The 54452-nt window shown below is 62.7% G+C and carries 56 protein-coding genes; 30 read left to right on the top strand and 26 right to left on the bottom strand.

The window, feature by feature from the left end; all coding sequences use genetic code 11:
* Positions 1-13: 13 nt before the first annotated feature.
* The 3 genes from AAGW23_RS19445 to AAGW23_RS19455 all read right to left on the bottom strand — a co-directional run bounded on the left by AAGW23_RS19445 (position 14) and on the right by AAGW23_RS19455 (position 3193).
* Positions 14-730, bottom strand: coding sequence for a 3'-5' exonuclease (locus AAGW23_RS19445; RefSeq protein WP_342407939.1), 717 nt, complete (start codon positions 728-730; stop codon positions 14-16).
* Entirely contained in the window at positions 727-2619 is a 1893-nt protein-coding gene (locus AAGW23_RS19450; RefSeq protein WP_200638387.1) for a DUF294 nucleotidyltransferase-like domain-containing protein, read from the bottom strand. The genes AAGW23_RS19445 and AAGW23_RS19450 overlap by 4 nt, the downstream gene beginning before the upstream one ends.
* 172 nt (positions 2620-2791) lie before the next feature.
* A complete protein-coding gene (locus tag AAGW23_RS19455) occupies positions 2792-3193 on the bottom strand; it encodes a DUF488 domain-containing protein (RefSeq protein WP_342407940.1) in 402 nt (133 codons plus the stop codon).
* Between the two features lie 192 nt (positions 3194-3385).
* Here AAGW23_RS19455 and AAGW23_RS19460 point away from each other — a divergent pair, with 192 nt between their 5' ends.
* The 15 genes from AAGW23_RS19460 to AAGW23_RS19530 all read left to right on the top strand — a co-directional run bounded on the left by AAGW23_RS19460 (position 3386) and on the right by AAGW23_RS19530 (position 20285).
* Complete coding sequence (locus AAGW23_RS19460) at positions 3386-3739, top strand: hypothetical protein (RefSeq protein ID WP_200638391.1); 354 nt, start codon at positions 3386-3388, stop codon at positions 3737-3739.
* A gap of 56 nt (positions 3740-3795) precedes the next feature.
* Complete coding sequence (locus AAGW23_RS19465; protein ID WP_200638393.1) at positions 3796-4236, top strand: CopD family copper resistance protein; 441 nt, start codon at positions 3796-3798, stop codon at positions 4234-4236.
* A gap of 170 nt (positions 4237-4406) precedes the next feature.
* Entirely contained in the window at positions 4407-5663 is a 1257-nt protein-coding gene (locus AAGW23_RS19470; RefSeq protein WP_342407941.1) for an acyl-CoA dehydrogenase family protein, read from the top strand.
* Between the two features lie 304 nt (positions 5664-5967).
* Complete coding sequence (gene nosR / locus AAGW23_RS19475; RefSeq protein ID WP_342407942.1) at positions 5968-8181, top strand: transcriptional regulator NosR; 2214 nt, start codon at positions 5968-5970, stop codon at positions 8179-8181.
* 30 nt (positions 8182-8211) lie between these two features.
* On the top strand, positions 8212-10113 hold the full coding sequence (gene nosZ / locus AAGW23_RS19480) for a TAT-dependent nitrous-oxide reductase (protein WP_342407943.1): 1902 nt from the start codon (positions 8212-8214) through the stop codon (positions 10111-10113).
* A 65-nt stretch (positions 10114-10178) separates the two neighbouring features.
* On the top strand, positions 10179-11486 hold the full coding sequence (locus AAGW23_RS19485) for a nitrous oxide reductase family maturation protein NosD (RefSeq protein WP_342407944.1): 1308 nt from the start codon (positions 10179-10181) through the stop codon (positions 11484-11486).
* Positions 11483-12409, top strand: a complete 927-nt coding sequence (locus AAGW23_RS19490) for an ABC transporter ATP-binding protein (protein ID WP_342407945.1) — start codon at positions 11483-11485, stop codon at positions 12407-12409. Before AAGW23_RS19485 ends, AAGW23_RS19490 begins: the two co-directional genes overlap by 4 nt.
* Entirely contained in the window at positions 12406-13233 is an 828-nt protein-coding gene (locus AAGW23_RS19495) for an ABC transporter permease (RefSeq protein WP_342407946.1), read from the top strand. The genes AAGW23_RS19490 and AAGW23_RS19495 overlap by 4 nt, the downstream gene beginning before the upstream one ends.
* Before the next feature lie 23 nt (positions 13234-13256).
* Positions 13257-13808: a nitrous oxide reductase accessory protein NosL gene (locus tag AAGW23_RS19500; protein WP_342407947.1), complete on the top strand. Its 552-nt coding sequence runs from the start codon at positions 13257-13259 to the stop codon at positions 13806-13808.
* A 33-nt stretch (positions 13809-13841) separates the two neighbouring features.
* Entirely contained in the window at positions 13842-14024 is a 183-nt protein-coding gene (gene tatA, locus AAGW23_RS19505; RefSeq protein ID WP_178114600.1) for a twin-arginine translocase TatA/TatE family subunit, read from the top strand.
* 385 nt (positions 14025-14409) lie between these two features.
* Complete coding sequence (locus AAGW23_RS19510) at positions 14410-15600, top strand: NnrS family protein (protein ID WP_342407948.1); 1191 nt, start codon at positions 14410-14412, stop codon at positions 15598-15600.
* Between the two features lie 106 nt (positions 15601-15706).
* A complete protein-coding gene (locus tag AAGW23_RS19515; RefSeq protein WP_342407949.1) occupies positions 15707-16450 on the top strand; it encodes an SDR family oxidoreductase in 744 nt (247 codons plus the stop codon).
* Between the two features lie 16 nt (positions 16451-16466).
* Positions 16467-17588, top strand: coding sequence for a methyl-accepting chemotaxis protein (locus tag AAGW23_RS19520; protein ID WP_342407950.1), 1122 nt, complete (start codon positions 16467-16469; stop codon positions 17586-17588).
* A gap of 284 nt (positions 17589-17872) precedes the next feature.
* Complete coding sequence (locus AAGW23_RS19525; RefSeq protein ID WP_342407951.1) at positions 17873-19012, top strand: HPP family protein; 1140 nt, start codon at positions 17873-17875, stop codon at positions 19010-19012.
* 133 nt (positions 19013-19145) lie between these two features.
* Positions 19146-20285 carry an HPP family protein gene (locus tag AAGW23_RS19530; RefSeq protein WP_342407952.1) on the top strand — a complete coding sequence of 380 codons (1140 nt, stop codon included), beginning with the start codon at positions 19146-19148 and terminating at the stop codon, positions 20283-20285.
* Positions 20286-20322: 37 nt separating this feature from the next.
* On the opposite strand, the gene AAGW23_RS19535 is transcribed toward AAGW23_RS19530, so the two are convergent.
* The 12 genes from AAGW23_RS19535 to AAGW23_RS19590 all read right to left on the bottom strand — a co-directional run bounded on the left by AAGW23_RS19535 (position 20323) and on the right by AAGW23_RS19590 (position 30745).
* Positions 20323-21183 carry a LysR family transcriptional regulator gene (locus AAGW23_RS19535; protein WP_342407953.1) on the bottom strand — a complete coding sequence of 287 codons (861 nt, stop codon included), beginning with the start codon at positions 21181-21183 and terminating at the stop codon, positions 20323-20325.
* A gap of 112 nt (positions 21184-21295) precedes the next feature.
* On the bottom strand, positions 21296-22789 hold the full coding sequence (locus tag AAGW23_RS19540; protein WP_342407954.1) for a nitrite reductase: 1494 nt from the start codon (positions 22787-22789) through the stop codon (positions 21296-21298).
* Complete coding sequence (gene cobA / locus AAGW23_RS19545; RefSeq protein ID WP_342407955.1) at positions 22780-23625, bottom strand: uroporphyrinogen-III C-methyltransferase; 846 nt, start codon at positions 23623-23625, stop codon at positions 22780-22782. Before cobA ends, AAGW23_RS19540 begins: the two co-directional genes overlap by 10 nt.
* 65 nt (positions 23626-23690) lie before the next feature.
* Positions 23691-24878: a heme d1 biosynthesis radical SAM protein NirJ gene (nirJ, locus tag AAGW23_RS19550; protein ID WP_342407956.1), complete on the bottom strand. Its 1188-nt coding sequence runs from the start codon at positions 24876-24878 to the stop codon at positions 23691-23693.
* Between the two features lie 363 nt (positions 24879-25241).
* A complete protein-coding gene (locus tag AAGW23_RS19555; protein ID WP_342407957.1) occupies positions 25242-25754 on the bottom strand; it encodes a nitrite reductase in 513 nt (170 codons plus the stop codon).
* Entirely contained in the window at positions 25729-26172 is a 444-nt protein-coding gene (locus AAGW23_RS19560) for an Lrp/AsnC family transcriptional regulator (RefSeq protein ID WP_342407958.1), read from the bottom strand. Before AAGW23_RS19560 ends, AAGW23_RS19555 begins: the two co-directional genes overlap by 26 nt.
* On the bottom strand, positions 26165-26680 hold the full coding sequence (locus AAGW23_RS19565; protein ID WP_342407959.1) for an AsnC family protein: 516 nt from the start codon (positions 26678-26680) through the stop codon (positions 26165-26167). Before AAGW23_RS19565 ends, AAGW23_RS19560 begins: the two co-directional genes overlap by 8 nt.
* Entirely contained in the window at positions 26677-27135 is a 459-nt protein-coding gene (locus AAGW23_RS19570) for an Lrp/AsnC family transcriptional regulator (RefSeq protein ID WP_342407960.1), read from the bottom strand. The genes AAGW23_RS19565 and AAGW23_RS19570 overlap by 4 nt, the downstream gene beginning before the upstream one ends.
* 1 nt (position 27136) lies before the next feature.
* On the bottom strand, positions 27137-28315 hold the full coding sequence (locus AAGW23_RS19575; RefSeq protein WP_342407961.1) for a cytochrome D1 domain-containing protein: 1179 nt from the start codon (positions 28313-28315) through the stop codon (positions 27137-27139).
* Positions 28312-28653 (bottom strand): cytochrome c, encoded by a 342-nt coding sequence (locus tag AAGW23_RS19580; RefSeq protein ID WP_342407962.1) that lies wholly within the window; start codon positions 28651-28653, stop codon positions 28312-28314. Before AAGW23_RS19580 ends, AAGW23_RS19575 begins: the two co-directional genes overlap by 4 nt.
* Before the next feature lie 16 nt (positions 28654-28669).
* Positions 28670-28984 (bottom strand): c-type cytochrome, encoded by a 315-nt coding sequence (locus tag AAGW23_RS19585; protein WP_102835543.1) that lies wholly within the window; start codon positions 28982-28984, stop codon positions 28670-28672.
* A 51-nt stretch (positions 28985-29035) separates the two neighbouring features.
* A complete protein-coding gene (locus AAGW23_RS19590; RefSeq protein WP_425540841.1) occupies positions 29036-30745 on the bottom strand; it encodes a cytochrome D1 domain-containing protein in 1710 nt (569 codons plus the stop codon).
* A gap of 354 nt (positions 30746-31099) precedes the next feature.
* Here AAGW23_RS19590 and AAGW23_RS19595 point away from each other — a divergent pair, with 354 nt between their 5' ends.
* The 6 genes from AAGW23_RS19595 (at position 31100) to AAGW23_RS19620 (ending at position 36820) form a co-directional block, all read left to right on the top strand.
* Positions 31100-31906, top strand: coding sequence for a CbbQ/NirQ/NorQ/GpvN family protein (locus AAGW23_RS19595; RefSeq protein WP_342407963.1), 807 nt, complete (start codon positions 31100-31102; stop codon positions 31904-31906).
* Positions 31890-32474 (top strand): cytochrome c oxidase subunit 3, encoded by a 585-nt coding sequence (locus AAGW23_RS19600; RefSeq protein ID WP_342407964.1) that lies wholly within the window; start codon positions 31890-31892, stop codon positions 32472-32474. Before AAGW23_RS19595 ends, AAGW23_RS19600 begins: the two co-directional genes overlap by 17 nt.
* Positions 32475-32484: 10 nt before the next feature.
* Positions 32485-32736 (top strand): cytochrome C oxidase subunit IV family protein, encoded by a 252-nt coding sequence (locus tag AAGW23_RS19605; protein WP_342407965.1) that lies wholly within the window; start codon positions 32485-32487, stop codon positions 32734-32736.
* 288 nt (positions 32737-33024) lie between these two features.
* Complete coding sequence (locus AAGW23_RS19610; RefSeq protein ID WP_342407966.1) at positions 33025-33465, top strand: cytochrome c; 441 nt, start codon at positions 33025-33027, stop codon at positions 33463-33465.
* 3 nt (positions 33466-33468) lie between these two features.
* Complete coding sequence (locus tag AAGW23_RS19615; RefSeq protein WP_342407967.1) at positions 33469-34896, top strand: cbb3-type cytochrome c oxidase subunit I; 1428 nt, start codon at positions 33469-33471, stop codon at positions 34894-34896.
* A gap of 79 nt (positions 34897-34975) precedes the next feature.
* Positions 34976-36820: a nitric oxide reductase activation protein NorD gene (locus tag AAGW23_RS19620; RefSeq protein ID WP_342407968.1), complete on the top strand. Its 1845-nt coding sequence runs from the start codon at positions 34976-34978 to the stop codon at positions 36818-36820.
* Between the two features lie 652 nt (positions 36821-37472).
* Here AAGW23_RS19620 and AAGW23_RS19625 read toward each other — a convergent pair.
* From AAGW23_RS19625 to ytfE, 4 genes are all read right to left on the bottom strand, one after another.
* On the bottom strand, positions 37473-37664 hold the full coding sequence (locus AAGW23_RS19625) for a DnrP protein (RefSeq protein ID WP_102835550.1): 192 nt from the start codon (positions 37662-37664) through the stop codon (positions 37473-37475).
* Between the two features lie 142 nt (positions 37665-37806).
* On the bottom strand, positions 37807-38490 hold the full coding sequence (locus tag AAGW23_RS19630) for a Crp/Fnr family transcriptional regulator (protein ID WP_102835551.1): 684 nt from the start codon (positions 38488-38490) through the stop codon (positions 37807-37809).
* A gap of 197 nt (positions 38491-38687) precedes the next feature.
* Entirely contained in the window at positions 38688-38903 is a 216-nt protein-coding gene (locus AAGW23_RS19635; protein ID WP_234484525.1) for a hypothetical protein, read from the bottom strand.
* Between the two features lie 56 nt (positions 38904-38959).
* Positions 38960-39625, bottom strand: coding sequence for an iron-sulfur cluster repair protein YtfE (gene ytfE / locus AAGW23_RS19640; protein ID WP_342407969.1), 666 nt, complete (start codon positions 39623-39625; stop codon positions 38960-38962).
* 147 nt (positions 39626-39772) lie between these two features.
* Here ytfE and norR point away from each other — a divergent pair, with 147 nt between their 5' ends.
* The 5 genes from norR (at position 39773) to ubiT (ending at position 44315) form a co-directional block, all read left to right on the top strand.
* The gene (norR, locus tag AAGW23_RS19645; RefSeq protein ID WP_342407970.1) at positions 39773-41302 is read left to right on the top strand and encodes a nitric oxide reductase transcriptional regulator NorR; all 1530 of its coding nucleotides are present in this window, start codon (positions 39773-39775) and stop codon (positions 41300-41302) included.
* A gap of 108 nt (positions 41303-41410) precedes the next feature.
* Positions 41411-41620, top strand: a complete 210-nt coding sequence (locus tag AAGW23_RS19650; protein ID WP_342407971.1) for a hypothetical protein — start codon at positions 41411-41413, stop codon at positions 41618-41620.
* Positions 41621-41921: 301 nt separating this feature from the next.
* Positions 41922-42917 (top strand): ubiquinone anaerobic biosynthesis protein UbiU, encoded by a 996-nt coding sequence (gene ubiU / locus AAGW23_RS19655; protein ID WP_342407972.1) that lies wholly within the window; start codon positions 41922-41924, stop codon positions 42915-42917.
* Between the two features lie 19 nt (positions 42918-42936).
* Positions 42937-43827, top strand: a complete 891-nt coding sequence (locus AAGW23_RS19660) for a U32 family peptidase (protein WP_342407973.1) — start codon at positions 42937-42939, stop codon at positions 43825-43827.
* Positions 43821-44315, top strand: a complete 495-nt coding sequence (ubiT, locus tag AAGW23_RS19665) for a ubiquinone anaerobic biosynthesis accessory factor UbiT (RefSeq protein ID WP_342407974.1) — start codon at positions 43821-43823, stop codon at positions 44313-44315. The genes AAGW23_RS19660 and ubiT overlap by 7 nt, the downstream gene beginning before the upstream one ends.
* 54 nt (positions 44316-44369) lie before the next feature.
* Here ubiT and AAGW23_RS19670 read toward each other — a convergent pair whose 3' ends face one another.
* Both AAGW23_RS19670 and AAGW23_RS19675 read right to left on the bottom strand, forming a co-directional pair.
* The gene (locus AAGW23_RS19670; protein ID WP_342407975.1) at positions 44370-44765 is read right to left on the bottom strand and encodes a putative zinc-binding protein; all 396 of its coding nucleotides are present in this window, start codon (positions 44763-44765) and stop codon (positions 44370-44372) included.
* Positions 44766-44862: 97 nt separating this feature from the next.
* Positions 44863-45540 (bottom strand): Crp/Fnr family transcriptional regulator, encoded by a 678-nt coding sequence (locus AAGW23_RS19675; protein ID WP_102835559.1) that lies wholly within the window; start codon positions 45538-45540, stop codon positions 44863-44865.
* 237 nt (positions 45541-45777) lie between these two features.
* Here AAGW23_RS19675 and AAGW23_RS19680 point away from each other — a divergent pair, with 237 nt between their 5' ends.
* The 3 genes from AAGW23_RS19680 (at position 45778) to AAGW23_RS19690 (ending at position 48803) form a co-directional block, all read left to right on the top strand.
* Positions 45778-47784, top strand: a complete 2007-nt coding sequence (locus tag AAGW23_RS19680) for a ribonucleoside triphosphate reductase (RefSeq protein ID WP_342407976.1) — start codon at positions 45778-45780, stop codon at positions 47782-47784.
* A 156-nt stretch (positions 47785-47940) separates the two neighbouring features.
* Positions 47941-48105, top strand: a complete 165-nt coding sequence (gene nrdD, locus AAGW23_RS19685) for an anaerobic ribonucleoside-triphosphate reductase (protein WP_045430017.1) — start codon at positions 47941-47943, stop codon at positions 48103-48105.
* 2 nt (positions 48106-48107) lie between these two features.
* Positions 48108-48803, top strand: a complete 696-nt coding sequence (locus tag AAGW23_RS19690) for an anaerobic ribonucleoside-triphosphate reductase activating protein (protein WP_342407977.1) — start codon at positions 48108-48110, stop codon at positions 48801-48803.
* Positions 48804-48924: 121 nt separating this feature from the next.
* Here the strand turns inward: AAGW23_RS19690 and AAGW23_RS19695 are convergent, their stop codons facing one another.
* Genes AAGW23_RS19695 through AAGW23_RS19710 form a run of 4 tightly spaced genes read right to left on the bottom strand, consistent with a single transcriptional unit; the run spans position 48925 to position 52056 of the window.
* Entirely contained in the window at positions 48925-50301 is a 1377-nt protein-coding gene (locus AAGW23_RS19695; protein ID WP_342407978.1) for a 4Fe-4S binding protein, read from the bottom strand.
* The gene (locus tag AAGW23_RS19700) at positions 50298-51155 is read right to left on the bottom strand and encodes an FTR1 family iron permease (RefSeq protein ID WP_342407979.1); all 858 of its coding nucleotides are present in this window, start codon (positions 51153-51155) and stop codon (positions 50298-50300) included. The genes AAGW23_RS19695 and AAGW23_RS19700 overlap by 4 nt, the downstream gene beginning before the upstream one ends.
* Positions 51156-51176: 21 nt before the next feature.
* Positions 51177-51509, bottom strand: a complete 333-nt coding sequence (locus AAGW23_RS19705; protein ID WP_342407980.1) for a cupredoxin domain-containing protein — start codon at positions 51507-51509, stop codon at positions 51177-51179.
* A gap of 13 nt (positions 51510-51522) precedes the next feature.
* Complete coding sequence (locus AAGW23_RS19710; RefSeq protein ID WP_342407981.1) at positions 51523-52056, bottom strand: iron transporter; 534 nt, start codon at positions 52054-52056, stop codon at positions 51523-51525.
* Between the two features lie 327 nt (positions 52057-52383).
* On the opposite strand from AAGW23_RS19710, the gene mdtD reads away from it, so the two are divergent.
* A complete protein-coding gene (gene mdtD, locus AAGW23_RS19715) occupies positions 52384-53793 on the top strand; it encodes a multidrug transporter subunit MdtD (RefSeq protein ID WP_342407982.1) in 1410 nt (469 codons plus the stop codon).
* A 12-nt stretch (positions 53794-53805) separates the two neighbouring features.
* On the opposite strand, the gene AAGW23_RS19720 is transcribed toward mdtD, so the two are convergent.
* Positions 53806-54021: a hypothetical protein gene (locus tag AAGW23_RS19720; RefSeq protein ID WP_342407983.1), complete on the bottom strand. Its 216-nt coding sequence runs from the start codon at positions 54019-54021 to the stop codon at positions 53806-53808.
* Between the last annotated feature and the right edge of the window lie 431 nt (positions 54022-54452).

A 54452-nucleotide genomic window follows, 5' to 3' on the forward strand; every position in this document is an offset into this window, starting at 1 on the left:
CCCCCCCCCCTTTTCAGTTCCAAAGATCGCCTATCGCCGTGGTCGGTGGGTAATGAAGGGCCGACTGCGCCTGCAACAGCTCGGCGGTAGCCAGGGCATCGGTCAGGGCATGGTGGGCCTGGTACAGCGGTAGGTTATAGCGCAGGCGGCTGTCGGCCAGACGGATCGATACAGGCCGCTTCGTGCTGAGCACGCGGCGCAGCCAGCCACGTCGGCGCGGATGCAGTCGTGCTTCCAGCTGCATCGTATCGATCACCGGAAACTGCAGGCCTTCGCCGAGCAAGTGGCGCACTGCCTGGTCGAGAAAACGCCGTTCGATGCTGCGGTAATGCACCACCATGATTCTGCCAGCCATCTTCTCGAGCAGTTCGTCGAGCACGTGGGCCAGCCTCGGTGCGTCGCTGACATCCGAGTGCGTGATGTGGTGAAAGGTAATTGACTGACTGCTCAGCTCACAGACCGGTTTGACGACCCAGTAGCTGGCCTCGCGGCAGCATATTCGGTGCAGGTCGAAAGGCATCAAGCCAAGGCTGACGATTGAGTCGCGCTGGCTGTCCAGTCCAGTGGTTTCGACGTCCAGGGCGAGCAGCGGCACCTGCTCCAGTGGCGTGTCGGCACTGACGGTGCCTGCCTCATAGAAGCGCACCAGGCGCGGGTCGCTGGCCGTCCGCGCGAGCTCGGCAAATACGGCCGGCCAGTCCGGCGCCGTGCGGGATCCGCTACGTTTCATAGCGGCCTGCTTGGAAGCTGGCCCGGGTAGCGGAAGCGCAGAAATTGCTGCGCATTGCTGAGCACCTGGAAGGCCGACTTGAGGTTGTGTCGCTCGTTGGCGGAGATCTGTTCCGGTTCTATGTAGTTATCCGGTTCGCGCCCCTCCAGCAAATCCATGGCCTGATGGCGAATGCGCACAATGGAGAGGAATTCCAAGGCATTGCGCAGCTGGGTGATGGCGTCTTCGGTCAACAGTTTGGTGGCGGCGATGGCCTCCAGGCGCTCCTGGGAGTTTTGCGCCTTGGAGCCGACGGCCAGGGCGTGCACCCGGATCAGGTCGGTCAGCGGCGCGGTCCCACGCCCCTTGAGATTAATGATGTTGTTCTGCTGGCCATCCTTTTCCATCACGAAGGTGCGGAAAAACCCCAGCGGTGGCGTACGGTTGAGCGCGTTGCGTGCGAGGGCGGCGAGAAACAGCGGGTTGCTGCTAGCCTTTTGCGCGATCAGGTCCTTGAGGCTTTCCACGAGTCCGGCCTCTCCGTAGACGCTGCTGAGGTCGAAGAAAATCGAGCTGTTAAGCAGGGTTTCGGGATTGGGCTGCTCGATCCACTGGGTGAAGTAGCCCCTCCATACCCGCAGCGGTTGGCGCCACTTGGCATTGCTCGCCATGATGCCGCCTTTGCAGTAGCTGTAGCCGCAGGCGGCCAGGCCGTCGCTGACGAAGCTGGCCAGCTGCAGGAAATACTCGTCATGGATGCGCGGATCGAAACGGTTATCGAGGACCAGGGCGTTGTCCTGATCGGTGACGATCAGTTGCTCATCGCGTGCCATCGACCCTAACACCATGTAACAGTAGGGCACCGGCGGCGGCCCCAGCCGCTGTTCGGCCAGTTCCAGCAGGCGATGGGTAAGGCTGCGGCCGATGCCCGACATGGCGCTGCCGATCATGTGTGCGGTGGCTTCTTCGTTGACCATGCGCAGGAAGGTAGCGCGCAGGTCCGGCACTAGGCTCTGCAGCTCGGCGACAGACTGCTTGTTGAAGATGCTGTTGACCAGATACAGGCTGCTCTGCGATTCGTATTTGATGATGTCCGACAGGTTGATCACCCCGACCGGGCGCTGGCGATACATCACCGGCAGGTGATGGATGTTGTTGCGCAGCATGCTGAGCATGGCCTCGAACACCGAGTCGTCGGCCTGGATGGTGATCGGATTGGGTGACATCACCTGGTCGACCGGCGTATCCAGCGGTAGCCCTTCGGCCAACACCCGCGTGCGCAGGTCACGGTCGGTGGTGATGCCGGTCATGACTTGGAGGCTGGATGCCTCGGCTGGGTTTGGCGACGGGCCGAGGATCACCAGCGACGAGACGCCATGCTCGGTCATTACCTGTGCGGCCTCCTGCACGCTGGTGCCCAGCGGCACGCTGACGGTGCGCCGTGTGACCAGCTTGCGGACCTTGATCTTCATCAGCTCGCTGGCCTTGCCCTGCGGCTCTTCCACTTTCAGGCGCGACTGACCTTCAGCCTCGACAAAGTCGGCGAAGGCGTCATTGGCTTCGCAGAGTTGCTCGAACAACAGGCCAGGGATGAAGTAGATCAGGCTGTCTTCGATCGCCCGTGCCGGCAGGCGCACCTTGTGGCCGCGCAGCAGGCCGAACTGACCGAAGACTTCGCCCTCGGACAGGCGGTTGTACAGTTCGCCGTTGCGCCGGTAGACCTCCACGGCGCCGCTGCGGATGTAGTGCAGATCCGAGATCGTCTCGCCGTAGCGAAGAATGTCGCTGCCGGCCTTGAAATAGCCGACCTCGACCTGTCGGGCGATTTCGTCGAGCGTGTCGTCCGGCAGACCGTCGAAGGGGGCGAAGCGACTCAGATGGTCGCGTATTTCGAGCAGCTCGACCTGCATGCGGGGGCTCCTGGCGGCACGCTGTTGGTGCATTGAACCACATAGCCGTAGCGACCAGCGTCAGCGTGCACGGACACGCGTCGCAGGCAGGCAGTCGCATGTCGTTCGTTGCGTGTATCGCTGCCTGCCGAGGCCCCGGGCGCCCGATGACGCGCGACAGGCTTTCGGGCAATCAGGCCATCGGCTCGCCGGCATAGCAAGTGGGCGATGTGGGTGCGCCACGTCGCTCCAACTCATCTTCCAGCCACTCGGCGAGCACCTGCGCGTTGTTGTGCTGTTCATCGCGCGCGGCGTAGACCGGCGTCAGTGGGCCTCTGGCCGCGATGTCCAACAGCGGCCACCAGTGCTCCGGGTGGCTCGCCAGTTCCCGCCGGTACGCTTCCCGAAAACTCTCGAAGGTCAGTTCGCCAGCCTTGAAGGCGCGCCTCAGTTCATTCGAGGGCGCCAGCGTCTTGCACCAGTCATCCAGCGCCAGCGTTTCCTTGCGCCGGTTGCGTGGCCATAGGCGATCGACCAGCACCCGATGGCCGTCATCAGGTGCAGGTGGCTCATAGGCGCGTTTACAGTGGATCACTCGGTCGGCCTGCTTGATAAGGGGTATCTGAGCATGTGGTTAAAAGCACCTAACATAATGGTTTTTAGTACCCGTCAAGACAGGGTAAAAAATACTAACAGCTAGTTAACTAATTGAATCCAGAGGCTTTTAAAAGCGGCACGATTCATGACTGTGTAAAGAGGAACGACACAACACATAACGGAGCATTGCATGAAAAATCTAGTCGCTTTGGTTACCTGCGCAACTCTGCTGGTCAGCTCGCTGGCTGTCGCCGATGAGGTGGTGTCGGCGCATGAGGACCGCGTTGTCGGTGGTGGTTTCGGTGGGCTCAGCGGCTTCATGCTGGGAGCAGCTGCTGGCGGACCCATCGGTGCGCTGATCGGTGGTGGCCTGGGCTACCTGGCCGGGCAGGGTGTGCAGGCGGCGGCCGGGCTGGAGCAAACCCTGTATGTGATCGAGAAGGACGATGGCAGTCGGTCGCGGCTGCGGACATCGAACAACGGCCTGCTCGCCGGACAGCAGGTGCAACGCGAGGGCGGCGACCTGACGGCACTGAATCGCTAGCCTGTTCTGCCGGTGGCTTTGCTAGGCTGGCCGGCATCAAAACCGAAGGAACCGTGATGAGCTATTCCCTGCTGCATGTCATCCATCTGCTGGCGGCCATTTTCTTCATCGGCACCTTGTTCGTCGAGGTCGCGGTGCTCAGCCGCGTGCGTCAGCAGATCGAGCCGGAGCTGATGCAGAAGGTCGACAAGGCGGTCGGCGCACGTCTGCGGGTGGTGCTGCACTGGGTCGTGCTGTTTGTTTACGGTGCCGGTATCGGTCTGGCCTGGTATCACCGCCAGGTGTTGGCCGACCCCTTCGCCAGCAGCTTCGCGACCTTGCTGTCGCTGAAGATCCTGCTGGCGGTGGGTGTCTTTTTCACCTTTGGCATGGTCGCCATGCTATTGCGCAGCGGGCGCATGACGCCGGCTCGCTATCGGCGCATCCACTGGGCGATCTTCGCGCAGATGATAGGCATCGTGCTGCTGGCCAAAGGGATGTTCTACCTGCATTGGTAAGAGTGGCCCTAGTGCATCGGCGCCTGGCAGACGATGACCTCGGTCAATGCCGCCGCGCTATCAGTCAGCGTGATTGCCGGCTGATTCAGCCGCTTTAGGCTCGTTCTTTTTCCAACTAACCGCGCCTATGGTGATTGCATTCCTGACCCGTCAGATCGCCGAGGTATCCGATGCATTTCGCCTATAGCCCACGTGTCGAAGCGCTGCGTCAGCAGCTTCTCGCGTTCATGGATCAATACATCGTGCCGCGTATCGGCGCCTGGCATATGGAGGTCGCGGCCGGCGCTTACCCCGTCTCTTTCATGGAGGATCTGAAGGCGCTGGCGCGCTCGGAAGGACTGTGGAACCTATTCCTGCCTTCGCTCGGCGAGGACGAGCCGGGCGTGGGACTGAGCAATCTGGAATACGCGCCACTGGCCGAGATGATGGGTCGCGTGCATTGGGCCTCGGAGGTGTTCAACTGCAACGCGCCGGACACCGGGAATATGGAGCTGCTGCACATGTTCGCCACGCCGGAGCAGCGCGAGCGTTGGCTGAAGCCCTTGCTTGATGGCGAGATCCGCTCTGCCTTCGCCATGACCGAGCCGGACGTGCCGTCCTCCGATGCCACCAACATCCAGACGCTGATCCGCCGTGATGGCGACGACTACGTGATCAATGGACGCAAGTGGTTCATCACCAACGCCTCGCATCCCAACTGCAAGCTGCTGATCGTCATGGGCAAGACCGAACCGGATGCGCAGACCCATCAGCAGCAGAGCATGATTCTGGTGCCGTTCAACACGCAGGGCGTCGAGCTGGTGCGCAACATCCCGGTGATGAATCACCTGGCGCCGGAAGGCCACAGCGAACTGGTCCTGCGCAACGTGCGAGTGCCGGCAAGCAATCTGCTGGGCAAGGAAGGCGAGGGGTTCATGATGGCTCAGGCGCGCCTCGGACCGGGGCGTATTCATCACTGCATGCGCTCGATCGGCATGGCCGAGCTGGCGCTGGAACTGATGGTCGAGCGCTGTCAGGAGCGCAAGGCGTTCGGCAAGTATCTGCAGCAGTACTCGAATATCGGCGACTGGATCGCCGAGTCGCGCATCGAGATCGAACAGGCGCGTTTGCTGGTCTTGAAAACCGCGTGGATGATCGACGAGGTCGGCGCCAAGGCGGCGCGAAAGGAGATCTCGATGATCAAGGCACTGGTGCCGAGAATGCTGACCAACGTTACCGACCGCGCCATGCAGGTCTACGGCGCGATGGGCCTGACGCCGGACACGCCGCTGGCGGATATGTGGACTGGTGGCCGGGCGTTGCGCTTCGCCGACGGCCCTGATCAGGTGCATCTGCGCAGCATCGCCAAGATGGAGTTCAAGGCCAGTGAGGCCAAGCGTGGTGCGACGGCCGCCTACCTGACACCGCCTGGGCGTCACAACGCCTGAGTCATCTGGGCCGTGGAGGAGTACCTCCCGGTCCGCTCTCCGCCTGTCGCGCGCAATTGCCGGCTGGTCTGTCCCATCCGGCGGCTAGCCCGCGCAATCGCGGCCTACCTGCCCGCGTTGTATTCCTGCTGTTCGCCCTGATCGGCCAAGTCTTCCTGAGCACAATCCCGCCCTGATCGGAGCCCATGTCATTGACGTGGCTCATTGCAATCATGCCTGCCGGTCAATCTTGATAGCCGTCAAGGAGAGGGTGGGGGCCGCTGCCTACCATCGGCTCACATTCGCAACATCAAGCAGGTCGCTCATGAAGTCCCTTCTCTCTTTCGCTGCTGGCACCAGAGGCGCATGGGGGCTCGGCTTTGCTCTGCTGCTGGCGCTGATGCTCAGTGCGTTCACCCAGGCCAAGGACTACGAGGTCGAGCAACAGCGCATCGAGCAGTTCTTTCCAGGCGCCGAGGCTTCAGCGGCCGAAGGTGATTACCAGGTCCGCACCCTTACCAAGGGCGGCGAGGTGCAGGGCTATGCGTTTCAGACCCTTAACGTGGTCGATATCCCGGCCTATTCTGGCAAGCCCATCAACCTGCAGGTGCTGCTCGATCCGCAGGGTGTGATCGTCGATGCCTACGTGCTCGAGCACCATGAGCCGATCCTGCTGGTCGGCATTCCGATTGAAAAACTCCACGCCTTCACAGCCAAGTACGAGGGGATCAAGGTCGATCAGCGGGTCGTGGTCGGCCATTCCAGCGACGAGAAGGCGGTCACCATCGATGCGGTCACCGGCGCCACCGTCACGGTCATGGTGGTCAATGAAATCGTCATGCGCGCAGCCCACGACGTGGCCGTGTCGCTCGGGCTGGTGGAAGAGAAGGCCGGTGCGACGCAAAAGCCGGCCACCGTCCGTGAAGACTATTACGAGCCCGCCAACTGGAGCGAGCTGACCGGCAATGGCGCGATTCGCCGCCTGCACCTGACCAAGGGCGACATCGATCAGGCGTTCAAAGGCACCGAGGCCGAAGGCATCGACGAGGCCGCAGCGGAGGAGGTCGGCGAGACTTTCATCGACCTCTACGCCACGCACCTGAACCCGCCCACCATCGGTCGGGCCCTGCTCGGCGACGCTCACTACGCCGACCTGAAGGGGGAACTCAAGCCAGGCGAGCACGCCGTCGCGGTCATGGCCAGTGGTGAGTACTCGTTCAAGGGCTCGGGCTATGTGCGGGGCGGGATCTTCGATCGGGTGCAGCTGCGCCAGTTCGGCAACGTGATCAGCTTCCGCGACATGGACTTTCAGCGCCTCGACGACGTGTACGCCGAAGGCATGCCGGATTTCAGCGAAATGGCGGTGTTCATCGTCCGTGAGCATGCGGCGTTCGATCCCGGCTCGCCCTGGACGCTGGAGCTGCTGGTGCGCCGCCAGACCGGCCCGATCAGTGGCATGTTCACCAGCTTCGAACTGCCCTACCAGATGCCTGAGCAGTACATCGATCGCCCGCAGCCGACTGCCGAAGAACTGGCGGCAGCCGAGGAGGCCAACCGGCCGATGTGGGTCAACATCTGGTATCAGCAGAGCTTCCAGATTGGCGTGATCCTGGCCGCGCTGCTCCTGCTGACCGTCATTCTGTTCATGCAGGACAAGCTCACCCAGCACCCCAGCTTCCTGAAGAAGCTGCGCCACGGCTACCTGATCTTCACCGTGGTGTTTATCGGCTGGTATGCCCTGGGCCAGCTGTCGGTGGTCAACGTGCTGACCTTCGTGCATGCCCTGGTGCAGGACTTCCGCTGGGAGCTGTTCCTTACCGATCCGGTGATCTTCATCCTCTGGGTGTTTACCGCCGCCAGCATTCTGCTCTGGGGGCGCGGGGTCTTCTGCGGCTGGCTGTGCCCCTTCGGTGCGTTGCAGGAGTTGATCAACGAGGCCGCGCGCAAACTCAAGATCCGTCAGTACGAGGTGCCCTTCGCGGTACATGAGCGGCTCTGGGCAATCAAGTACATCGTGCTGCTGGTGCTGTTCGGCATCTCGCTGGAGTCGATGACGATGGCCGAGCAGGCCGCCGAAGTGGAGCCGTTCAAGACAGCCATCACCCTCAAGTTCGACCGCCAATGGTGGTTCGTCGCCTACGCCGTGGCCCTGCTGGCGATCAACATCTTCACCCGCAAGGTGTACTGCCGCTACGTCTGCCCGCTGGGTGCGGGTCTGGCGATCACTGGCCGCTTCCGCCTGTTCGACTGGCTCAAGCGGCGCAAGGAGTGTGGCAACCCCTGTCAGGTCTGCGTCAACGAATGTGAAGTCCAGGCGATTCATCCGGACGGGCACATCAATCACAACGAGTGCCACTACTGCCTCGATTGCCAGATGACCTATCACAACGAAAACAAGTGTCCGCCGCTGATCCTGAAGAACAAGCGCAGCAAGCGCGGCAAGAAAGCCCCGGCCGGCCCGACGCTGATCCCTGTAGTGCAAGTGGTAGACCCGCAGAGCGACACGCCTGATCGCGAGCGCTCGCAACCGATCGTTTGACCTGTCCGTACACGATAAGGAGCAAGACCCATGAGCGACAAGAGCAAGAACACCCCCGAAACGCTGGAAAAGAGTGGCCTGAGCCGCCGCGGTTTCCTAGGCGCCAGCGCGCTGACCGGCGCAGCTGTTGCAGCGACGGCCTTTGGCGGCGCCGTCATGAGCCGCGAAACCTGGGCCGCTGCGGTCAAGGACGCGCAGCAGAAGATCCACGTCGCGCCGGGCGAGCTGGACGACTATTACGGTTTCTGGAGCGGCGGCCACCAGGGTGAAGTGCGCGTTGTAGGCGTGCCCTCGATGCGTGAGCTGATGCGCATCCCGGTCTTCAACGTCGACTCCGCCACCGGCTGGGGTTTGACCAACGAAAGCCGCCACATCATGGGCGACAGCGCCAAGTTCCTGAACGGCGACTGCCACCACCCACACATCTCGATGACCGACGGCAAGTACGACGGCAAGTACCTGTTCATCAATGACAAGGCCAACAGCCGCGTTGCGCGTATCCGTCTGGACATCATGAAGTGCGACAAGATGCTGACCGTGCCGAACGTCCAGGCGATCCACGGCTTGCGTCTGCAGAAGGTGCCGCACACCAAGTACGTGTTCGCCAACGCCGAATTCGTCATTCCGCACCCCAACGACGGCAGCTCCTACGACCTGCAGGCCGAAAACGCCTACACCATGTTCAACGTCATCGACGCGGAAAAAATGGAGATGGCCTTCCAAGTCATCGTTGACGGCAACCTGGACAACACTGACGCCGACTACACCGGCAAGTACGCCGCCTCCACCTGCTACAACTCGGAGAAGGCCACCGACCTGGGCGGCATGATGCGCAACGAGCGCGACTGGGTGGTGGTGTACAACATTCCGCGCATCGAGGCGGCGATCAAGGCTGGCAAATTCAGCACCGTCGGCGACTCGAAAGTGCCCGTGGTCGACGGCCGCGCCGGTTCGGAATTCACCCGCTACATCCCGGTGCCGAAGAACCCGCACGGCTGCAACACCTCGTCCGACGGCAAGTACTTCATCGCGGCCGGCAAGCTGTCACCGACCGTCACCATGATCGAAATCGCCAAGCTCGATGACCTGTTCGACGGCAAGCTGAAGGACCCGCGCGACGTGGTCGCCGCCGAGCCTGAACTGGGCCTCGGCCCGCTGCACACCACCTTTGACGGTCGCGGCAACGCCTACACCACGCTGTTCATCGACAGCCAGGTGGTGAAGTGGAACATGGCCGACGCGGTGCGCGCCTACAACGGCGAAAAGGTCAACTACATCAAGCAGAAGCTCGACGTGCAGTACCAGCCGGGTCACCTGCATGCCTCGCTGACCGAAACCAGCGAAGCCGATGGCAAGTGGTTGGTCGCGCTGTGCAAGTTCTCCAAGGACCGTTTCCTGCCGACCGGCCCGCTGCACCCGGAAAACGACCAGCTGATCGATATCTCCGGTGAGGAAATGAAACTGGTGCACGACGGCCCGACCTACGCCGAGCCGCACGACTGCATCCTGGCGCGCCGGGACCAGATCAAGCCGCAGAAGATCTGGAAACGGGACGACCCGTTCTTCGCACCCACCGTGGAAATGGCGAAGAAGGACGGCATCAATCTGGAGACCGACAACAAGGTCATCCGCGACGGCAACAAGGTGCGCGTGTACATGACCTCGATGGCGCCCACCTACGGCCTGACCGAGTTCAACGTCAAGCAGGGCGACGAAGTCACCGTGACCATCACCAACATCGACCAGATCGAGGACGTGTCCCACGGGTTCGTCATGACCAACCACGGCGCGAGCATGGAAATCAGCCCGCAGCAGACCTCGTCCATCACCTTTACGGCCGACAAGCCCGGTCTGCATTGGTACTACTGCAGCTGGTTCTGCCACGCGCTGCACATGGAGATGGTCGGCCGCATGATGGTCGAGCCGGCGTAACGCAACCGGGCGGGAGCGATCGCCCCCGCCCTTCACCTGCCTGGAAGCTGAAGAGGAACAATGCTGTGCTCAGATCTCAGGCGATATCCACGTTTCAACCGCTGGCAGCGTTGCTGCTGGCACTGTTCTGCGGGGTGGCCGAGGCGGCTCCGCAACCCATTACGACCTTGCCGCTGGAGGCGGAAGAGGGCAACCGCTGGCGCCTGCCAGCCGGCGAATACACCGGCCAATTCATCATCGACCAGTCCATGAAGCTGCTCTGCGAGCCCGGCGCCGTATTGCAGGCGCAAGGCGAGGGTAACGGCTTGCTGATCGAGGCATCGGATGTCACGGTCGAGGGCTGCACGCTGCTCGACTGGGGACGTGACCTGACGGCGATGAACGCCGCCATCTTCGTCCAGCCAAAAGCGCAGCGTGTGGTGATCCGCGACAACCAGCTGCGCGGCGCAGGCTTTGGCGTCTGGGTCGACGGCTCGAAGGATGTGAGCCTGATCGGCAACAGGATCGAAGGCGACACGAGCACCCGTTCCCAGGACCGTGGCAACGGCATCCATCTCTACGCGGTAAGCGGCGCACGGATCATCGACAACCAGGTGCGCCATACCCGCGATGGCATTTACATCGACACCTCCAACGGCAACCACATCGAAGGCAACGTGCTGGAGGATCTGCGCTACGGCGTGCATTACATGTTTGCCAACGACAACAGCGTGATCGGCAATGTCACCCGCCGCACCCGCACCGGCTACGCGCTGATGCAAAGCCGCAAGCTCGAGGTCATCGGCAACCGCTCCGAGGGGGATGAGAACTACGGCATCCTGATGAACTACATCACCTACTCGACCATTCGCGACAATGTTGTCAGCGATGTGCGCAGCGGCTCGACCGGCGACAGCATGATCTCCGGCGCCGAGGGCAAGGCGCTGTTCATCTACAACTCGCTGTTCAACACCATCGAAGGCAACCGTTTCGAGAAGAGTGCCCTGGGCATCCACCTGACCGCCGGCTCGGAAGACAACCGCATCGCGGGCAACGCCTTCATCGGCAACCAGCAGCAGGTCAAGTACGTGGCGACCCGCACGCAGGAATGGTCCATCGACGGCCGTGGCAACTACTGGAGCGACTACCTCGGCTGGGACCGCAACAACGACGGCCTGGGCGACCTGGCCTACGAGCCCAACGACAACGTCGACCGCGTGCTGTGGCTCTACCCGCAGGTACGGCTGTTGATGAACAGCCCGAGCATCGAGGTGCTGCGCTGGGTGCAGCGTGCCTTCCCGGTGATCAAGTCACCCGGCGTGCAGGACAGCCACCCGCTGATGCAGCCGCCAACCGAACCATCGATAAGCAAAACGCAGGAGCCAACGCCATGAGCGCTGTAGAGATCCAGGGCGTGAACCAGCGTTACGGCAGCATGACCGTGCTGCATGACCTAGACCTGACGCTCGGCGAGGGCGAGGTGCTGGGCCTGTTCGGCCATAACGGCGCCGGCAAGACCACAAGCATGAAGCTGATCCTCGGCCTGCTCACGCCCAGCGAAGGGCAGGTGCGCGTGCTCGGTCGAGCGCCGCATGATCCCGAGGTCCGTCGCCAGCTGGGTTACCTGCCGGAAAACGTGACCTTCTATCCGCAGCTTAGCGGCCGCGAGACGCTACGCCACTTCGCCCGGCTGAAAGGCGCGTCGCTGGCGCAGGTGGACGAATTGCTGGAGCAGGTGGGCCTGGCCCACGCCGCCGAGCGGCGGGTCAAGACCTATTCCAAGGGCATGCGCCAACGCCTCGGTCTGGCCCAGGCGCTGCTCGGCGATCCGCGGCTGCTGCTGCTCGACGAGCCCACGGTGGGACTCGACCCCATCGCGACGGGCGACCTTTATCAGCTGATCGACCGCATGCGCCAACGCGGCACCAGCGTCATCCTCTGCTCGCATGTGCTGCCGGGCGTCGAGGCACATATCAATCGGGCGGCGATTCTCGCCAAGGGGCGGCTACAGGCGGTCGGCAGCCTGGCGCAGCTGCGCGTCGAGGCCGGGTTGCCGGTGCGGATTCGGGCCAGTGGTATCGGCGACAGCGCCGGCTGGTTGCAGCGTTGGGGAGACGCGGGCCATAGCGCGCGCTCGTTGGGTGAGCGCAGCGTCGAGGTATCAGCCATCAACGGTCACAAGCTGCCGCTGCTGCGCGAATTGCTGGGCGAAAGCGAGCCGGATGACATCGAGATTCACCAGCCATCGCTTGAAGACCTGTATCGCTACTACATGCAGCGCGCCGGTGACGTTCGCGCGGCGGAGGGCACGCTATGAACCAGATCTGGAACATCGCCCGCAAGGAATTCAGCGACGGTTTGCGCAACCGTTGGTTGCTGGCCATCAGCCTGCTGTTCGCGGTGTTGGCAGTGGGCATTGCCTGGCTGGGTGCCGCTGCGTCCGGGCAGTTGGGCTTCACCTCGATTCCGGCGACCATCGCCAGCCTGGCAAGCCTGGCAACCTTTCTGATGCCGCTGATCGCATTGCTGCTGGCCTACGACGCCATCGTCGGCGAGGACGAGGGCGGCACCCTGATGCTGTTGCTCACCTACCCGCTGGGGCGTGGACAGATCCTGCTGGGCAAGTTCGTCGGCCACGGCTTGATCCTGGCACTGGCAGTGTTGATCGGCTTCGGCTGCGCCATGCTGGCCATCGCCGCGCTGGTGGAAAATATCGAGATCGGTCTGCTGCTCTGGGCCTTCGGCCGCTTCATGATCTCCTCGACGCTGCTGGGCTGGGTGTTTCTCGCCCTGGCCTATGTGCTGAGCAGCAAGGTGGGCGAGAAGTCCAGCGCCGCCGGGCTGGCGCTTGGGGTGTGGTTTCTCTTCGTTCTGGTGTTCGATCTGGTGTTGCTGGCGCTGTTGGTGCTCAGCGAAGGCAAGTTCAACCCCGAGCTGTTGCCCTGGCTGCTGCTGTTCAACCCGGCCGATATCTACCGTTTGATCAATCTGTCCGGCTTCGAGGGCGGCAACGCCATGGGCGTGCTGGCGCTGGGTGGCGATCTGCCGCTGCCGGCCGCTGCGCTCTGGCTGTGCCTGTTGCTCTGGGTAGGTGTTTCTCTGCTGCTGGCCTACGGCGTGTTCCGCCGTCGTCCTGCATGACCATGAAAAAGGAAACTGTAACGATGAATGCGCTATACAGAGCGTCACGCGTACTGGTCACCGCTGCCTTGATGCTGGGCCTGGCCGCTTGCAACGAAGCCGAGCAGAGCGAGCAGCTGCTTGAACCCGTCGCCTTTCACAGCGGTGATGAATGCCATGTCTGTGGCATGGTGATCAGCGATTTCCCCGGGCCCAAGGGGCAGGCGGTGGAAAAGGGTGGGGTACGTAAATTCTGTTCCACCGCCGAGATGCTCGGCTGGTGGCTGCAACCGGAAAACCACATGCTCGATGCCAAGCTCTACGTTCACGACATGGGCCGCTCCACCTGGGAGCACCCTGACGACCAATACCTGATCGATGCCACCAGCGCCTACTATGTCGCGGGCACATCGCTCAAAGGCGCAATGGGCGTAGTGTTGGCCACCTTTGCCGAGGAGTCTGCGGCCAAGGGACTTGCGGCCATGCACGGCGGCCGAGTGCTGCGCTTCGAGGACATCGATCAGTCGGTGCTACAACAATCGTCCGGCATGCCTCACACCATGCCCGGCCATCAACAGGCTCACGCCGGTCACTAGACGGGCAACCAACAACTCGATGAGGTACTTGAAATGATGGGCATCAGCATCTGGCAACTTCTGATCGTTCTGCTGATCGTGGTCATGCTGTTCGGCACCAAGCGCCTGCGCGGCCTGGGCTCGGACCTGGGTGGCGCGATCAGCGGATTCCGCAAATCCATGAGCGACGGCGACAGCGCGGCATCGACCGAAACGGTCAAGCACGAGCCGAAGTAACGTCCCCCACGCACCACCGCTGCGTAGGGTGGATGTCGCCTTTTACATCCACCGCGACTCAGCTCAGTGGCTTGCTGGATCGCGGGGTCGGTTGATCGTTTACTCGGTGGATCGTTGATGCGTGATCCACCCTACGGCTGCTGGGCGTACGCACGATCCGAATCGCAAGTGCTGCGCGGCGGCGTTCCTGCGCCACTTCCTCAGTGCACTCGGACCTGCCGGCCGTCGCAGCCGGCCTCCCTCCCAAAAAAGATGATTGCAATCAAGTCTGCCAGAGCCCCCTAAGCTGTAAAAAGTAGGCCTGGCTCCGCAATTCGGAGCAGTCACCTTTCTGACCGGCAGGGCTTCTTCCTCCAGGCAGATACGAAAAGCTCAGGAGGCCTTTGTGCAAGTTATCGATCGGCGAAAAGCCTTGAGTATCCCGCCCGTGTGGCGGCTCGCCTTTCGCCCGTTTTTCCTCGCCGGCAGCCTCTTTGCGATGCTGGCAATTCCCTTGTGGATCGCGGCATGGACAGGCCTCTGGCCGGGCTTTCAGCCAACCGGCGGCTGGTTGTCCTGGCACCGTCACGAAATGCTGTTCGGTTTCGCCATGGCTATCGTCGCGGGGTTCCTGCTGACGGCGGGGCAGACCTGGACTGGCCAGCCTGGCGTATCCGGCAACAAGTTGATGGCGCTTGCCGTGGTCTGGCTGCTGGCCCGCCTCGGCTGGTTGTTCGGACTGCCCGTGGCCTTGCTGATCCCGCTGGATCTGCTGTTCATGCTGGGCGTCACCGGGCTGATGGCGCGCATGCTCTGGAAGGCCAGGCAGAAGCGCAACTACCCGATCATCGCCGTGCTCGGCCTGATGACCGCCGCCGATGTGCTGGTGCTCTGCGGCGTCGCGCTCGGCGATGACGCTTTGCAGCGCCAGGGCGTACTCGCCGGGCTATGGCTGGTGGCGGCGCTGATGGCGATCATCGGCGGACGGGTGATTCCCTTCTTCACTCAACGTGGTCTCGGCCGCACCGAAGCGGTCAAGCCCTGGCTCTGGCTGGACGTGGCGCTGCTGGTGGGGACCGGCCTGATTGCCGTGCTCTACGCCGTCGGCGTTGCGCTGCAGCCGCATGTCTGGCTCGGCGTGCTGTTTCTCGGCATCGCCGCCGGGCATTTGTTGAGGCTGGCGCGCTGGTATGACAGCGGCATCTGGCGCGTGCCGCTGCTGTGGTCGCTGCACCTGGCCATGCTCTGGCTGGTGGTAGCGGCAACCGGCCTGGCACTGTGGAATTTCGGCCTGCTGGACAGCTCCAGTTCGTCGCTGCATGCACTATCGGTCGGTTCCATGAGCGGCCTGATCCTGGCGATGATCGCTCGTGTCACGCTCGGTCATACCGGGCGGCCGTTGCAGTTGCCGCCTGGCATCGTGGGCGCCTTCGTGCTGTTCAACCTCGGTGCCGCTTCGCGGGTGTTTCTGATCACCGAATGGCCCGTGATCGGCCTGTGGACTGCCGCGATTTGCTGGGCCCTGGCGTTCGCCCTGTATGCCTGGCGCTATGCGCCGATGCTGGTGACTGCGCGGGTCGATGGCCATCCAGGCTAGACGCTGAATTAACCAGCTTACTCCACCACCCCTAGTGAAAACTGCTGCCTGCCCATTCCGGGACGGGCAGCCTGCGGCTCGGCGAGCGCCGGCATCGGAGATGATGATGAAAAATGAATTCAATGAGCGCCTGGCCGTGGTCACCGGTGCCAGCTCGGGTATTGGGCTGGCGCTGTGTACCGCACTGCTGCAGCGCGGTGCGCGCGTATTGGCCATGTCACGCACTCTGGGCGGCTTGGCCGAGCTGGTGGAAACCTACCCCGAGCACCTGCATTGGCACGCTGGCAACGTGACCTCCAAAGACGATCTTCAAGCACTGGCCCGTCGCGCGGCGGAGCTCGGTCCGGTCGACTATCTGGTGCCGAACGCGGGTATCGCCGAGTTGGGCGACAGCCTCGACGTGGCCTGCTTCGAGCGCCAGTGGGCCGTCAATGGCGCGGGTGCCTTGAACACCCTCGGTGCGTTACGTGCTGAACTGGCCAAGCCAGCATCAGTGGTGTTTATCGGCACCTTCCTGACCCGCAGCACCTTCCCGGGGCTGGCCGCTTATATCGCCAGCAAGGCCGCGCTGGTCGCCCATGCCCGCACCCTGGCGGTCGAGTTCGCACCGCTCAACGTGCGCATCAACGTGGTCTCTCCGGGGCCGACCGCCACCGCGATCTGGGGGACATTGGGTTTGGCCGAGGAACAGCTCGAGCAGGTCGCCGAAGGCGTCACGCAGCGCCTGCTGCCGGGGCATTTCCTCGAATCTGCCGCCGTCGCCAATGTCATCCTGTTCCAGTTGTCGCAGGGTGCGCGTGGCGTATACGGGCAGGACTGGGTGGTCGACAACGGCTACACACTCAACTGAATCCGCGAGGCAGCCGATGTTTTTCAAATGGAAACGAGCCGCTCGCGAGCTGCAGCAGGAGCGTGATCGGCTGCAGCGGACCTGCGTGGAGCAAGCTGCGCGTATCGCCGAGCTGGAGGCGCAGGTGGCCGCCGTCAGCGCCACCAACGCCGAGGGGCAACGGCACTTGGACTATTACCGCGGCGTGGCCGGCAATCTGGTTCGCTTCGGCCATTCGGTCGAGCATCTGGGTGACTCGTTCGAATACCTCACCGGCCAGCTCAGCGAAAACCGCACGCAAGCCGAGCAGGTCGCCAATGCCGCGCTGAGCAACCAGCAGCACTTCGGCGAACTACAGAGCAAGGCGGTCGACATGGAGAGCGGGCTTAATCAGGCATCGCAGCAGGTCGATGCCCTTGCCGCTCACTCGCAACAAATCAACGGCATCGTCGATCTCATCAGCGGCATTGCCAGCCAGACCAATTTACTTGCCCTCAACGCTGCCATCGAGGCGGCGCGGGCAGGTGATGCCGGTCGCGGCTTCGCCGTGGTCGCGGGGGAAATCCGCACCCTGGCGGAAAAGACCGCACTGGCCACCGCCGACATTGTGCAGAAAATTACCGAGGTGCAGGCCGAGATAGCCAGCGTTCACGCCTATATCCAGATGCAGGGCGGCCTGGCGCAAGGGTTCAGCCGCACCACCGAACTGGCCGTGGCGGCCATGCAGCACCTTCATCAGCTGGCCGGCAACATGCGCCATGGCATCGAGCGCTCCTCGTTCCGCGCTGGCATTGAATTGGCCAACCTCGATGAGCTGTCGCTGAAATTCGTCGTCTACAACCAGGTGCTCGGTTCGAGCAGTCAGAACGCGCCGGTTCTGCCCAGCGAGCGTGAGTGTCGCTTTGGCCGCTGGTACTACGGGGAGACCAACCGAGGCATGCACCGCCTGGCGCATTTCCAGCAGATCGAACGTCCGCACACGGCCGTCCATCAACAAGGCCTGCAGGCCATCGACGCGTTTCACCGGCAGGCGCTGGAGGACGCACTCTTGCATATGAGCGAAATGGAAGAGGCCAATCTCGAAGTTATGCGCATCGTTGCCGCACTGATCGGCGAGCACGAAAAAGAGCTGCGGCCGGCCATCAGCGAAGCGTGCTAGAAACTCCGGGCACGCCTCATTTGTGAATATCAACGGCCGGAGTGAGGCTGGTCGTGTCTGTTGCTGCTGGTCAGACACGCCTGATCGCAAGGTTGATAACAAAAATACTGCAGTGAAGCACCAATACTATTCATTGGTCTGGAGTCTGGGATGCACCGACAATGTGCGCCCGTTTCGGTCTGTGCCTCTATTCGTGGCGCGAGACCTCTTCTGATCGGCTGACGGCGGGCCATGCTCAACGCTTGGCTGTGGCGGCGATCGCAGACTCAACGCAAGCAGGAACCATGCAGGAACGCCTTCTAGACTGGTGTCGATCTTTTGCGCCCGTGCCTTTGTCGGCGCGTCCGGCTGAGTGGCTGCGTGCCGCAACGGGCATGGGTTTGGCTCTGCTGGTGATCATCCCTTTCAGCGCCTGGGTGTTCGGAATCGCGGTCACGCTGCCACTGGCCGCACCGGCGGCTGCGTCCGCGGTGCTGCTGTTCGCTGCCTCGTCGAGCCCCTTTGCCCAGCCATGGTCGGTAATCGGCGGCAACCTGCTGGCCGCTGCCATCGGTATCACCCTGGGCGCGAGCGCCTTGCCCGTGGCTGTGGCGGCTGGCCTGGCCGGAGCGCTGGCGATCATCTGCCTCTTCGGCTTGCGCTGCCTGCATCCGCCGGGTGCGGCACTGGCACTGGTGGCGGTGGTCGGCAGTCCAGAGCTGCATGCCTACGGATTCCAGCTGCTCTACCCGGTGGCGTTCAACTCGCTGCTGCTGGTGGTGGTGGCGCTGCTCTACAACAATCTCAGCGGACACGCCTACCCCAAGCCGCGACCGCAGAAGGTCAACGCGCATCACACCCGTGACCCGCTGCCCAGCGAGCGCATGAGCTTCAGTGATGACGACGTCGAGCAGGCGCTGGCCGAGTTTGGCGAATACGTCGACGTCACCCGTGATGATTTGGCCCAGCTGATCAAACAGACCGAAAAGCATGCGTTGCGGCGCAGCATGGGCGAGATAACCGCCGCCGATATCATGTCCCGCGATCTTTACTGGGGCACCCCGGACGGCTCCATTCAGCGGGCCTGGCAGAGCCTGCGCGAGCACCGCCTGCATTCGTTGCCGGTGGTCAAGGGCGACAGCCGTGAATTGCTAGGCATCGTCACGCTGGTCGACCTGCTCAAGCATCTGCGCTCGACGCCGGGGCGCCTGCGTCTCAGCCAGCTGAAGCGCTCAGATAGCGCTCGTTTGCGCTCGATCATGACTACGCCGGTGGTGACGGTTAACCCGGACACGCACATGGCTGACCTGGTGTTCCTGCTCTCCGACCGCGGTCTGCACTGCCTGCCGGTGGTCGACGCGGAGCACCGTCTGGTCGGCATGATTACCCAGACCGATCTGATCGCGGCGCTCTATCGGAACTGGTTGAAGCACCTGCCGGACTGAAGCGCCACGATCAGGGGATGAGGCCCGATTGACGGTCGTCATCAGCGTGCGCATCGCAGCCCGCGGCAGGAACTGCCGGAACCTGTGGCATAGTCGCAGTGCCTGAGTGCTATACCTCTTCCAAGCCGAGCCCATGCAAGACCCTTTGAACAACTGGCTGCGATCCTTCTTTCCGGTGCCATTGAGCGTGGGACCGAAGGAATGGCTGCGCGCGGTGATCGGCGTCGGGCTGGTGGTGCTGCCGATGGTTTCCGTCGGCCTCTGGCTGTTCGGCGGCCCGGTCACGCTGCACATCGTCGCGCCGGCGGGCGCCTCGGCGGTGATCCTGTTCAGTGCCTCATCGAGTCCCTTCGCCCAGCCCTGGTCGGTATTCGGTGGCAACCTCATTGCCGTGACCATTGGCGTTGCCCTGGGGGCGAGTGCCTTGCCCACTGTCGCGGCGGCGGTGCTGGCGGTGTGTCTGGCCATTGCCTGTCTGTTCCTGCTGCGCTGCATGCACCCGCCGAGCTGTGCGCTGGCGATGGTCGCCGCCATCGGTGGGCCGGGGATCAGCGAATTGGGTTATGGCCTGCTGCTACCGGTGGCCTTCAACTCGCTGCTGCTGATCGCCGCTGCGCTGGTCTACAACAACCTCACGCGTCATCCCTATCCCAAGCCTCGCGCTGCCAGTGGCGGCGAGCAGAGCGGCAGTGTCCCGCTGGGCGAGGAGCACATGAGCTTCACCAGCGATGACGTGGACCGCGCCCTGGAGGATTTCGGTGAGTATGTCGACGTCACCCGCGACGACCTGGTCGAGCTGATCAAACGCACCGAAACCCATGCCATCCGCCGCAGCATGGGCACGGTGGCCGCTGCCGACATCATGTGCCGTGAACTGCACTGGGTCGATTCCGCGGCGCGGATGCGTCAGGCCTGGGATGTCGTGCGTCGGCATCGGTTGCATTCGCTGGCCGTGCTTGAACCAGGCAGTGGCAAGCTGGTGGGCATTCTCACCCTGACCGATCTGCTGCAGCATTTCGAGCCCAGCCCCTCACGGCTCAATCTGCGGCGGCTGACGTTTGGTCGCGAAATGCGCGTGGAAGGGATCATGAGTGCGCCGGTAGTCTCCGTGCACGAGGATGCACATCTCGCCGATCTGGTCCATTTGCTGGCTGACCGCCGCATGTCCTGCCTGCCCGTCGTCGACGTCGAGCAGCGCCTGGTCGGCATGATCACCCAGAGTGATCTGGTCGCCGGGCTTTACCAGAACTGGATGAAGCGACTGAGCGACTGAACCGCCGTTGCGCCAGTGCCTTGCCGGATGCGTCCGGCTAGATTTCGTAATTCCAGCGCGACCAGTCGTACTCCTCCTCAGCAGCTTCTCGCAGCAGGTCAATGGCAAGCCGCAACGCCGGCGACTCGGCGGCGCGCGGGTACACCAGATAGACCGGATAGCTGAACTCTGGCGCTTGCTCGACCCGCTTGAGCAGGCCTTCATCGAGGTAGCGCTGGACCACCCGCGTGCGGAAATAGCCGCGACCGCCATGCTGTAGCAGGAACTGCAGCGCCAACGGGCCGAGACTGAAAGAGAGCGCGGCGCGGATGTGTTCAGGCAGCGCGCGATCATGCTGGCTACGAAACGCCGGCCCCCAGTCGACGTACAGGTAGGGGTCAGGGACGTAGCTGTGAACCACCTGAATCAGCTTTTCCTCGAGCAGCTGCTCGACCTGCAGCCCAGGCCAGTACTCGGGCTGATGCACCAGCGCCGCATCCAGCGCGCCGAGGCCTAGCTGCTTCTGCAATTCCTCGCCGCTGGCCACCTCGTTACGAAAGGCATGGTCGGGCATCATCTGGCGCAGCCGCTGGACCCAGGCCAGCATCAGTGGGTTGCACAGGCTGATCTCGGCGCCCAGCGACAGCAGCTTGTCGTAGCCGTGCGGCAGGGGCAGATCACGCCGGGCGGTTTCCCAGGTCTGTACCAGCTGGGTGGCATAGGTGACGAAACGCTCGCCATTGCTGGTCAAGCGCGCACCGGCGCGGTTACGCACGAACAGTCGGCAGCCAAGTTGCGTCTCCAGGCTGCGCACCCGTGCAGTGACCGCCGTCTGAGTAATGTGAAGCCGCTCGGCGGTGGCGATGAAGCTGCCAGTGCGGATGATCTCGAGAAAGGTGCGGGCGAGATCGATGTCCATGGGCAGCTCATATCAAAGGGGATGATATGAAAGCAGTTTGGTATGAAAAAGAACAGCGGTCGGCATCCGACAACTGCTGAAACCAACTGCTTTCTCTTGCTCGAACCTGCTGTCAGTGCGAGGTCCCTTCGGCAAACTCGATCTTGTTGCCGACGTTGTATTTGCCGGACGGCTTGTTCATCGGGATGCGCTTGATCTCCTCCAGGGTCTTGGCGTCATAGACGATCAAGGCGCCATCGGTGTCCCAAACGCTGAGGAGGGCGTAGCGGCCATCATTGGTGAATTCGACGTGTGCAGCATTTTTGCCCGGCATCGGCCGTAACGTATGCGCAACCTCCAGAGTCTGCTTGTCGATCAGGTGCACGGCATCGTTGTTCGGGCCGAAGAAGACGTCGGTCCAGGCATAGGGCGAGTTCAGGTGACTGCGCATGAAGAACCCCGGCCCTTCGGTAGGGATTTCCTTGATCAGTTTCCAGCTCTGCAGATCGAGCACGGAGATCAGCCCCTTGCTCACGTTAGGCGTCGCGAAAACCCAGTCGCTGCCGCGTTTCCAGTAGATGCCCGAGCCCAGGTGCGGCATGCCCGGCAGCGGGATGTCAGTGACCGCCTTGCCGGTGTCCAGATTGATGACCTGCCCGCCGAGCGCTTTGCGCGAGGTGGCCAGCAGGTAGCGGTAATCGGGAGTGAACGAAAAATCGTCAAGGAAGTCGGCCGCCTCGATGCGGCGCGGCTGGAAGTCCGGCTCGTCGGCGTAGGACAGTTCCCAGGCTTCCTTCACATCTTTCAATGCCACCACGAAGCTGTCACGTGGTGGGGCGGTGTAAACGGCGCTGACCCGCGATTGGGTGCCGTCGGCAGCGACGGCAGGAATATGTTTGACCAGCGACAGGTCGCGCGCATCCAGCAACACCAGATTGCCCGGCAGGTAATTGCCCACCAGTACCCAGCGGCCGTCGTTGCTGACGGCCAGGTTGCGGGTGTTCAGCCCGGCACGGACCTCGGCGACCATGGTCAGGTTGTGCAGGTCGTAGACACTGATCCAGCCGTCCCGCGAGGCGAAGTAGACGAAGCGGCCATCCGGCGAGAATTTCGGCCCGCCATGCAGGGCGAAGTGCGAAGGGAAATTGGCCAGCTCCTCGAAGCGATCACCGTCCAGCACGCGCACGTGATGGTTGCCGGCCTCGACCACCACAAACAGGTTCAGCGGATCGGCGCCGTGCTGCGGTGTGCTCGGCAGCGCGTCGACGTCAGTGAGAATGCGGTGGCTGGCGCGGATGTCGTCGTCGCTCCAGGTCGGTGGTGTGGCGGCCGGCTGGTAGAGGTAGCTGACCAGCCCGTCGATCTGGGCGCTGCTCAGGCGGTCGCCGAACGCCGCCATCTGGCTGGCCGGACGCCCGTCGTGGATCACCGCGCGCGCCTCATCGGGTTTGATTCGGCTGAGGCTCTCGGGCAGCAGTGCCGGCCCGGCGCCGCCGAGGCGGTTGACGCCATGGCAGCTCTGGCAGTGTTGTTCATAGAGCACGCCAGCCTGATCCAGCGATACGACTTCGGGTGCGGCCTGAACGGCGCCGCAGAGCATGAGCAGGGCGAAGGGAATCAGTCGCATAGCGCCTCCAGAACGGCGGGTTCAGGATTGTGCTCAGCACAGAGACGCGCCGGAAATTCCAGGGAATGATTCGCGAACAGGCCGACCACTTCACCAATCACAGTGAGCGTCGGTGGCTTCAATTGTTGTTCCTGTGCCATCGACGGCAGCTGTTTCAGCGTGCAGCGCACCACGCGTTGATCGGCTCGGGTGCCGTTGCCGATCAAGGCGGCGGGGGTGTCGACCGGCAAGCCAGCGGCGATCAGATTACGCGAGATTTCGCCAAGGCTGGCCAGGCCCATGTAGAACACCAGGGTCTGCTTGCCCTCGACCAGGCTGCTCCAGGGCAGCTGCAGCGCGCCGTCTTCCTGCAGGTGACCGGTGATGAACTGGCAGGAATGCGCCAGGTCGCGGTGGGTCAGCGGAATTCCGGCGTAGGCGCTGCACCCGGCAGCCGCGGTCACCCCTGGCACCACCTGACCATTGATGCCATGCGCCAGCAGGTATTCGAGTTCTTCCGCGCCGCGGCCGAAGATGAACGGATCGCCGCCCTTGAGGCGCACCACGCGCAGGTTCTGCTGCGCCAGATCGACCAGCAGCTGGTTGATCTGTGGCTGCGGCAGGCTGTGGTAGCCGCTGGTCTTGCCGACGTAGTGGCGGGCGCAGCGGGCCGGCAAGAGTTTCATCAGATCGTCGCTGACCAGGCGGTCGTAGACCACCGCGTCGGCCTGCTGCAGCAGGCTCCAGGCGCGCAGGGTGAGCAGGCCCGGATCGCCGGGGCCGGCGCCGACGAGGGCGACTTCGCCAGGGGCCAGCGTGGCGCCGAGTGCTGCGGGGAGAATGGTTGGCTGATCCATGCGAACTCCTGAAAATCTCATCGGACGGCGGTAGGTCTCGGGCGGCCTCGGGGCCGCGCTCGGTATCAAAGGGCGATGCTGGGGATGCGCTGCGGTTGCGGCAGGCCGATCTCCTGGTCACTGAGGTAGCAGCCAGGGTCTTCGCCCCAGAGGTTGCCCTCGGCCCAGGCGCGGGTACGGGTGTTGCCGTTGCAGATCGACAGCCAGCGGCAATCGGCGCACCGGCCTGTCACGGCACGTGGGTGCTGGCGCAGCTCGGTGAGCAGCGGCTCGGGCTGGTCCAGCCATAGCTCGCGAAACGACTGTCGGCGCACATTGCCGACGGTGTGTTGCCACCAGTAGGTATCGGGATGCACATCGCCGATGTTGTCGATGTTGGCGATGCCGCTGCCCGACGCGTTGCCGCCCCAGGCGCGCAGCATCCGCTCCAGGCGCTCGCGGTGCTCGGGCAGGCGGGCCTCGACCCACTGCAGCAGGAGCACCGCGTCGGCGTCGTTGTTGCCGCTGACGAAATCGGTCTCGCGGCCGTGCTGCACGTCGTCCCAAGCCTGCTCGAACAGCTGGTACATGGCGTCGCGGGTCATCTGGTGATGCGCATCGGCCTGGCGGCTGCGGCTGCGTTTGCCGCGGCCGCTGTAGTTGAGGTGTGAAAGGTAGAACTTCTGTACATCGTGTTCGCGCATCAGCGCCAGCAGGGCCGGCAGCTGCGGGTAGTTGTTCTGGGTCAGGGTGGTGCGCAGGCCGACGCGAATGCCGTGCCCGCGGCACAGGTCGATGGCGTGCATGGACGCGGCAAAGCTGCCTTTGAGCTGGCGCCAGTCGTCATGCACCGCTTCCAGGCCGTCGATGCTGATGCCGACGTAGTCATACTTCGCGGCGGCGATCTGCTCGATGTTGTGTTCGTCGATCAGCGTGCCATTGGTCGACAGTGCAACGAAGAAGCCGCGCTGGCGCGCGTACTCGGACAGCTCGAAGATGTCGTCGCGCAGCAGCGGTTCGCCGCCGGAAAGGATCAGTACGCGGACGCCGGCTTCGTGCAGATCGTCGATGACCTTGAGGGCTTCGGTGGTGTCCAGCTCGTCGCGAAATACGCTATCGGCAGAGGTGGCGTAGCAGTGCTTGCAGGTCAGGTTACAGCGCCGCAGCAGGTTCCAGATCACCACCGGCGGCCGTGCACCACCGGTGCTGCGTGCGCCCAGTACCGGCATGGCGGGCCGGGCGAGGGCACGCAGGTAATGGCTGATTCTCAACATGTGCTTTCTCCTGCCGCATCACGCTTGGTTGCGCGGTCTGTGGATGCAGCATCCCCGAGCGACACTCGCCAATCCTTGACTGGAAACAATAAAAGCCATGGTCCTGGCAGGGGCATGCACCGCTTGTTCGAAAGCGAGCTGTTTCTGGCTGTCTTCACAAAGCAAACGTCTGCTCATCAACCGCGGTAGAGGCCAGAAAGCCGTCCCCAGGAACCTCAATGATGCGCAGATGAGCATTACCGATACTGTCGTGAGTCCGGGCATTTCGTAGGGTGGGCTTCAGCCCACCAGCACAGCACATGGTGACGGTGGGCTGAAGCGGAACGCCGCCCGGCCCACCCTACAGGGGCACGCGTGTCGGCCCTAGCGACGACTGGTGACACGCAGCCCTGTTTTCTTGAGGATGCGGCTGCTGACCAGCATTTCGTCGGTGCGGCAGGCGCTGCCGAGCAGCTGACGGATCTCGGCGCGATAGGCGTCGATCTCCTCGGCACTGCGTCCATGCACCATGGCAAACAGGTTGTAGTGCCAACCTTCCTGGCGCGGGCGACGGTAGCAATGGCTGACGAAGGGTTGCGCGCCGATCAGCGGACCAAGGCGGGCAATTTCGGCATCGTCCACGTCCCAGACGGTCATGCCGTTGTGTCGGTAACCGAGGCGGTAATGGTTGGGCACGGCGGCGATGCGGCGGATCGCGCCCTCGGCCTGCAGCTGCTGCAGGAGCTCCAGGGTGGCGTCGACACTGATCTCCAATCGCTCGGCCAGCCAGCCCCAGGGATCCTCGACCAGCGGCAGCCCGCCCTCGGTGAGCGCAACCAGGCGTTTGGCCAGCTCGGCCCGCTCGGACGAGTCAAACCGCGAAGTGCAGGCCGACATGGTAAGTCTCCTCCTTGGGCAGGTTGAGGACCAGCAAGCTGGTCTGCGCTTCGATCCGCGCAAGGGCGTCGGCGATGCCCTGCGGGGTGGCACAGCCAAGCACGAACCACATGTTCCAGGCATGCTCGCGGCGGTAGTTGTGCGCTACTTCAGGCATCGCCGCCAGCAGTTCGGCGACCTGGTCGAAACGTTCTTCGGGCACCGACAGTGCAGCGAGGGTGAAGGCGCCGCCCAGTCGTTCGATGTCGAACATCGGCCCGAAGCGGGTCAGAGTGCCATCGTCGAGCAGGGCCTGGACGCGCTCGCGCAGCGTCTGTGGTTCCGTACCCAGCTCTTCTGCCAGTGACTGCCACGGATGCCGCACCAGCGGCAGGCCATGCTGAAGACGGTTGATCAGGCGGCGGTCCAGCTCATCCATGGGCGCGCTCCAGCACGGGGGGCGGGGCGTAGCGGCCGCCACACTGCTTGAAGGCGCGTGTGCTAAACAGCAGTTGATGCGGTACATCAGTGAGCCCGTGCTCGGCGAGCATCTTGTCGATCAGGCGGCACACTTGCTCACGCTCACGGCCGTGCACCATGCAGAACAGGTTGTACGGCCAGTCGGGCAGGCGCCGCGGGCGCTGGTAGCACAGGTTCACGCCTGCGGCCTGGCCAAGTTTGCGGCCGACCTCATCGACCAGCTCGTCAGGAATATTCATCACCAGCATGGCGTTGGCGCGAAAGCCCAGGGCGCGGTGCTTGATGACCAGCCCCATGCGGCGAAACAGCCCGCTTTCGCTCCAGCGGCGGACCTGATCAAGTACTGCCTCCTCGCTGGCGCCGATGCGTTCGGCCAGCACCTGATAGGGCCGTGCGGCCAGCGGCAGGCCGGCTTCGAGCAGGCGTCGCAGCTGAAGTGCCTGCAAATCGTTGAGGCGTGACGTCATGGCGTATCTCCAATCGGAAAGCCGAGGTCGATGCGGTAGGCCGCCTGCATGGGCAGGTCGAGGGGGACAAGCCCGGTTTGCGCTTCGATTGCGGCTAAAAGCGCATCGATGTGCTGACGATCCGGCCCGGTGAGTACGAACCAGAGGTTGTAGCGGTGCTCACGCAGGTAGTTGTGATTGACCTCGGGGTAGCGGTTGATCAGTTCCGCAATCTGTTCGAGCTGTGCTTCCGGCACGGCCAGCGCCACCAGGGTGCTGGCACCCGCGCGGCTGTGTTCGAACACCGGGCCGATGCGCGAGAGGCCGCCGCCGCTTTCCAGGTGTTCAAGGCAGGCCAGTACCTGGTCTTCGCTGCATTCGAGCGCATCGGCCATGGCGCGGTAGGGTTCGGCGCACAGCGGCATGCCGTGCTGGAAGCGGTCGATCAGGCGGCGGCTGAGGGCATCGATATGCATGTCACAACCCCGTCTCGTGCGCGCGGCTGGTGAAGAAGATGCCGCTCGGACTGTCGGCCGGCAGGCGCTTGAGCAGCTTCAGCGTGTAAGGGTCCCAGACCTGCACCTCGTTGCCGTCGCGTACCGACAGCCAGAGCTGGTCGCCGCGGGCGGTGAATTCCATGTGCAGTACGGCGGGGCCGGGTTCCAGCTGAGCGATGATCTCGTGGGTCTCGCTGTCGATAACTTGGACCTTGCCGTTGTCGGGGTGGGCAAAGTTGACCCAGATCTGCCGGGCGTCCGGGCGTGCCATGACAAACACCGGCTGGCCGGCGACATCGATGGCGTCGGTCTGCTTCCAGCTTTGCGAATCCATCACCAAGACCTGGTGATGGCCGATGGCGGGGACAAAGGTCTGATTGCCGGCGACCGTCCAGCCTTCCAGATGCGGCATCTTGTAGACCGGCAGTTTCTCCTCACCGCGGCCGTAACCGTCGATGATCCGCTCTACACCACGGTCGGGGTGCCAGAGGTCAATCTTGGCCATGCCGTCCTCGCCGAACAGACCGGCAATGTAGTAGCGACCATCGGGTGTCAGCAGACCGTCGTAGGGCTGCTTGCCGATGTTCTCGAAACGGGTGATCTCGGGGCTGTTGCCTTGGCTGAAGTCCAGCAGCCAGGTTTCATGGGTGTCGAACAGGCTGTAGATGAAGCGGCGGCCGGGGGCGTCGATGACGCCGACCACACGCGAGTTGCGGCTGCCATCGGCCAGCGGCGTGGCGGGAATATCGGCCACCAGCTCAAGGGTGTCGGCGTCGAAGACCTTGACGCCGCCGGGTTCGTAATTGCCGACGGCAATCAGCTTGCCGTCCTGACTGATGGCACCGCCGATGCTGTTGCCACCCTGGATGACGCGTTTGTCAATGCGCTGGCGCAGCAGGTCGACCTTGGTCAGACCACCGTCACGGCCAAAGACATAGGCGAAGCGTTCATCGCGGGAAAACACCACCGAGGCGTGGGACAGATCACCCAAGCCTTCGACGCGCGCCAGCCGTGTCTGGCCGCTGCTTTCGATGATCTGCAGGGCGCCGGTGGCGCGCTCCACCACCACGCCCATGTCACCGGTGCCGCGCAGCGGTTGCCCGGCACAGGCACTGAGCAGCAGGCTGGCAGCGGCCAGCAACAGGGTAGGACGCATCATGGCTTTGGGTATCCTTTGCGCAGTAGGTCAACCAGCCAGGCGATGTCCTGATCGTCGAGCAGGGCATTCCAGCCGGGCATGGCGGTGCCGGGCCGTCCGTGGGTCACGGTGGCAATCAGAGCGTCGCGGGGTTTGTCGGCGATGGCGTCGCGGGTCAGTGCCGGGCCAAGGCCACCGGTCATACGCAGGCCGTGGCAGGAGCCGCAGTCCTGCACCAGCAGGTGTTCGAGCTGAGCCTGGCGAGCGGCTGTAAGCGTATCGGCCAGGGCAGCGGAAAAGGGGAGGAGGGACACCAGAGTGAGCCCCAAACCGAATACTGCGTGTCGGGACCTGATCATGATGCCCTCCTGGGTGTTACTTGAGGCTCAGAACCCACTCAGCGAGGGTTTTGGCTTCTTCTTCGGTGACGGGGTTTGGCGGCATCGGGATCGGACCCCAGTTACCCTGAGTGCCGTTCTTGATGTGGCCTGCGAGCAGATCGGCAGCGCCATCCTGACCGGCGTATTTGGCGGCGACTTCTTTCAGAGCCGGGCCGACCATTTTGGCGTCGATGCTGTGGCAGGCCGCGCAGGGCTTGCTCTTGAACAGCGCTTCACCGTCCTGAGCCACGGCGGGCTGCAGGACCATCGCGCCGCCGAGGGCGAGCAGTGGGATGAGAACTTTTTTCATGAGTTACTTCCTCAAGGCTAGAGGGGGATCTTGGCGTCCCCCCCGGTTTACTCAGTACACGTCGTGCTGAGTGTTATGGACGTTAAATTTACCGGTTGGGGTAATCAACCTTTTGTCCTTGATCACCTTTTTCAGCTTTAACGTCTTGTCATCGACCACGACGATAGCTGATTGCTCGTCCTGGCCACTCCAGACGGAGAACCAGACCTCGTCGCCCGCTTCGTTGTACTCCGGTTGCACGACGCGCTTGGCACCGTCTGTCACTCCGGCCCATTCGGCGATTGGCAACACGGTGAAGCCTGCGCCCAGATCGTCGATTTTAAAGACGGCTGCCGACTGGCTGATCTTGGCGTCCGGGTTGAAGGTGGTGTCCAGGTAGATGTGGTTGGACTTCGGATGGGTCTTGATGAACAGGGAACCACCGCCTTGACCCTTGAGCGTCTCGACCACTTTCCAGGCCTGATCGGGATGCTTGTCCGGGTCAGTGCCGATCAGCGAAATGGTTTCATCGCCCAGGTGGCTGGTTGCCCAGACCGGGCCGAATTTCGGATGGACAAAGTTGGCGCCGCGACCTGGGTGCGGGATTTTGCCCACATCGACCAGTGCCGCCATCTTGCGCTCTTTCGAGTCGATTACCGCCACCTTGTTCGAGTTGTTCGCCGCCGTCATGAAGTAGCGATGGCTGACGTCCCAGCCGCCGTCATGCAGGAACGGCGCGGTGCCGATCATGGTGGTGGTGAGGTTGTCGATGTCCTCATAGTTGACCAGCAGCACCTTGCCGGTTTCCTTGACGTTGACGATGAACTCCGGGTGCTCGTGGGAGGCGATGATCGCCGCCACGCGCGGTTCCGGATGGTATTCCTGGGTGCCCACGGTCATGCCGCGGGTGGAGACGATCTGCAGCGGCTCGAGGGTTTCGCCGTCCATGATGGTGTATTGCGGCGGCCAGTAGTCGCCAGCAATCACGTACTTGTCTTCGTAGCCCTCGAACTTGGAGGTTTCGACCGAGCGAGCCTCGATGCCGACCTTGATTTCGGCGACCTTGAGCGGCTCCTTGGCCCAGAGGTCGATCATGTCGATCTTGGCATCGCGACCGATCACAAACAGGTAACGGCCGGAGGCGGACATGCGCGAGATGTGCACCGCATAGCCGGTGTCGATGGTCTTGATGATTTCTTTGCTCTTGCCGTCGATCAGCGCAATCTTGCCGTCGTCACGCAGGGTGACCGAGAACAGGTTGGGCAGATCCAGCTTGTTCATCTGCTTCTTTGGTCGGTCTTCTGGCTTGACCAGCACCTTCCAGGAATTCTTCATCTCGACCATCCCCCACTCTGGCGGGGTCGGCGGAGTGTGCTGGATGTACTTGGCCATCAGCGTGATTTCGTCTTTGCTCAGCGCGTTGGAGGTGCCCCAGTTGGGCATGCCGGCGGGGGAGCCGTAAGTGATCAGCGCCTCGAGATAGGCCTGTCCACGCTCCTGGGTAATGTCCGGGGTCAGTGCCTTGCCGGTGGCGCCCTTGCGCAGTACACCGTGGCAGCCGGCGCAACGCTGGAAATAGATCTCTTTGGCCTGCTCGAATTCAGCGGCGTTCAGGTCTGGAGCACCGGGCGAATGGACCACCTGGGCGCTGGCCGGATCGATAGCGGAGGCTTGGCCCTTGTAGGCGGCATCGGCGTTTTCTGGATTCATCTCAGCCTGGGCAACTGCCAGGCCGAGCAGTGAAAAGCCGGCAATGATGCCCGCCAGTATGGGTTTGCTCATAGTGATCTCCTCTGACCGCTTCGTGCGGTTCCTGCTAGTAACGGCGATGTGGCAGTTCCCGGGTCTTGCTGTGTGCGCTTGCATCCTATGGTGGGCTTTGCACGAAAGCGCTTGATGGCAATCAAGAGTCGATCCGGGATGGGTCAGGCGTGACGTCGTGTCGCGGGGAGCGCAAGAAAGCCGAACCTGGCGAGAAAAAGCGCAGTCAGAACGGGCCGTTCGGAGGCGTGCGGTCGTCCATTTCGAGTCGGGCTTGACCGTAATCAAGCTTCGCCGCGGGTTGGCTTGAGAGGGAGCGGTGCGGCGTTTAGCGTGGCAGTGGACAAATCCAACCGCTGCAGTGAGGTATTGCCAATGAGCGCGCCCGAAAATGTTGTCGGCTTGACGACTGCCCCGTTCTATCAGTCGCTAGGCAACGAAGAGGTGCTCTTCGAACAGGCCTGGCGGCACGGCATGCCGGTGCTGATCAAGGGGCCGACCGGCTGCGGCAAGACCCGATTCGTGCAGCACATGGCGCATCGGCTGAACCTGCCGCTGTACACCGTGGCCTGCCACGATGATCTGAGCGCCGCGGATCTGGTAGGGCGGCATTTGATCGGCACCCAGGGCACCTGGTGGCAAGACGGCCCGCTGACCCGCGCCGTGCGTGAAGGCGGTATCTGCTACCTGGACGAAGTGGTGGAGGCACGGCAGGACACCGCCGTGGTGCTTCACCCACTGGCGGACGACCGCCGCGAACTGTTCATCGAACGTACCGGCGAGGCTTTGAAAGCGCCGCCGGGCTTCATGCTGGTGGTGAGCTACAACCCGGGTTACCAGAACCTGCTCAAGGGCATGAAGCCGAGCACCCGGCAGCGTTTCGTCGCCATGCGTTTCGACTATCCGCCGGCAGCCGAGGAGGCGCGCATCGTTGCCAACGAGGCGCAGGTCGATGCCGCGCTAGCGGCGCAGGTGGTCAAGCTTGGGCAGGCGTTGCGCCGGCTCGAACAGCACGATCTGGAAGAAGTTGCCTCGACCCGCCTGCTGATCTTCACCGCCCGGATGATCCGCTCCGGCATGCACCCGCGCGAGGCCTGCATGGCGTGCCTGGCCGAGCCGCTGTCGGATGACCCGCAGACCGTTGCGGCGCTGATGGATGTTGTCGATGTCCATTTCGGTTGATCGGACCAGTCTGTCTCGGCGATTGCCCGGTGATCTGGCGATGTGGTTCTTCATCCTCGCCGAGTTGACCGTCTTCGCCATCCTGATCCTGGCATTCGCGGTGACTCAAGTGCTCCATCCAGCGTTGTTTCGTGAAAGCCGTGCGGCGCTGGACAGCTCGATCGGACTGGCACTGACCCTCAGCCTGCTGACCTCCGGTCTGCTGGCCGCCCTGGCCGTGGAGCAGGTGCGCCTGGCGCGGCCGCAGCGCGGGGCATTGCTATTGTTCGGCGCGCTGCTGATCTCCTGTGTCTACGTAGTGCTCAAGCTCAACGAGTACGGCCATCTGTCATCGCTCGGGCTCGGCCTCGAGCACAACACTTTCTTCACCCTGTACTGGATCCTGACCGGCTTTCACTTCCTGCATGTGTTGCTGGGGCTGGTCATCCTCGGCTGGATGGCCGAACGCTGTCGTCGGCGCGCCAACAGTGCGCAGGACTGCGCGGGGCTGGAGTCGGGGGTGCTCTACTGGCACATGGTGGATATGGTCTGGGTGTTGCTGTTCCCGCTGGTCTACGTCATCAACTGAGGAGACCGTGATGTCCGCTTCAAAGGTGCTGATCGGGTGTTGGCTGGCGCTGGCCGTTCTGTCCACGGCCACCGTATTGCTGGGCAACGCCGGCTCGACGTTGTTGCTCGCCGGCGCCGTGCTGGCTGTCGCGCTGGTCAAGGCCTGGGTGATTACCGAAGGCTTTATGGAGCTGCGTCATGCGCCGCGCCTCTGGCGCCTGCTGCTGCTCGGCTGGCCAATGGCAATGGCTGGCGGCATCTTGCTGGCGATGAGCCTGTGACGCTGCGCAAGCCCACGAACTGCCCCTGCTGGCAGCTATCGTCGGCGCTCGCCCGGCTTGATTCTCGCCGACTTCATAGTCGCGCTTGAAGCCCTTCTGCACGACCTGTTTTCTGCCTGCCGTTCTAATCAAAACCTCGCAACAAGTGGCCCGATACCCGATCAGCCGCCGGCGGCTATCGGCCCGGAAAGACCCAGTACCACGTTCAGGTTTTTCTTGATTGCCATCAAGCAGGTTTCGATAGCTCCCTTCTTAAACTGGCCACGCCAACGCCATGAGGAGGCGACCATGTCCGAGACCTTTACCAAGGGAATGGCCAGAAACATCTACTTCGGAGGAAGCGTGTTCTTCCTCCTGGTATTTCTGGGCCTGACCTATCACACAGAGCAGACCTTTCCAGAGCGATCCAACGAGTCGGAAATCTCCGAAGCAGTGGTGCGAGGCAAAGCGGTCTGGGAAAACAACAACTGCATCGGCTGCCACAGCCTGCTCGGAGAGGGTGCCTACTTCGCGCCGGAACTGGGCAACGTATTCGTCCGTCGCGGTGAGGATGCGGCCTTCAAGCCCTTCCTGCAGGCGTGGATGAAAGCTCAGCCGCTGGGCGTGCCCGGACGCAGGTCGATGCCCCAGTTCAATCTGAGCGAGCAGGAAGTCGACGATATGGCCGAATTCCTCAAGTGGACCTCGAAGATCGATACCAATAACTGGCCGCCAAACAAGGAGGGCTGAGAGATGAGCATCATGAATCCGCATCTCAAATTCCAATCGCAGGCCGTCGCCAAACCCTACTTCGTGTTTGCGCTGATGCTCTTTGTCGGACAGATCCTGTTCGGGCTGATCATGGGCCTACAGTACGTCGTCGGTGACTTCCTGTTTCCGCTGCTGCCCTTCAACGTGGCCCGGATGGTTCATACCAACCTGCTGATCGTCTGGCTGCTGTTCGGCTTCATGGGCGCGGCTTACTACCTCATCCCCGAGGAAGCAGACCGCGAGTTGCACAGCCCGAAACTGGCCATCATCCTGTTCTGGGTGTTCGCCGCCGCCGGCGTGCTGACCATTCTCGGCTACCTCTTCGTGCCATACGCCGGTCTTGCCGAGCTGACGCACAACGAGCTGCTGCCGACTATGGGTCGGGAGTTCCTGGAACAACCGACGATCACCAAGATCGGCATCGTGGTGGTGGCTCTGGGCTTCCTCTACAACGTGGGTATGACCCTGCTCAAAGGCCGCAAAACCGCCATCAGCATGGTCATGATGACGGGGCTGATCGGCCTGGCCGTGTTCTTCCTGTTCTCCTTCTACAATCCTGAAAACCTGGCACGCGACAAGTACTACTGGTGGTTCGTGGTGCACCTGTGGGTGGAAGGCGTGTGGGAGTTGATCATGGGTTCGATGCTGGCCTTCGTCCTGATAAAGATCACCGGCGTCGACCGTGAAGTGATCGAGAAGTGGCTCTACGTGATCATCGCCATGGCCCTGATCACCGGCATCATTGGCACCGGTCACCACTTCTTCTGGATCGGTGCGCCTGAGGTCTGGTTGTGGCTGGGTTCGATCTTCTCTGCCCTTGAACCGCTGCCGTTCTTCGCCATGGTGCTGTTCTCGCTGAACATGGTGAACCGTCGCCGTCGTCAGCATCCGAACAAGGCCGCTTCACTCTGGGCTATCGGCACGACCGTCACCGCGTTCCTCGGGGCTGGCGTGTGGGGCTTCCTGCATACCCTGGCACCGGTCAACTACTACACCCACGGTTCGCAGATCACCGCTGCCCACGGCCATCTGGCGTTCTACGGTGCCTACGCCATGATCGTCATGACCATGATCAGCTACGCCATGCCGCGCTTGCGGGGCCTGGGTGAAGCACCGGATGCACGGGCTCAACGCATCGAAATCTGGGGCTTCTGGCTGATGACCCTGTCGATGGTGGCGATCACCCTGTTCCTTACCGCTGCTGGCGTGGTTCAGGTCTGGTTGCAGCGTATCCCGGCTGATGGCGCGGCAATGTCGTTCATGAACACTGCTGACCAACTGGCCGTGTTCTTCTGGCTGCGGCTGATTGCTGGGGTGTTTTTCCTCATCGGGCTGGTGCTCTACCTCTGCAGCTTCAGGCAGCGTGGGCGGATAACCGCTGATGTGCCCGCGGCTGCGGTTGCGGCCTGAGGCAAGGCATCGATGTAACTGACGGCCCGGCTGACACAGCGGGCCGTTGCTGTTTTCAAACCGCTACGGAGCGATCGTCATGGCCTTTACCATCGAAGTCGAAGAGTGGGTCGGCAGTGTCTGGCACCGTTTCATCACCCGCCGCGCCAGCCCGGACTTTCCCGACGCCAGCGTTTCGCTGGAAAGCATGCAACGGCCACTGTCGATGCTGTTCCGCGCCATGGGCGGTGCCAGCGGTATTGGTGTCGAAGCGGCCAACGCGCGCGACCTTATGCTGCGTCGGACGCTGCTCCAGCAGGTTGCCGGCACCTGCAAACAGCTGCCGGTCGCCTGGTGCGATGCCAGCAACCTGCGGCTGCCACAAAACCTTGCGGTGTACCCTGACGTTTCACTCAACCAGGACCTCTATCGCTGGCTGGCGCTGCTTGCGGCGCAGGCTGGCGAGATGCGCCATTGGGCGCGTGACAACCAACGCTGGACGCAGGTCATCCTCGAGCGTTTTCCGGCCATGCAGCCTCGTTACGCGCGCTTGGTCGAAGCGCATCTGCAGCTGCGGCCAGATCCGGACACGCTGCCTCGCGCGGAGGCAGCGCTGGAGCGTGCCATCTGCCAGGCCCTGCGGGAACCGGGCAGTGTTCAGCAATTTCCGCGTAGCGAAGTGGCCCCCTGGCCGCTGCCCATGTGGCTGTACCCGGCGGAAAATCTCGGCGTGCCCCAGGCCACCGAACTCGCTGAGGAAGATCAGGACAACAACCTGCAGGCCCCGCCGACCGAGCAGAAAGGCATGCGCAAGCGTGCCAAGCGTGTCGAGGACAGCACCAGCAAGGGCGGCCTGATGCTGTTCCGTCTGGAAAACCTGTTCAGCTGGTCCGAGCACGTCGAGCTGGATCGCCAGGGCGATGACAGCGAAAACGAGGACGCCTCACGCGTCGCCGAGGATCTCGACGAGATCGCCATGTCGCGTCAGCGTATGCGCAAGGGCGGCGGCCTCAAGCTGCACCTCGATCTGCCGCCTGCCGATGTGGATGACATTCCGCTGGGCGAAGGCCTCAAGCTGCCGGAGTGGGACTACCGCAAGCAGCGCATGCAGGAGGACTTTGTCAGCCTGCAGATGATGTTGCCGCGCGGTTCCGAACCCATGGGCTTGCCGCTGCGGCTGAGCCCGCTGGCGCGCAAGCTGCGCCGGCAGTTCGAACACCTGCGCAATGACCGGCAATGGTTGCGCGGGCAGCCCCAGGGCTCGGAGCTGGACATGCAGGCCTGGTTGGACTTTCACGTCGAGCGCCAGCACGGCCAGTGCGCCGAGCGTGGGTTGTTCATGGAACAGCGGCAGAATCGTCGCGACCTGGCGTGCCTGCTGCTGGCCGACCTGTCGATGTCCACCGACGCGCACCTGGACGACGAGCACAAGGTGATCGACGTGATCACCGACAGCCTGCTGCTGTTCGGCGAAGCACTGTCTGCCGTCGGCGACGATTTCGCGCTGTACGGTTTCTCCTCGCTGCGTCGTCAGCAAGTGCGCATGCAGGAACTCAAGCGTTTCAAGCAGCGTTACGGCGACGACACCCGTGGTCGGATCCAGGCGCTGAAACCCGGTTATTACACGCGCATGGGCGCAGCCATTCGCCAGGCCACCGAGCTGCTCGGCAAGTGCAAGCAACGGCGCAAGCTGTTGCTGCTGGTCACCGACGGCAAGCCCAACGACCTGGATCTGTATGAGGGGCGCTACGGCGTCGAGGACACCCGCCAAGCCGTGCTCGAGGCCAGGCGCCATGGCCTGCTGCCGTTCTGCATCACCATCGACCAGGAGGCCGGCGATTACCTGCCCTACATGTTCGGCGCCAACGGCTACACCCTGATCAAGGAGCCGCAACAGCTACCGTTCCGCCTGCCGCAGCTATATAAACAGCTGACCCAGCCGTAGGTTGGATGTCGCCTTTCACATTTACCGTGACTGCACTCGGTGGATCGCCACACGGTGGACCGCCACCCTGTGGCTCGGTGAGGCGTGATCCACACTACTAATCGCCTGGGCAGATGGCGTGGCAACCGTAGCGTAAAACGGGCGGCGTTCCGTTTGCGCCCACCAGCCTTTGCGCCGCTTGATATCTCGCCGTTCAGCTGCGGACATGGCCTGTTCATGCCGCGACATTGACGCAGTGTTCCGAGGCCATGTTTTTTAGCGCCGTTGCTTCGCTTGACTCTGACGTATTCATCGGTGAGCTGAAGCCCACCCTACGAAGTTATGGCGCGCCGTATTCAGGCTGGCCAGTTTGGAAGGACGTTGCTTTGATGGACGCAAGCCCACTCTGCTAGATGGCCCGGCAATGCGGTCGGAGCACACTGACGGTTTTTGTAGGGTGGGCTTCAGCCCACCAAGGCATCTATCGAGCGGCTCTTGCCCACCAAGCTTGATGCCGCTATCCATTCTCCCGAAGCTGCCTCGGGGGCATGTGGCATGTGATTCGTAGGGTGGATGTCGCGCTTTACATCCACCACCACACCGCTCGGTGGATCGCCACCCGGTGAATCGCCACCCGGTAAATCGGTCAGGCGTGATCCACCCTACCAACGGCCTAGAACAGGTTGCGGGGCAACCAGACGATCATCACCGCGCAGAACACGGCAAGACCGATACAGAACCAGAAGAATCTGTTTTGACGGCGATCCCCTGCGGTGTCGGCCAGGGCGGGGAGGGGCATGCCGCAGTTGCTGCATTCGGCTTCCTGCGGCGGATTGGGTTGCTGGCAATACAGGCATCTGGGCATGGCAGCGTCCTCTCTAGTTCACTTCCAGCTTGCCATGCACTGCTGCTGTTAGAGGTTGACGGTAATCAATGAGTTGCAAGAGGTTCGCGCCCCTGCGCCAACTGCCCCCGAGGGGCTGGTGAGCAGGTGTATCGCTGGCGCGTTACTCGAAGGATTCGAGGCGTTGACGATCAAGAATGGTGATCTGGCGGCCTTCCTGGGTGATGATTTCCTCATCGATCAAGCGCCTGATGATCCGCGAGAATGTCTCCGGCTGGATCGACAGATGGCCGGCGATCAGCTGCTTGGCCATGGGCAGCTCGAAGCTGCTGCCTTCATCCTTCAAACGCGCCAGCTGAGTCATCAGATAGCGCACCACGCGGTGGGTGGCGTTCTTCAGCGAAAGGGTTTCGATTTCGTTGATGCGCTGGTGCAAGCGTACGCTGAGCTTGCCGAGCAGGGCGAAAGAGAGCTTCTGGTTCGCTTCCAGCAGGCGCATGTAGGCCGCGTTGGAGAAGCGATAGACCTGCGTCGGACAGACAGCTTGGGCCGAGGCGACATAGTTGGGCGTGTCCATCAGCATCATCGCTTCGGCAAAGGTCTGGCGATTGCCGATCACCTCGAAGACTTTCTCCTGGCCGTCCGGGGTGAGGCGGTAGATTTTCACCGCGCCGGAAATTACGAAATAGAACGAATGCGCCGGTTCGCCCTGATGAAAAAGGTTGTCGCCCTTGTCCAGGTTGAGCAACTGACTTGCGCTCATCAGCTCGTCCATCTGTTCGTCGTTCAAGGGTTCGAACAGGTGGTGGCTGCGCAGAATCTGGTTGTGTACGCGGTGAAGCACCATGCAAGGCATCCTTAATTTCTAATAATTGAGTCGTCTGCAATCATGTTTGCAGAGCGGAACGGTACCTGCGCTCAAACAGGCAGGCCGAAGCCGCTTCGAGAGCGCAGTGAAAAGTCTTACAGAGCCTAGCCCAGATGCCATGGCGCGCGTATTGATGCAGGCCGGATTAGGCTGATGCAGATCCTTCCGCGCATGCCTTACCGAAGCGGTTTTCGGTCTCGCTGCAGTGAGGCGGTGTCGGTGGTCCATCGCTGATCGATGTCAGCGGGCAAAGCAGGGCGCGTACCCAGCTCGTTGTGACTGCCTGTCGCCTGTGCGGTATCGATCACCACGTCGAGTGCCACGCCGCTGGCCAGCGCCAGCATCGACGCCATTGCAAGGCCCCAAGCCAGGGGTTGGATGACTGCTTTCATGTGCACCTCCGGTACTGCAGGGAGCGGGCCGTCTGGCCCGTAGCGTTGAGGTCGTTTCAGTGTGCCTGGGCGAACAGAATGTTGTTCTCCAGATGAATGTGCTGCATCAGATCGCCACGCAGTTCTTCGAGCCCGCGATACAGCGCAAGCCAGGTGTTGCAGGCGTTCGCTGGCGGGGTGATGTCGTTGGTCAGTTCGGCCAGCCGTTGCAGCGCGGCGCCGTGCTGATCGTGTTCATAACGCATCACCGCAATCGGACCCTGAGTCTGGGGTAGCTGAATGTTGCGCTGCAGCATGGGGAAGAGAATCTGCTCTTCCTTGAGCATGTGGCTCTCCAGCTCCTGCTGCATGCTCCAGAGGTGCTCGGCGAGGCCGGTCGGGCAGTCCGGCTTGTTGCCGTGAACCTGTTCGACACGACTGGCCAGGCGAATGAGTTCGGGCAGTTGGTCGCGATGACGCTCGTGGAAGCGTTCGAGGATGAATTCGATCAACGCACCTGCGGGCTCGCCGCGCCAGTCTGGCTCCGTCGCCGGTTCCCCCGTCAGTGCGGCGAGCTCGCCTGCGATGACTTGGGCGTCGAGGTTGCGCTGCATGGCGGCGTCGCGCAGCGGGGTGTCTCCACCGCAGCAGAAGTCCAGTTTGTATTGGCGAAACACGCGTGTGGCACCAGGGATCCGGCAGGCCAGGCTGCCCAGGGTTTGCTCGATAAGCGCAGTCGTCATGGCGGCGTCCCATGAGTGGATGTTGCTTGTACTGGAGCAAACCCTGTGCCATGGACAAATCATTGATTATTAGAGGGAAAATAATTTGATTGGTGAAATCTACCAAGGCGGTATAGGGTTTAAAAAACCTTACGGGTAGTAATCACCATGATGGAAGAAGCCCTGCTTGCCGATCTTGTCACCGAGCTGCCCAATGCGGTTCGCCTGCAACGCTTGGTGCACACGCTGCATCAGCGCTTTCGCTGTGGAGCAGTAGTGCTGCTACGCCTCGATGACGACACGCTGCGCCCGCTGGCGGCGGTGGGGCTGGTGCAGGAGGCACTGGGGCGGCGCTTCGTGGTGGCTCAGCATCCCCGGTTGGCGGCGATTCTCTCGCAACGCGAGCCCACCTGGTTCGAGCCTGACAGTCGATTGCCCGACCCCTATGACGGTCTGCTTGATGCGCATGTCGGCGAACCCTTGCCGGTGCACGACTGCATGGGCGTCAGCCTGTTCGTCGAGGGCAAACTGTGGGGAGCGCTGACCCTCGATGCACTGCACGCAGGGACTTTCGACGACGACGCGCGGCGCGACCTGCAGCGCTACACCCTGGTGATCGAGGCGGCCATCCGTATTACCCGGTTGGAGCACGAAAACCGCGGTCTGCGCCTCGCACGCAGCGACGTGCTGGAAACCACACAGGTGCCGGGCGACGGCGAAATTCTCGGGCAAAGCACGGTGATCCGCGAGCTGTTGCGTGAGCTGGAAGTGGTGGCCGACTCGGAGCTGCCGGTGCTGCTCCTGGGTGAAACCGGCGTAGGCAAGGAGTTGTTCGCGCGCTGGCTGCATCGTCACTCGCGGCGGCGCAACAAACCGCTGGTGCTGGTCAATTGCGCGGCGTTGCCCGAATCGCTGGCCGAAAGCGAGCTGTTCGGTCATGTGAAGGGTGCCTTCTCCGGTGCGACCACCGACCGGCCTGGCCGTTTCGATGCGGCCAATGGCGGCACGCTGCTGCTCGATGAAGTCGGCGAGCTGCCGTTGGTGGTGCAGGCCAAGCTGCTGCGCACCTTGCAGAATGGGGAAATCCAGCGCCTCGGGGCTGACAAGCCGCGTCAGGTCGATGTGCGCATTATCGCGGCGACCAACCGCAACCTGCGTGACAGCGTACGTGACGGGCATTTCCGCGCTGATCTCTATCACCGTCTTTCGGTTTATCCAGCGCCGATTCCGCCTCTGCGCGAACGCGGCAACGATGTCCTGATTCTGGCGGGCTACTTTCTCGAATTGAACCGTGCGCGTTTGGGCCTGCGCAGCATGCGGCTGTCGCCCGCTGCCGAACGGGCATTGCTCGGCTATGGCTGGCCGGGCAACGTCCGGGAGCTGGAGCACGTGATCAGCCGGGCGGCGCTGCGGTTGCTCAGTCGGGGCGCCTCGCGCAGCGAAATACTCACGCTGGAACCGGACCTGCTGGCGCTGGACAACGAGCACGCCAGCTCTTTCGCCCCGGCTGCCGATGTCGAGCCGGCGCCCGCAGAAGAGGAGATCGTCTCGTTGCGCGAAGCCGTCGATGGCGCCCAGCGCCAGGCGATCATCCGCGCGCTGGAGGCCAGCGGTGAGAACTGGGCGCAGGCCGCGCGGTTGCTGGACGTCGATTCGAGCAACCTGCACAAACTGGCGCGGCGGCTGAAACTGAAATGAGGCGGTCGACCAAGCCGCAATGCCGCTGGTGGTTGTTCCGCCAGTCGGCGTGAGTTGTCTTCGAGGTGTCGCGGTCTAAGCTCCAACTATCACCAACAGGAGATTTCCATGGCTCTGGACCATGACCAGTTCAACCAGCTGCTGAGCGAAGCCCAGGCCCACGCCGACCGTGCCGTCAGCGAGAACAACCCGCAGCATTATCAGCAGGCGTTCGAATCCAGCCTCAAGGCGATGCGTCTGCTCGCTGAAGAGTCCGGCAACTGGCGGGACGCTGTCGTTCGCGCGACCGAGGAGTTTCAGGGCGACGAAGGGATATAGCGCGACGCCAGTCCGAGCGGAGGCCGCCTGATTGCCCGGCAGCGCACGCTGGGAACGCGTCTGCTCGGGACTTGCATCGCTGGGCAGTCCCGAGCCAGCGCCAGCGCTGCCTTTTACCCTGTCCCGGCGAGTCCCTTCGCTCAGCGCAACTTGTGCAGGGCACCTCTTCAGCTTCGCCTCCTTGACGCTTATCAATGCCTCCCACTGGAGGCCTACCTAGACTGCCGACTTTCCGTCCGGCCCGGACGGGCACCTTTGCCGCAGGCAGGGTGCGCATGATTCCGCATGTCTAGGAGTTGCCATGCACTTGGTCTGTCCAGCAGGTAGCCTGCCCGCACTCAAGGCTGCCGTTCAGCAGGGTGCCGACGCCGTTTACGTCGGTTTTCGCGACGACACCAACGCCCGCCATTTCGCCGGCCTCAACATGGATGCGAAGCAGCTCGACAAGGGGCTGCAGCTGATCCGCGAAAAGCGTCGCCAGCTCTATATTGCCGTCAACACCTACGCCCAGCCGCAAGGCTGGTCCCGCTGGCAGCGTGCGGTCGATCAGGCCGCCGACCTCGGTGTCGACGCGCTGATCGCTGCCGATCCCGGCGTGCTTGGTTACGCCGCCAAACGGCACCCGCAGCTCAATCTGCACCTGTCGGTCCAGGGCTCGGCCACCAATGCCGCCGCGCTGGCCTTCTACCAACAGCGCTACAACATCAAGCGCGCCGTGCTGCCGCGGGTGCTGTCGCTCAAGCAGGTCAAGCAGGTCGCCGCCAGCAGTCCGGTGCCGATCGAGGTGTTCGCTTTTGGCAGCCTGTGCATCATGGCCGAAGGTCGCTGTCACCTTTCGTCCTACCTCACCGGTGAATCTCCGAATCTGTGCGGCGTCTGTTCGCCAGCCAAGGCGGTGCGTTGGAGCGAGGAGCCGGAAGGGCTGACCTCGCGGCTGAACAACGTGCTCATTGACCGTTATGCCGAAGGCGAATCAGCCGGTTATCCGACACTGTGCAAGGGCCGCTTCATGGTCAACGGCGAGCGCTTCCATGCACTTGAGGAGCCGACCAGCCTGAATACCTTGGACCTTATTCCGGAGCTGGCCAACATCGGCGTCACGGCGATGAAGATCGAGGGGCGGCAACGCAGCCCCGCCTATGTCGAGCAGGTCACCCGCGTCTGGCGCTCGGCGCTGGACGCCTATCTGCAGGCGCCGCAGCGTTATGCCGTGCAGCCCGGCTGGCGCGACGTCCTCGACGGCTTGTCGGAGGGTTCGCAAACGACCCTTGGCGCTTACCACCGGGCGTGGCAGTGAACCTCTTCAGGGAGCAAATATGAAACTCAGCCTAGGCCCCGTGCTGTTCTATTGGGATCGCCAGCAGACGCTGGACTTCTATGCCGACATGGCAGACATGCCGCTGGATGTGATCTATTTCGGCGAAACCGTCTGTTCCAAGCGCCGCGACATGGGCCTGGACGACTGGCTCGGTCTGGCCCGCGAGCTCAAACAGCGGTCGACGGCGCAGCTGGTGCTGTCCGGCCTGGCGCTGGTCGAGGCGGCTTCGGAGCTGTCCAGCCTGCGCCGGCTCTGCGAAAACGGCGAGCTGCTGGTCGAGGCCAATGACATGGGCGCGGTGCAGTACCTGTCCGAGAGAGGCGTGCCCTTCGTCGGTGGCCCGGCGCTCAACCTCTACAACGGCCTTGCACTGGCCGAGCTGGTCAGCAGCGGCATGCAGCGCTGGGTGCCGCCAGTGGAACTCTCCGGAGCCATGATCCGCGACGCGCGCGTGCAACTGTCTCAGCTCGGGGTGCCCATGCCGGAAATCGAGATTTTCGCCTACGGCCACCTTCCGCTGGCCTATTCGGCGCGCTGCTTCACCGCTCGCGCGGAAAATCGACCGAAGGATGATTGCCAGTTCTGTTGCCAGAACTATCCCGAAGGTATCCCGCTGTTGAGCCAGGAGGGCGAGGCGCTGTTCACCATCAATGGCATCCAGACCCTGTCGGCGTCGGTCAGCAACCTGCTGGCGGACTATCCGGCGCTGGTCGACAGCGGGGCCGAGCTGCTGCGGCTCAGCCCGCGTGCGTCGGGCATGACCGAGGTGGTGCAGGCATTCGACGCGGTGCGCAACGGTGGCCTGCCACCGCTCGCCGTCGACGGCTGCAACGGTTACTGGCATGGCCAGCCCGGCATGCTGCGCGCCGAGGAGGCCGGATTATGCTGAAGCCTCGGGCGCACCTGTTGAAACTCGGAGAGCATCTGTTGCCGCTGGCTGCGCGAACCCCGTTCGCGCTGCAACGTATCGCGCTGGAGCGCAGCCTCAATCAGGTCTTTGCTGAGCCCCTGGCTGATGATGCCTTCGAGGCACTGGAAGGTAACTGGATGCGCCTGGAAGTCGTCGACCTCAACCTGGCCTGGTGCCTGAGTTGCGAGCGGCAGAAATTGCGCATCGTCGAGCAGGCCCCGATTCAGGTCACCATCCGTGGTAACTGGCGAGAATTTCTGCTGCTCGCCAGTCGCCAGGAAGACCCCGATACGCTGTTTTTTCGTCGCCGGTTGGTGATCGAAGGCGACACCGAACTCGGCCTGGCCATCAAGAACCTGATCGACAGTCTGGACCCGGACCTGCTGCCGTCATGGTTATGGAAACTGCTGCAGGGCGCGGGAGAGGAAGTGGCGCTGGCAGGTCGCGCGCAGCCGGTCAGTGCCTGAACGAGCATTGACCGGCCAGGCCGACATCACCCACCCAGCCGCCGCGGTGAGCCGCTACACCGAGTGCAGTTGGGGCCGCGGTTTCATCCGGTCGCTGGCGATGATGTTGCGCATGTCCTCGAACAGCGCATCGGCTTCGGCCTCGGAGCAGTCTTCGCGGTAACGCTTGCGCAGACCGTAGCTGCTGAGGGTGATGTGTACGTTGGCGACAACGCCGTGCTGCGCCAGGCAGGCACGCGCGCAGTGCAGCGGACAGCCGTCGATGGCCAGGATCGCCCTGCCGGAGTTGGCCTTGTTGACCAGCGAGCTGACCCGGCCGCCAACACCGGCGATGCAGGACATTTCTGCCAGGCCGGCGCGGTCCAGACGCACGGCGAGGGTATTGGCCAGTTGCGCCACGTTGGAACAGCCCGAGCAGGCGTACACCAGGGGCAGGCGGGGTTTGGACATGCTGTTCTCCTGATCTGTTAGGGCTATCGCCAGTATCCGAGTCAGTCCGGAAATGGCCTATGACGGCTATCAAGAAGCTGGGTCAATCCGCCGCAGCTCAGTCCTGATAGGCGGCCAATCCCTGACTGTCGAGTATCTCGATGCGCCGGCGTTGTACGCTGATCATTCCGGACTCGATGAGCCGGTGCAGGATGCGCGAAAAGGTTTCCGGCTGGATGCCCAGCTTGGACGCGATCAAGCGCTTGGGCACATCGAGGGTGACGACGCCGCTGTCGTCCTCCTGCGATTGATAGAGAAAGCGCACCACGCGATGGCTGGCGTTGGCCAGGGTCAGGGTATCGATCTCGTTCAGGCGCTGGTGCAGGCGGATACTCAAGGTGCCAAGGATGTCCAGGCAGATGCTCGGGTGCTGCTCGAGCATGCGCCGGTAGTGCGGCCCGTGGAGGCTGGCAACCAGGCTGGCCTTCAGTGCCGTGGCACTGACCGGATAATTCGGCGCGCCGGTGAACAGCAAGGCTTCTGCAAACGACTCGCCGGCGCGGATTACCTCGACCAGTTTTTCTTGCCCGTCGCAGACCACGCGGTGCAGCTTCACCTGGCCGCTGAACAGAAAGTAGAACCGCTCGGCCTTGTCACCTTGATGAAACAGCGAGGCGCCCGCAGGCACGCGCTTGAGGTTGGCCGAGGCGCACACCTCCTGCAGCGCCGCTTCGGGCAGCCGGCTGAACAGGTGGTGTCGGCGGAGGTCCGCAACAAGGGATGTTTCGGTCAGCATGGTTCCTCCGCCGGTACCTGTCCGGGATTGTTCGACGTTGCATCCTAGGAGCACGCATCACCCAGCTTCCTTGATCGCAGACAAGATCCTCGACCGTGAATGCCTCGGAGCCTGTTTTAAAAATACGGCAGGGGTGAATTGACGATGGTCAATTCGCTCTGCATCGCTTTTGCCTACATTCCACACCATCTAGTGCTTAACGATTTTTTAACAACTACATATGGTGATGGAGGCGTGATGCTGGGGCTTGGGGAAGTGGATCGGCCGGTTTCGCTGCGCAAACGGGACGGACGCCTGGTGGCGTTCGAACTGGACAAGATCGGTGCTGCGATCGAGGCCGCTGGCCTTGCGACCGGTGAATTCGAACCGGTCACTGCCCAGGCGCTGGCTGCTCAGGTCCTGGCGCGTCTGCCGCAGCGGGTAGTGGCGGTCGAGCTGGCTCAGGATGCCGTCGAGCGTGTGTTGATGGAGGCGGGTTATTACGACACAGCGCGGGCGTACATCGTCTACCGCGAGCGCCATGGACGGCTGCGGCGCGATCGCAAGTCACTGGTCGACGTCGCCTCGTCGATGAACGAATACCTCTCGCGCGAAGACTGGCGGGTACGCGCCAACGCCAACCAGGGCTACTCGCTGGGTGGGCTGATTCTCAATGTGTCGGGCAAGGTCACTGCCAACTACTGGCTGGACGAGGTCTACAGCCCGGAAATCGGCATCGCCCATCGCGAGGGCGACCTGCACATCCATGATCTGGACATGCTCGCCGGCTACTGTGCGGGCTGGTCGCTGCGCACGCTGCTCAACGAAGGTTTCAATGGCATTCCTGGTCGGGTCGAGGCCGGGCCGCCGAAGCACCTGTCCAGCGCGCTGGGGCAGATGGTCAACTTTCTCGGCACGCTGCAGAACGAGTGGGCCGGCGCCCAGGCATTCAGCAGCTTCGATACGTACCTTGCGCCCTTCGTGCGCAAGGATGGCTTGGGGTTCGCGGAAATCCGCCAGGCGATCCAGGAATTCATCTACAACCTCAACGTGCCGTCGCGCTGGGGCACCCAGACGCCCTTTACCAACCTGACCTTCGACTGGGTCTGCCCGGAAGACCTGCGCGAGCAGATCCCCTACATCGGCGGCGTCGAGATGCCCTTCGCCTACGGAGACCTGCAGGCCGAGATGGAGCTGATCAACCGCGCCTACATCGAGGTCATGCAGGCTGGCGACGGGCTGGGCCGGGTGTTCACCTTTCCGATCCCGACTTACAACATCACCCACGATTTCCCCTGGGACAGCGAGAACGCCGAGCGCCTGTTCGAGATGACCGCGCGTTACGGCTTGCCGTACTTCCAGAATTTCCTCAATTCGGACATGCAGCCCAATCAGGTTCGCTCGATGTGCTGTCGCCTGCAGCTGGATGTGCGCGAGCTGCTCAAGCGCGGCGGCGGGCTGTTCGGCTCAGCGGAGCAGACAGGCTCGCTCGGCGTGGTGACGATCAACTGCGCGCGCCTTGGCTACCTGCATGCCGGCGACTGGACCGGGCTGATCGAGCATCTCGATGCGCTGCTGGAGCTGGCGCGGCAGAGCCTGGAGGTCAAGCGCAAGGTGATTCAGCACCACATGGACGCCGGCCTGTATCCCTACACCAAGCGATACCTGGGCACGCTGCGCAACCATTTCTCCACCATTGGCGTGAATGGGCTGCACGAGATGGTGCGCAACTACACCGAGGACAGTGACGGCCTGCACACCGAGGCCGGACGGCGTTTGGCCGTCGATCTGCTCGACCATGTGCGGGAAGAGCTGGTGCGCTTTCAGGAAGAAACCGGCCACCTCTACAACCTCGAGGCGACACCGGCCGAAGGCACCACCTACCGCTTCGCCAAGGAAGATCGCAGGCGTTTCCCTGAGATTTTGCAGGCTGGCTCTGCCGAGGCGCCGTACTACACCAACTCGTCGCAGCTGCCGGTGGGTTTCACCGATGACCCGTTCGAAGCGCTGATGCTGCAGGACGAGCTGCAGACCAAATACACCGGCGGCACCGTGTTGCACCTGTACATGGCCGAGCAGATTTCCTCGGCGCAGGCCTGCAAGAACCTGGTGCGCACCGCGCTGGGTCGATTCCGTCTGCCTTACCTGACCATTACCCCGACGTTCTCGATCTGCCCGGTGCATGGCTATCTCAGCGGTGAACACGAGTTCTGCCCGAAATGCGACGAGGCGCTGATCGCCAAACAACAGAGCTGCTGCGTCTGAGCCTCTTGTGACTGGGGCGCGGTCGTTGCGCGCCCCGGCGTCAATACAAACCGGACCAGCCATTAGGCGCCGGCTTGCTGGCGATCACCGTTATGGCTGCGCCGACCGGCGAATCCCGGAGCTACAACAAATCATCCACCCCTGAAGGAGCGACACATGACTCAAACCACCCAACTGCCTGAAGCCCAACGCCAGCGTTGCGAGGTCTGGACCCGCGTCATGGGCTATCACCGCCCGGTCGCGGCATTCAATCCTGGCAAGCAGTCCGAGCACCGCGAGCGGACTCATTTCACCGAGCAGGCTGCAGGGTTGGCTCGCTAGCCATGGGCGCCGCGCTACGGGTCGGCGGCATGGTGCAGCTGACCACGCTCGATTTCCCTGATCACTTGGCCTGCGTGCTGTTCTGTCAGGGTTGTGGCTGGCGTTGTCGCTATTGCCACAACCCGCAGTTGATCCCGACTTGTGGTGCCGAGGAGCGCGGCTGGGACGAGATTCTCGGCTTCCTCGACCAGCGGGTCGGCTTGCTCGAAGCGGTCGTATTCAGCGGCGGTGAGCCAACCCTGCAGCTGGCCCTGCCGGACGCCATCGAGCAGGTCCGCGCCAAGGGATTCAAGATCGGACTGCACAGCGCCGGCATCAAGCCGAAACTGTTTCGCCAGGTGCTGCCGCTGGTGGACTGGGTGGGCTTCGACGTCAAGGCGTTGCCTGAACATGGCCGGCTGATCACGGGCGTCGAAGGCAGTGGCGAGGCAAACTGGAAAAGTCTCGAAGCGCTTGTTGCGAGCGGCGTGGACTATGAGTGCCGCACCACCGTGCACTGGCAGCTGTTCGATGCTGAACGCCTGTGGGACATGGCGCAGCGCTTGCGCAAACTGGGTGTCGAACGGTTCGCCGTGCAATGCGTGCGTACCGGCCGAATGCTCGATGAGTCTCTCGCCGACAGCCGTGCGCCCTACGATCAGCAAAAACTCTGGGATCGCATGGGGCGGCTGTTTCCGTCGTTCGTGTTGCGAGGTTGATCAATCGATGTTTGACGGTGGGCTGAGGCGAACACTGCCCGGCCCGCCCGACGGACAGATTGCATGCCAGCCGCCGCGGGTAGGCTGGGCTTCAGCCCACCGTCGCTTGAGCGCGAATGAATCAGCTCCAGCCCCAGAACTGCAGATACCAGCCATAGCCCACCACCGCTGTCGCCAGTCCTGTGCAAGCGAAGGCTAACAGGCGACGCAGGCCGTTGGCGCCGTAACGGCTGATCACCTTCCAGGCCAGGTACAGACTCCAGCCAATCGCACCGGCCAGGAGCAAGGCACGGGTTGGCTGCGCCCAGGCGAGGATGAACCCTTCATACCGCAACAGCTTTATTGTGGTGGCCGACAGCCCGAGAAACAGTCCGGCGCCGCCCAGCGGGGTGAACGCCAGCGCCAGGTGGTGGAACACCTCACCTCGGCGTTTCATCAGGCGCACCGCACCTTGCAGCAGCAGCCAGAGCGCGCCACCGATCAGCAGCGAACTGGCGCCGATGTAGGCAAGGATTGCCGCCCCGTCGAGCCAGGTGAAGGCATCGTTGTTCTGCGGGTAATGCGTCAGCAGCCACCAGGGTGCATTGGCCTCCAGCGGCCAGAAGATATCGCGATCCACCAGCCATTCGGCAGCAGTCTGCTTGAGGCTGATGAACCAGGGGCTGACTGTCCATTGGAACGCGCCCATGGCCAGCCCGATCATGCCGAACAGCAGCAAGCTGCTGTTCCAATGGCCATGCTGCGCCTGGTTGCCGACGATGAGGATTTCCTGGTTCGGCGAGCGGGCGGCGAGGGCGACAGCGCCGCGCTGGCCACTGCAACGACCACAGGCGTGACATTCACTGTTGCCCTGCATGCGGCGAATGTCGATCAGCGGGGCGCAGTTGGGCGTGGCCAGTCGCGGCCCTTCGTTGGCCTGCCAGCGTTCCTCGTCCACCTTGTAGTGCATCGGCGCCAGGCGGGCGAGCAGGCCGAACACGCCGCTGACCGGGCACAGGTGTCGGCACCAGACACGTTTGCCGCGGCCATAGAGATAGCCGACGAGCATCGCCGCGACCGTCGAGCCACCCAGGATCAGCGCGGCAGCCTGACCGTAGTCGTAGACGCTGATCAGCTGGCCGTAGACGGTGGTCAGCACGAACGCAATGGTCGGCCAGCCGCTCCAGCGGATCCATTGCGGGGTGCGTTTGTTCAGCCCCCGCCAGCTGACCCACTCGCTGAGCGAGCCCTCCGGGCAGAGCACACCGCACCAGAGACGACCGAACAAGACCATCGACAGCAAGACAAAGGGCCACCAGAGCCCCCAGAACAGGAACTGGGCGAACACCGTGATGTTGTCGAGCATCCGTGCTTCGGACGGCGGCAGCGACAGAAACGCTGGCACCAGCAGCAGCACCAGGTAGAAGCCCACCACCAGCCACTGGATCAGGCGAATGGTCTTGGCGTGCTGGCGCAACAGGTCGCCGATGCGCGCCAGCCAAGGAGCATTGCTGATCATGCGGTGCGAGCCTCCAGACGAGCCTCCGGCTTCGGTCGCAGCCACGTCCAGACGGCCAGCCAATACAGCGCCATCAGGATGACCGCTGCCAGCGAGGGCATGGCGCGGTAACCGGTCAGCCCTGCGAGGGTGCTGCCCAGCGTGCTGCCGTCATCGAGCAGGACAGAGGTGTCCCACAGCGGATCGCCGAAGACGGTGTACAGCACCTCCGGAACCTCCATGCCCATCAGCTGCCCGCTGAAACGGTCGAGCCCGCCCATCAGCAGGGCTGCGCCGAGCAGCAACAGCAGGGCTTCGCTGACCTTGAAGAAGTGCCTCCAGGAAAACAGCCGGCTGCCAGCCTGCAAGGCCGCGTAGCTCAGCAATGCGAGCGCAAAGCCCAGCAGACCTCCTATGACAAAGCCGGTCAGGTCCGCTCCGTCTTGCTGATGACCGATGCCGTAGAGAAACACCACCGTTTCGCTGCCCTCGCGCGCCACGGCGAGCATCGCCAGTACCAGCAGGCCGACGCCGCTGCCCTGGCTGAGATGTGTCGCGGCACTGTCTACCAGGTTGCGCTTGAGGTCGCGCCCGTGGTGGTGCATCCAGCCGACCATCTGCAGGATCAGCAGCGCCGCAGCCAGCAGCATGGCGCACTGGAACCACTCACCGGCGGGACCGGCCAGCCAGTCGCCGGCGCTGAGAATGCCCCAGGCCAGCAGCGAAGCCAGACCCAGGCCGGCCACCACGCCGCCCCAGAGCATGCGCAGCGCATGACGGTTGCCCGGCTGCTGACTCAGCCAGGCATGCAGGATGCCGATGACCAGTAGCGCCTCGACGCTTTCACGCCAGACGATGAACATTGATTGGCCCATGTCGCTTCTCCTGTTGAGAGACTACTTGGCGATGATTTCGCCTTCCGGGAGGTCCATGTGGAACTCGTCGAAGAAGGGGTAGCGGCCGGGTTTGAGCGGATGGATGACGACAAACGAGGTGACGCCGGGCGAGAGCACCTTTTCCACCCGCAGTGGCGTGCTCTCGAATTCGGTCGGACCATTGCCCGCATTGATGACGATGATCTTGAAGCGCTGGCGGGCCGGGACTTCGAGGGTCGCCGGCTCGAAATGGCCGTCGCGAATGGTCAGCTCATACGTCGGCAACCCGGCCTGGACGCCGCCGGCAAAGCTGGCAACGAGCAGGGCGAGGGCAGGAAGCAGGGCGCGTTGCATGCTCACCTCCGACTCAATAACCGCCTTTCTTGCCGATGCCGGCATAGGTGAACTCGTAGTTCAGCGTGCACTGCTCGAACCAAGGCGCAACGCCGGTTTCCTTGTCGACGTGACGGCCGAACATCGTGTGCTTGCCATCCGGCGGCGAGACGATGAAGGTCAGCTGGTACTTGCCCGGCCCCATCAGCTTGACGTTGTCGCCATAGTGCGGGCCGTCATTGGCGACCATCGGGTGGAAGTCGCCTTCGATTTTCTCGTCCGAACCCTTCTTGCTCAGCGCATAGCGGATGTTGAGGTAGGAGACGAAGCTGCCTTCCTGCCAGCCATTGCGGTTGCCTTCGGTAGCGGAAATGTCGGCTTCCAGGTGCACGTCGGATTTGGCGGCTTCGAGCATCATGCCGGCCGGCTCCATCTCGACCGGTTGCAGGTAAACGGCACCGACTTCCATGCCACCGCACTGCTGCGGTTCACCGATGGGGTATTCCTTGGCCTGAGCGAGGGGAGCGAGCAGCAACGAAGCGATGGCGAGAGTAGCGGGAATGCGCATGAAGCCTCCGAGGAGAAAGATAAAAGACGTGGAGAGGTTCGCACCTGTGATGCTTAACGATAATGATTCGCGTCAATTTTGAATGAAATACTTTGTAACGTATACCCTCGACTGCTGCTTGTCGTTGCTTCTGATCGAGCGCCAGGCGCCGTCTACAGGGACTTCCGAGCCATTTCTGCGTTGAGTTGTCACACCCCGCTCGGGCGCTCAACCGGCGGCGATCTGTTCGCTGCAGCTGCGACGGGTGGGTAATGCTGCAGACGATTTAAAGCTGCGAGCCAGATCGATAGCGGCCTACCATATGCACTTTCGGAGTCGGGGAATTTCATGACTCAAGCTGTACTGGATGCCAGAACCGCCCGTGTACTGCCCTGGCTGGTCGCTATCGCGTTCTTCATGCAGACCCTGGATGGCACCATTCTCAACACCGCCTTGCCGGCGATGGCCCGCGACCTTGCCGAAGATCCACTGCGGATGCAGGGCGTGGTCATCGCCTACATGCTCACCGTGGCGCTGCTGATTCCGGCGTCGGGCTGGGTGGCGGATCGCTTTGGTACTCGGCCGGTTTTCTTTTCCGCTATCGCGCTGTTCACGCTGGGTTCGCTGCTGTGTGCGATGAGCACCAGCTTCAACCAACTGGTGATGTCGCGTGTGGTGCAGGCGGTCGGAGGCGCGCTGATGCTGCCGGTCGGAAGGCTGGTGATACTGCGGGCCTACCCGCGCAGCGAGTTTGTCCGGGTGATGACCTTCATCGCACTACCGGGCATGGTTGGACCTCTGATGGGTCCGACGCTCGGTGGCTGGTTGGTCCAATACGCATCCTGGCACTGGATTTTTTTGATCAACCTGCCGGTGGGATTGATTGGCTGCATCGCTGCCTTTCGTTTCATGCCCGACCTGAAGAGCGCCGAGCGCATGCGCTTCGATACCGTCGGCTTTCTGCTATTCGGTGGCGCCATGGTGCTGATCACCATTGCGCTTGAAGGCCTCGGCGAGATGCAAATGCCCCACGCCCGCGTGATGTTGCTGGTGGCCATCGGCAGTGCTTGCCTCGCGGCCTACTGGTTGCGCGCCGGTCACATTGATAAACCGCTGTTCAGTCCGACGCTGTTCCACACCCGCAGCTTTGCCGTGGGCATCTTTGGCAACCTGTTCGCACGATTGGGCAGCGGGGCATTGCCGTTCCTGCTGCCATTGCTGCTGCAGGTCGCGCTAGGCTATTCCCCGGCGCAGGCGGGCATGACCATGATCCCGTTGGCGCTGGGAGCGATGTTGATCAAACCTTTGGCCAAGCCGCTGATCGACCGCCTCGGTTACCGGCGCATCCTCATCGGCAACACGCTGTTGTTAGGCAGCCTGATCGCCAGTTTGGCGACCATCGACGGGCAGACTTCGACCGTGTTGCTGCTGCTGCACCTGAGCCTGATCGGTATGGTCAATTCCATGCAGTTCACGGCGATGAACACCGTGACGCTGGTGGGGCTGAGCAACCAGAACGCCAGCAGCGGCAACAGCCTGCTATCGGTGGTGGTGCAGTTGTCGATGAGCCTGGGGGTCGCCTCGGCCGGTGCCCTGCTGGGCGGCTTTACCGTGCCGGGTGCGGATGGCGCAGCCGTGTTGGATGCATTCCACCTGACCTTCCTGTGCATCGGCGCGATGTCAATGCTGGCTGCATCGTTGTTCTTTCAGTTGGACAGCAAGCAAACCATGGCCGGCCGCCACATCGACACCGAGTGATCGGGCGTTGGATCAGTCGATACAAAGCTCGATTTCTTCCTCCTCCTCAGGGATCTCATCGGTGACGATCACTCGCGCATGGTGGCTGGTTTCCTCCTCCATGCGCAGGCCATAGTAGCGGTCGTCATACGCATCCCAGAATGCTTGGACCTGCTCCATTGTAGCGGCCTCAAGGAGTACCTCCAGGCTGTGCTCCAGGACAATGGTGTAGAGTTTTTCGGCAGACATGATTAGCAGGCTCGTGCTCGATTCAAGAGGCGGCTGCTCCTCTGCAGCCGTGATGTCATTCTGACAGCTGAGGGGCCTTTGCAAGCTTCCGCTCATCGCCTGAAAAGAGATTCCCGCTGAACGGTTAGCCTCAATTTGGAACTGTTCGAATTGGGTTGTTCTGGCGAATGTTGTGTTCAGCCAGCCCACGACTCCCGTATCGATATGTCGTGAATTGCGACATATCGGTTCGCTTGCAGGTCACTGCCGAAGTTTCCTCGCTCTGAGCCTTCTGGCACGCAGCACCAGGTTTGCCACCGCTCGGGACACGCTTGTGACCCTCATTGAGTTCGCCCAAAACCCGCTGCCTTTGTTTACCTGTACGAGTAAACATTATCGACCTGTAAGTTGTAGCGACATATTGTTTAGCCATCGCCGGATATGCCGGTGGC

Source organism: Stutzerimonas chloritidismutans (genome assembly GCF_038562055.1).
Classification (GTDB): domain Bacteria; phylum Pseudomonadota; class Gammaproteobacteria; order Pseudomonadales; family Pseudomonadaceae; genus Stutzerimonas; species Stutzerimonas chloritidismutans_A.

Excerpts from the sequence above, each read along its gene's own strand:
- AAGW23_RS19445 (WP_342407939.1), bottom strand. The coding sequence starts at position 730 with ATGAAACGTAGCGGATCCCGCACGGCGCCGGACTGGCCGGCCGTATTT.
- AAGW23_RS19450 (WP_200638387.1), bottom strand. The coding sequence starts at position 2,619 with ATGCAGGTCGAGCTGCTCGAAATACGCGACCATCTGAGTCGCTTCGCC.
- AAGW23_RS19460 (WP_200638391.1), top strand. The coding sequence starts at position 3,386 with ATGAAAAATCTAGTCGCTTTGGTTACCTGCGCAACTCTGCTGGTCAGC.
- AAGW23_RS19465 (WP_200638393.1), top strand. The coding sequence starts at position 3,796 with ATGAGCTATTCCCTGCTGCATGTCATCCATCTGCTGGCGGCCATTTTC.
- AAGW23_RS19470 (WP_342407941.1), top strand. The coding sequence starts at position 4,407 with ATGCATTTCGCCTATAGCCCACGTGTCGAAGCGCTGCGTCAGCAGCTT.
- nosR (WP_342407942.1), top strand. The coding sequence starts at position 5,968 with ATGAAGTCCCTTCTCTCTTTCGCTGCTGGCACCAGAGGCGCATGGGGG.
- nosZ (WP_342407943.1), top strand. The coding sequence starts at position 8,212 with ATGAGCGACAAGAGCAAGAACACCCCCGAAACGCTGGAAAAGAGTGGC.
- AAGW23_RS19490 (WP_342407945.1), top strand. The coding sequence starts at position 11,483 with ATGAGCGCTGTAGAGATCCAGGGCGTGAACCAGCGTTACGGCAGCATG.
- AAGW23_RS19495 (WP_342407946.1), top strand. The coding sequence starts at position 12,406 with ATGAACCAGATCTGGAACATCGCCCGCAAGGAATTCAGCGACGGTTTG.
- AAGW23_RS19500 (WP_342407947.1), top strand. The coding sequence starts at position 13,257 with ATGAATGCGCTATACAGAGCGTCACGCGTACTGGTCACCGCTGCCTTG.
- tatA (WP_178114600.1), top strand. The coding sequence starts at position 13,842 with ATGATGGGCATCAGCATCTGGCAACTTCTGATCGTTCTGCTGATCGTG.
- AAGW23_RS19515 (WP_342407949.1), top strand. The coding sequence starts at position 15,707 with ATGAAAAATGAATTCAATGAGCGCCTGGCCGTGGTCACCGGTGCCAGC.
- AAGW23_RS19520 (WP_342407950.1), top strand. The coding sequence starts at position 16,467 with ATGTTTTTCAAATGGAAACGAGCCGCTCGCGAGCTGCAGCAGGAGCGT.
- AAGW23_RS19525 (WP_342407951.1), top strand. The coding sequence starts at position 17,873 with ATGCAGGAACGCCTTCTAGACTGGTGTCGATCTTTTGCGCCCGTGCCT.
- AAGW23_RS19530 (WP_342407952.1), top strand. The coding sequence starts at position 19,146 with ATGCAAGACCCTTTGAACAACTGGCTGCGATCCTTCTTTCCGGTGCCA.
- AAGW23_RS19535 (WP_342407953.1), bottom strand. The coding sequence starts at position 21,183 with ATGGACATCGATCTCGCCCGCACCTTTCTCGAGATCATCCGCACTGGC.
- AAGW23_RS19540 (WP_342407954.1), bottom strand. The coding sequence starts at position 22,789 with ATGCGACTGATTCCCTTCGCCCTGCTCATGCTCTGCGGCGCCGTTCAG.
- cobA (WP_342407955.1), bottom strand. The coding sequence starts at position 23,625 with ATGGATCAGCCAACCATTCTCCCCGCAGCACTCGGCGCCACGCTGGCC.
- nirJ (WP_342407956.1), bottom strand. The coding sequence starts at position 24,878 with ATGTTGAGAATCAGCCATTACCTGCGTGCCCTCGCCCGGCCCGCCATG.
- AAGW23_RS19555 (WP_342407957.1), bottom strand. The coding sequence starts at position 25,754 with ATGTCGGCCTGCACTTCGCGGTTTGACTCGTCCGAGCGGGCCGAGCTG.
- AAGW23_RS19560 (WP_342407958.1), bottom strand. The coding sequence starts at position 26,172 with ATGGATGAGCTGGACCGCCGCCTGATCAACCGTCTTCAGCATGGCCTG.
- AAGW23_RS19565 (WP_342407959.1), bottom strand. The coding sequence starts at position 26,680 with ATGACGTCACGCCTCAACGATTTGCAGGCACTTCAGCTGCGACGCCTG.
- AAGW23_RS19570 (WP_342407960.1), bottom strand. The coding sequence starts at position 27,135 with ATGCATATCGATGCCCTCAGCCGCCGCCTGATCGACCGCTTCCAGCAC.
- AAGW23_RS19575 (WP_342407961.1), bottom strand. The coding sequence starts at position 28,315 with ATGATGCGTCCTACCCTGTTGCTGGCCGCTGCCAGCCTGCTGCTCAGT.
- AAGW23_RS19580 (WP_342407962.1), bottom strand. The coding sequence starts at position 28,653 with ATGATCAGGTCCCGACACGCAGTATTCGGTTTGGGGCTCACTCTGGTG.
- AAGW23_RS19585 (WP_102835543.1), bottom strand. The coding sequence starts at position 28,984 with ATGAAAAAAGTTCTCATCCCACTGCTCGCCCTCGGCGGCGCGATGGTC.
- AAGW23_RS19590 (WP_425540841.1), bottom strand. The coding sequence starts at position 30,745 with ATGAGCAAACCCATACTGGCGGGCATCATTGCCGGCTTTTCACTGCTC.
- AAGW23_RS19595 (WP_342407963.1), top strand. The coding sequence starts at position 31,100 with ATGAGCGCGCCCGAAAATGTTGTCGGCTTGACGACTGCCCCGTTCTAT.
- AAGW23_RS19600 (WP_342407964.1), top strand. The coding sequence starts at position 31,890 with ATGTCCATTTCGGTTGATCGGACCAGTCTGTCTCGGCGATTGCCCGGT.
- AAGW23_RS19605 (WP_342407965.1), top strand. The coding sequence starts at position 32,485 with ATGTCCGCTTCAAAGGTGCTGATCGGGTGTTGGCTGGCGCTGGCCGTT.
- AAGW23_RS19610 (WP_342407966.1), top strand. The coding sequence starts at position 33,025 with ATGTCCGAGACCTTTACCAAGGGAATGGCCAGAAACATCTACTTCGGA.
- AAGW23_RS19615 (WP_342407967.1), top strand. The coding sequence starts at position 33,469 with ATGAGCATCATGAATCCGCATCTCAAATTCCAATCGCAGGCCGTCGCC.
- AAGW23_RS19620 (WP_342407968.1), top strand. The coding sequence starts at position 34,976 with ATGGCCTTTACCATCGAAGTCGAAGAGTGGGTCGGCAGTGTCTGGCAC.
- AAGW23_RS19625 (WP_102835550.1), bottom strand. The coding sequence starts at position 37,664 with ATGCCCAGATGCCTGTATTGCCAGCAACCCAATCCGCCGCAGGAAGCC.
- AAGW23_RS19630 (WP_102835551.1), bottom strand. The coding sequence starts at position 38,490 with ATGGTGCTTCACCGCGTACACAACCAGATTCTGCGCAGCCACCACCTG.
- AAGW23_RS19635 (WP_234484525.1), bottom strand. The coding sequence starts at position 38,903 with ATGAAAGCAGTCATCCAACCCCTGGCTTGGGGCCTTGCAATGGCGTCG.
- ytfE (WP_342407969.1), bottom strand. The coding sequence starts at position 39,625 with ATGACGACTGCGCTTATCGAGCAAACCCTGGGCAGCCTGGCCTGCCGG.
- norR (WP_342407970.1), top strand. The coding sequence starts at position 39,773 with ATGATGGAAGAAGCCCTGCTTGCCGATCTTGTCACCGAGCTGCCCAAT.
- AAGW23_RS19650 (WP_342407971.1), top strand. The coding sequence starts at position 41,411 with ATGGCTCTGGACCATGACCAGTTCAACCAGCTGCTGAGCGAAGCCCAG.
- ubiU (WP_342407972.1), top strand. The coding sequence starts at position 41,922 with ATGCACTTGGTCTGTCCAGCAGGTAGCCTGCCCGCACTCAAGGCTGCC.
- AAGW23_RS19660 (WP_342407973.1), top strand. The coding sequence starts at position 42,937 with ATGAAACTCAGCCTAGGCCCCGTGCTGTTCTATTGGGATCGCCAGCAG.
- ubiT (WP_342407974.1), top strand. The coding sequence starts at position 43,821 with ATGCTGAAGCCTCGGGCGCACCTGTTGAAACTCGGAGAGCATCTGTTG.
- AAGW23_RS19670 (WP_342407975.1), bottom strand. The coding sequence starts at position 44,765 with ATGTCCAAACCCCGCCTGCCCCTGGTGTACGCCTGCTCGGGCTGTTCC.
- AAGW23_RS19675 (WP_102835559.1), bottom strand. The coding sequence starts at position 45,540 with ATGCTGACCGAAACATCCCTTGTTGCGGACCTCCGCCGACACCACCTG.
- AAGW23_RS19680 (WP_342407976.1), top strand. The coding sequence starts at position 45,778 with ATGCTGGGGCTTGGGGAAGTGGATCGGCCGGTTTCGCTGCGCAAACGG.
- nrdD (WP_045430017.1), top strand. The coding sequence starts at position 47,941 with ATGACTCAAACCACCCAACTGCCTGAAGCCCAACGCCAGCGTTGCGAG.
- AAGW23_RS19690 (WP_342407977.1), top strand. The coding sequence starts at position 48,108 with ATGGGCGCCGCGCTACGGGTCGGCGGCATGGTGCAGCTGACCACGCTC.
- AAGW23_RS19695 (WP_342407978.1), bottom strand. The coding sequence starts at position 50,301 with ATGATCAGCAATGCTCCTTGGCTGGCGCGCATCGGCGACCTGTTGCGC.
- AAGW23_RS19700 (WP_342407979.1), bottom strand. The coding sequence starts at position 51,155 with ATGGGCCAATCAATGTTCATCGTCTGGCGTGAAAGCGTCGAGGCGCTA.
- AAGW23_RS19705 (WP_342407980.1), bottom strand. The coding sequence starts at position 51,509 with ATGCAACGCGCCCTGCTTCCTGCCCTCGCCCTGCTCGTTGCCAGCTTT.
- AAGW23_RS19710 (WP_342407981.1), bottom strand. The coding sequence starts at position 52,056 with ATGCGCATTCCCGCTACTCTCGCCATCGCTTCGTTGCTGCTCGCTCCC.
- mdtD (WP_342407982.1), top strand. The coding sequence starts at position 52,384 with ATGACTCAAGCTGTACTGGATGCCAGAACCGCCCGTGTACTGCCCTGG.
- AAGW23_RS19720 (WP_342407983.1), bottom strand. The coding sequence starts at position 54,021 with ATGTCTGCCGAAAAACTCTACACCATTGTCCTGGAGCACAGCCTGGAG.